Origin of the sequence: Silvibacterium sp., from assembly GCF_047605705.1 — a bacterium.
In the GTDB taxonomy this organism is placed as follows: Bacteria; Acidobacteriota; Terriglobia; order Terriglobales; family Acidobacteriaceae; genus Silvibacterium.
Window position 1 is genome coordinate 1 of record NZ_JASGFD010000011.1, and the last position, 57671, is coordinate 57671.

46 protein-coding genes and 1 pseudogene (1 of these 47 running past the window's edge) are annotated in these 57671 nt (G+C 61.0%); 25 read left to right on the forward strand and 22 right to left on the reverse strand.

Going from position 1 to position 57671, the window contains the following annotated elements:
* From QM649_RS05740 to QM649_RS05755, 4 genes are all read left to right on the forward strand, one after another.
* Positions 1-759, forward strand: a 759-nt coding sequence (locus tag QM649_RS05740; protein ID WP_415198063.1) for an Ig-like domain-containing protein, incomplete at its 5' end; no start/stop codon positions are given.
* Between the two features lie 23 nt (positions 760-782).
* Positions 783-1370, forward strand: coding sequence for an outer membrane beta-barrel protein (locus QM649_RS05745; protein WP_415198064.1), 588 nt, complete (start codon positions 783-785; stop codon positions 1368-1370).
* Positions 1371-1751: 381 nt separating this feature from the next.
* Positions 1752-2501, forward strand: coding sequence for a copper homeostasis protein CutC (locus tag QM649_RS05750; protein ID WP_415198065.1), 750 nt, complete (start codon positions 1752-1754; stop codon positions 2499-2501).
* Positions 2502-2594: 93 nt separating this feature from the next.
* Complete coding sequence (locus tag QM649_RS05755) at positions 2595-4919, forward strand: DPP IV N-terminal domain-containing protein (protein ID WP_415198066.1); 2325 nt, start codon at positions 2595-2597, stop codon at positions 4917-4919.
* 52 nt (positions 4920-4971) lie between these two features.
* On the opposite strand, the gene QM649_RS05760 is transcribed toward QM649_RS05755, so the two are convergent.
* From QM649_RS05760 to QM649_RS05770, 3 genes and pseudogenes are all read right to left on the reverse strand, one after another.
* Positions 4972-6300: a DUF885 domain-containing protein gene (locus QM649_RS05760; RefSeq protein ID WP_415198067.1), complete on the reverse strand. Its 1329-nt coding sequence runs from the start codon at positions 6298-6300 to the stop codon at positions 4972-4974.
* A gap of 40 nt (positions 6301-6340) precedes the next feature.
* A pseudogene (locus tag QM649_RS05765) lies at positions 6341-6796 on the reverse strand (DUF885 family protein); the annotation flags it as partial.
* Between the two features lie 24 nt (positions 6797-6820).
* On the reverse strand, positions 6821-8410 hold the full coding sequence (locus QM649_RS05770) for an aldehyde dehydrogenase (NADP(+)) (protein WP_415198068.1): 1590 nt from the start codon (positions 8408-8410) through the stop codon (positions 6821-6823).
* A 184-nt stretch (positions 8411-8594) separates the two neighbouring features.
* On the opposite strand from QM649_RS05770, the gene QM649_RS05775 reads away from it, so the two are divergent.
* From QM649_RS05775 to QM649_RS05825, 11 genes are all read left to right on the forward strand, one after another.
* Positions 8595-9629: a 6-phosphofructokinase gene (locus QM649_RS05775; protein ID WP_415198069.1), complete on the forward strand. Its 1035-nt coding sequence runs from the start codon at positions 8595-8597 to the stop codon at positions 9627-9629.
* Positions 9630-9883: 254 nt separating this feature from the next.
* Complete coding sequence (locus tag QM649_RS05780; RefSeq protein WP_415198070.1) at positions 9884-10198, forward strand: helix-turn-helix domain-containing protein; 315 nt, start codon at positions 9884-9886, stop codon at positions 10196-10198.
* 65 nt (positions 10199-10263) lie between these two features.
* Complete coding sequence (locus QM649_RS05785) at positions 10264-10881, forward strand: putative colanic acid biosynthesis acetyltransferase (RefSeq protein WP_415198071.1); 618 nt, start codon at positions 10264-10266, stop codon at positions 10879-10881.
* Between the two features lie 34 nt (positions 10882-10915).
* Positions 10916-12001 (forward strand): M24 family metallopeptidase, encoded by a 1086-nt coding sequence (locus QM649_RS05790; protein ID WP_415198072.1) that lies wholly within the window; start codon positions 10916-10918, stop codon positions 11999-12001.
* Between the two features lie 49 nt (positions 12002-12050).
* On the forward strand, positions 12051-12575 hold the full coding sequence (gene accB / locus QM649_RS05795; protein ID WP_415198073.1) for an acetyl-CoA carboxylase biotin carboxyl carrier protein: 525 nt from the start codon (positions 12051-12053) through the stop codon (positions 12573-12575).
* A gap of 28 nt (positions 12576-12603) precedes the next feature.
* Positions 12604-13968, forward strand: coding sequence for an acetyl-CoA carboxylase biotin carboxylase subunit (gene accC / locus QM649_RS05800; RefSeq protein ID WP_415198074.1), 1365 nt, complete (start codon positions 12604-12606; stop codon positions 13966-13968).
* A gap of 143 nt (positions 13969-14111) precedes the next feature.
* Positions 14112-15257, forward strand: coding sequence for a glycoside hydrolase family 172 protein (locus QM649_RS05805; protein WP_415198075.1), 1146 nt, complete (start codon positions 14112-14114; stop codon positions 15255-15257).
* A 24-nt stretch (positions 15258-15281) separates the two neighbouring features.
* A complete protein-coding gene (thiE, locus tag QM649_RS05810) occupies positions 15282-15947 on the forward strand; it encodes a thiamine phosphate synthase (RefSeq protein WP_415198076.1) in 666 nt (221 codons plus the stop codon).
* A 124-nt stretch (positions 15948-16071) separates the two neighbouring features.
* Positions 16072-17637, forward strand: a complete 1566-nt coding sequence (locus QM649_RS05815) for an APC family permease (protein WP_415198077.1) — start codon at positions 16072-16074, stop codon at positions 17635-17637.
* A gap of 27 nt (positions 17638-17664) precedes the next feature.
* Positions 17665-19191, forward strand: coding sequence for an amino acid permease (locus QM649_RS05820; protein ID WP_415198078.1), 1527 nt, complete (start codon positions 17665-17667; stop codon positions 19189-19191).
* Positions 19192-19449: 258 nt separating this feature from the next.
* A complete protein-coding gene (locus QM649_RS05825; RefSeq protein ID WP_415198079.1) occupies positions 19450-23088 on the forward strand; it encodes an alpha-amylase in 3639 nt (1212 codons plus the stop codon).
* Between the two features lie 39 nt (positions 23089-23127).
* Here QM649_RS05825 and QM649_RS05830 read toward each other — a convergent pair whose 3' ends face one another.
* From QM649_RS05830 to QM649_RS05850, 5 genes are all read right to left on the reverse strand, one after another.
* Complete coding sequence (locus QM649_RS05830) at positions 23128-24456, reverse strand: sugar porter family MFS transporter (protein WP_415198080.1); 1329 nt, start codon at positions 24454-24456, stop codon at positions 23128-23130.
* A 119-nt stretch (positions 24457-24575) separates the two neighbouring features.
* The gene (locus QM649_RS05835; protein ID WP_415198081.1) at positions 24576-25583 is read right to left on the reverse strand and encodes an ROK family protein; all 1008 of its coding nucleotides are present in this window, start codon (positions 25581-25583) and stop codon (positions 24576-24578) included.
* A gap of 248 nt (positions 25584-25831) precedes the next feature.
* Complete coding sequence (locus QM649_RS05840; protein ID WP_415198082.1) at positions 25832-26293, reverse strand: peptidoglycan-binding domain-containing protein; 462 nt, start codon at positions 26291-26293, stop codon at positions 25832-25834.
* A 163-nt stretch (positions 26294-26456) separates the two neighbouring features.
* Positions 26457-28121 carry a trypsin-like peptidase domain-containing protein gene (locus QM649_RS05845; protein ID WP_415198083.1) on the reverse strand — a complete coding sequence of 555 codons (1665 nt, stop codon included), beginning with the start codon at positions 28119-28121 and terminating at the stop codon, positions 26457-26459.
* Between the two features lie 172 nt (positions 28122-28293).
* Positions 28294-29271 (reverse strand): DMT family transporter, encoded by a 978-nt coding sequence (locus QM649_RS05850; RefSeq protein WP_415198084.1) that lies wholly within the window; start codon positions 29269-29271, stop codon positions 28294-28296.
* Positions 29272-29364: 93 nt separating this feature from the next.
* On the opposite strand from QM649_RS05850, the gene QM649_RS05855 reads away from it, so the two are divergent.
* Entirely contained in the window at positions 29365-30630 is a 1266-nt protein-coding gene (locus QM649_RS05855) for a TCR/Tet family MFS transporter (protein WP_415198085.1), read from the forward strand.
* A gap of 419 nt (positions 30631-31049) precedes the next feature.
* Positions 31050-32234, forward strand: a complete 1185-nt coding sequence (locus tag QM649_RS05860; RefSeq protein WP_415198086.1) for a TIGR03435 family protein — start codon at positions 31050-31052, stop codon at positions 32232-32234.
* Between the two features lie 116 nt (positions 32235-32350).
* Here the strand turns inward: QM649_RS05860 and QM649_RS05865 are convergent, their stop codons facing one another.
* A complete protein-coding gene (locus QM649_RS05865; RefSeq protein WP_415198087.1) occupies positions 32351-33583 on the reverse strand; it encodes a M20/M25/M40 family metallo-hydrolase in 1233 nt (410 codons plus the stop codon).
* Between the two features lie 33 nt (positions 33584-33616).
* Positions 33617-34432, reverse strand: coding sequence for a tRNA pseudouridine(38-40) synthase TruA (gene truA, locus QM649_RS05870; protein WP_415198088.1), 816 nt, complete (start codon positions 34430-34432; stop codon positions 33617-33619).
* A 264-nt stretch (positions 34433-34696) separates the two neighbouring features.
* Here truA and QM649_RS05875 point away from each other — a divergent pair, with 264 nt between their 5' ends.
* From QM649_RS05875 to carB, 3 genes are all read left to right on the forward strand, one after another.
* Positions 34697-36883, forward strand: coding sequence for a TolC family protein (locus QM649_RS05875; protein ID WP_415198089.1), 2187 nt, complete (start codon positions 34697-34699; stop codon positions 36881-36883).
* A 144-nt stretch (positions 36884-37027) separates the two neighbouring features.
* Complete coding sequence (gene carA / locus QM649_RS05880) at positions 37028-38155, forward strand: glutamine-hydrolyzing carbamoyl-phosphate synthase small subunit (RefSeq protein WP_415198090.1); 1128 nt, start codon at positions 37028-37030, stop codon at positions 38153-38155.
* A 104-nt stretch (positions 38156-38259) separates the two neighbouring features.
* A complete protein-coding gene (carB, locus tag QM649_RS05885; protein ID WP_415198091.1) occupies positions 38260-41559 on the forward strand; it encodes a carbamoyl-phosphate synthase large subunit in 3300 nt (1099 codons plus the stop codon).
* Positions 41560-41685: 126 nt separating this feature from the next.
* On the opposite strand, the gene QM649_RS05890 is transcribed toward carB, so the two are convergent.
* Together QM649_RS05890 and QM649_RS05895 are read right to left on the reverse strand one after the other, a co-directional pair.
* The gene (locus QM649_RS05890) at positions 41686-43059 is read right to left on the reverse strand and encodes a glycerate kinase type-2 family protein (protein WP_415198092.1); all 1374 of its coding nucleotides are present in this window, start codon (positions 43057-43059) and stop codon (positions 41686-41688) included.
* A complete protein-coding gene (locus QM649_RS05895; protein ID WP_415198093.1) occupies positions 43056-43739 on the reverse strand; it encodes an alpha/beta hydrolase in 684 nt (227 codons plus the stop codon). The genes QM649_RS05890 and QM649_RS05895 overlap by 4 nt, the downstream gene beginning before the upstream one ends.
* A 59-nt stretch (positions 43740-43798) precedes the next feature.
* Between QM649_RS05895 and QM649_RS05900 the strand changes: the two genes are divergently transcribed.
* Complete coding sequence (locus tag QM649_RS05900; protein WP_415198094.1) at positions 43799-44857, forward strand: M20/M25/M40 family metallo-hydrolase; 1059 nt, start codon at positions 43799-43801, stop codon at positions 44855-44857.
* A 58-nt stretch (positions 44858-44915) separates the two neighbouring features.
* Positions 44916-47018 carry a thioredoxin domain-containing protein gene (locus tag QM649_RS05905; protein ID WP_415198095.1) on the forward strand — a complete coding sequence of 701 codons (2103 nt, stop codon included), beginning with the start codon at positions 44916-44918 and terminating at the stop codon, positions 47016-47018.
* A gap of 275 nt (positions 47019-47293) precedes the next feature.
* On the opposite strand, the gene groL is transcribed toward QM649_RS05905, so the two are convergent.
* Both groL and QM649_RS05915 read right to left on the reverse strand, forming a co-directional pair.
* Positions 47294-48964, reverse strand: coding sequence for a chaperonin GroEL (groL, locus tag QM649_RS05910; protein ID WP_415198096.1), 1671 nt, complete (start codon positions 48962-48964; stop codon positions 47294-47296).
* A 99-nt stretch (positions 48965-49063) separates the two neighbouring features.
* On the reverse strand, positions 49064-49375 hold the full coding sequence (locus QM649_RS05915; protein ID WP_415198097.1) for a co-chaperone GroES: 312 nt from the start codon (positions 49373-49375) through the stop codon (positions 49064-49066).
* Between the two features lie 393 nt (positions 49376-49768).
* On the opposite strand from QM649_RS05915, the gene QM649_RS05920 reads away from it, so the two are divergent.
* A complete protein-coding gene (locus QM649_RS05920) occupies positions 49769-51436 on the forward strand; it encodes an MFS transporter (protein WP_415198098.1) in 1668 nt (555 codons plus the stop codon).
* 265 nt (positions 51437-51701) lie between these two features.
* Here the strand turns inward: QM649_RS05920 and QM649_RS05925 are convergent, their stop codons facing one another.
* The 3 genes from QM649_RS05925 to QM649_RS05935 all read right to left on the reverse strand — a co-directional run bounded on the left by QM649_RS05925 (position 51702) and on the right by QM649_RS05935 (position 53245).
* Positions 51702-52121 (reverse strand): DoxX family protein, encoded by a 420-nt coding sequence (locus QM649_RS05925; protein ID WP_415198099.1) that lies wholly within the window; start codon positions 52119-52121, stop codon positions 51702-51704.
* Between the two features lie 73 nt (positions 52122-52194).
* The gene (locus QM649_RS05930) at positions 52195-53079 is read right to left on the reverse strand and encodes an alpha/beta hydrolase (RefSeq protein WP_415198100.1); all 885 of its coding nucleotides are present in this window, start codon (positions 53077-53079) and stop codon (positions 52195-52197) included.
* On the reverse strand, positions 53072-53245 hold the full coding sequence (locus tag QM649_RS05935) for a hypothetical protein (protein WP_415198101.1): 174 nt from the start codon (positions 53243-53245) through the stop codon (positions 53072-53074). Before QM649_RS05935 ends, QM649_RS05930 begins: the two co-directional genes overlap by 8 nt.
* Positions 53246-53324: 79 nt before the next feature.
* On the opposite strand from QM649_RS05935, the gene QM649_RS05940 reads away from it, so the two are divergent.
* Both QM649_RS05940 and QM649_RS05945 read left to right on the forward strand, forming a co-directional pair.
* Positions 53325-53606, forward strand: coding sequence for a hypothetical protein (locus tag QM649_RS05940; protein ID WP_415198102.1), 282 nt, complete (start codon positions 53325-53327; stop codon positions 53604-53606).
* An 88-nt stretch (positions 53607-53694) separates the two neighbouring features.
* Positions 53695-54048 (forward strand): hypothetical protein, encoded by a 354-nt coding sequence (locus QM649_RS05945; protein WP_415198103.1) that lies wholly within the window; start codon positions 53695-53697, stop codon positions 54046-54048.
* Here QM649_RS05945 and QM649_RS05950 read toward each other — a convergent pair.
* From QM649_RS05950 to gap, 5 genes are all read right to left on the reverse strand, one after another.
* Positions 54045-54356, reverse strand: a complete 312-nt coding sequence (locus QM649_RS05950) for a Rieske (2Fe-2S) protein (protein WP_415198104.1) — start codon at positions 54354-54356, stop codon at positions 54045-54047. The genes QM649_RS05945 and QM649_RS05950 overlap by 4 nt on opposite strands.
* 62 nt (positions 54357-54418) lie before the next feature.
* Positions 54419-55168 (reverse strand): triose-phosphate isomerase, encoded by a 750-nt coding sequence (gene tpiA / locus QM649_RS05955; protein ID WP_415198105.1) that lies wholly within the window; start codon positions 55166-55168, stop codon positions 54419-54421.
* Positions 55169-55282: 114 nt separating this feature from the next.
* A complete protein-coding gene (locus QM649_RS05960; RefSeq protein WP_415198106.1) occupies positions 55283-56497 on the reverse strand; it encodes a phosphoglycerate kinase in 1215 nt (404 codons plus the stop codon).
* Between the two features lie 41 nt (positions 56498-56538).
* Positions 56539-56919: a RidA family protein gene (locus QM649_RS05965; RefSeq protein ID WP_415198107.1), complete on the reverse strand. Its 381-nt coding sequence runs from the start codon at positions 56917-56919 to the stop codon at positions 56539-56541.
* Positions 56920-56997: 78 nt separating this feature from the next.
* Positions 56998-57671, reverse strand: the 3' portion of a protein-coding gene (gene gap / locus QM649_RS05970) for a type I glyceraldehyde-3-phosphate dehydrogenase (protein ID WP_415198108.1). It continues 331 nt past the right edge of the window; the window shows 674 of its 1005 coding nt (coding positions 332-1005); its start codon lies beyond the right edge, outside the window; it ends in the stop codon at positions 56998-57000.

Sequence of the window (57671 nt, forward strand, 5' to 3'; positions counted from 1 at the left end):
CTGGTTGCCTCTGTCTTCTCATCGGGAACGGTGCCGATTACAGGCACGGTGACCTTCGAGAGCGGCTCGACGGTCATCGGTACGGCCAGTCTCACTTCTGCGGGCACGGCTACGCTCACACCGACGCTTGCCGTGGGCACCTACAGCATCGTCGCGGTATACAGCGGGGACGCGAACAACGCCGCTTCCACTTCGAGCGCCGTGACCGTGACCGTGACCGCCGCGGACGACTTCAGCATGAACGTGAATCCTACCTCGATCACGATGGCGACCAAGCAGTACCAGACAGTCACGCTGACGCTGAGCTCGACCTCGGGATTCGCGGACACGCTTGGCCTCGGTTGCGCCTCGCTGCCGGCTTCGGTGACATGCTCGTTCTCGAATAGCTCGGTGGCCCTTGCCGCAAACGGCACCGCCTCGGTGCAGGTGACGGTCGATACGTCTTCCCCGCTGACGGCGGGAGGCTCGGCGAAGAACGATCAGCCAGGTCGCGATGGCTCAAGGACTGCGCTGGCCTGGACCTTCCCGGGCAGCCTCGCACTGGGCCTAATCTGCTGGCGCTTCCGCAGAAAGCACGGGCTGATGTACATGTTCGCCGCCCTGGTCCTGCTCGGTGGCACAGTCTTTGGCCTGACCGGTTGTGGCGGCCTTTCCGAGAACGGCGCGACACCGGGCACGTACAGCTTTGAAATCACGGCAACCGGTCAGAAGACAGGAATGGACCACGCCGTGACCATCAATCTGACGGTGAACCAGTAGGGGCAGAGATGAAGAGACGAGGAGTGAAGATCTGCTCTCTACTGGTACGCGGCTGCCTGCTCGCCGCACTGGCTCTCGCCTGGGCGCAATGGGCTTGTGCCCAGGTCGCTCCCAGCAGCTATGGTGGCAATCAGACCATAGCCGTCGGCGGCGAGATCTCGGGGTTTCGGCTGGATTACGGAAAGCGCGATCTGGGAGGCATCGGCATCTTCGCGGATGCCGACCTGAATAACCGCATCGGATTGACGGGCGAGGCGAACTGGATGCGGCTGCACCAGTTCGCGGACACACACTTTTCCACCTATATGGGCGGGCCCCGGTTGAACTTCAACACCCGCGGCAACTGGCGCCCCTACCTGAAGGTTGTGGCGGGTGGAGGCCTGTTTAACTTCCCCTACAACTACGCCACGGGCAGCTACTTCGTCGTTGCTGGCGGCGGAGGACTGGACTATCACATCGCTCCGCGCTGGCGTGTCCGCGTGGCAGACTTTGAATACCAGTACTGGCCTCAGTTCACCTTTGGTGCGATCCATCCCTACGGCGTGAGTGCCGGGCTCGAGTTTCAACTCTTCGGATGCAGCCGCTGCGAGCCAAGAGGATTGGGGCGGTAGCTTGCGGGCAGGAACCAAGAGAGGCGATGGCGCGGATCGTTCCGCGCCAAGCGCTTTCCCAGAATGGATTTTGCGTCAATATTGATCAGATATGTGCGCAGGTCTGATTGACATGACCTCCCCGGCCCAATATTCTCCAAGAGAAAGTGGCGGGTCGAGTCTTAGCAGCCTCAGCTGCACTGGCATCTTCCTTCCGCCCGGAACAGGGAGTCAGGAAAACACTTCCTTCCTGATAGGTTAGATAGGCGGTGCGGCTTCAGCAGTAAGTGCGTGGTAGGTGGAAGCGCTGGTCACTCCATGGCGTGCAACCGCGCACCTGCTCTGCTACAAAGCCTGTCCAGGCGATTTCGCCCGTAGAAATCAGTAAACCCACGAGGTAGTGTGACAGTTAAGCAGGAGATAGTGTTTGAGCTCTGCGCCGAGAGCGTGGAGGCATGTGTTGCAGCGGAACAGGGCGGCGCGCACCGGATTGAGCTGTGTACGGCACTGGCGGTGGATGGCCTGACACCGAGTCACGGATTGACGCGGGTGGCCTTGGATAGCTGCAGCCTTCCGATCTACGTTCTGGTTCGTCCCCGTGCCGGCGATTTTGTCTATTCCGAGGCCGAGTTCGTCACGATGAAGGAAGACATCGCGCATCTGAAGGCGATGGGAGCGGCTGGATTTGTGATCGGCGTGCTGCACGCCGACGGCACCGTGGACAAGGAACGCACGCGCGAGCTGGTCGAGCTGGCCGCTCCGCTGGAAGTGACCTTTCATCGCGCTTTCGATGCGACGCCTTCGCTGGAGCAGGCCCTGGAAGATGTCATCGCCGTGGGGTGTAGGCGTGTACTGACTTCGGGTGGCGCGCCGGACGTGGTGACAGGTGCTCCGATGCTGGCAAAGCTGGTGGAGCAGGCCGCAGGACGCACGGCAATCGCACTGGGCGGCGGTTTGCGCATCGATGATGCGGAGTGGCTGGCAAAGGTGACCAAGGCCCCGCACTACCACGGTTCTTTGCGGCAGGCGGAACCGGCTGCGGTGCTTGCCGGCGGCGGCGAGAATGCGGAAGTGGCCTCATCAGGGCGCGGCCGCAGCGTCGTGGATCCCCACGATGTACGCACCATGGTGGCCAAATTGCACAACTCCTGAGACTCTAAGATTTCACCGCGGCGATTTTTCTCGCGGTGAAAATCTGACGAATCGCGTGGGGCCTTCAGCGGGAGGCTCCCTCGTGGAGGATGGATGCGCAGGCTGCCTTTGATTTTTCTTCTGGCTGCGACCGGAGCGTTTGCTGCCGATCGCGCTGTTCCCGCAGACCCGATTACGCGCGCCGACTATGAGCGTGCGGCCCAGCTTCAGGACAAATACAAAGGGTTGGCTCTGAATGTGGCGAGCCTGCCGACGTGGATCGCCCAGACTGACGAATTCTGGTATCGGCGCAGCGTGGAGGGCGGGCACGATTTTGTGCTCGTGAATGCCGCGACGCAGGAGAAGAAGGCCGCTTTCGACCATACGAAGCTGGCAGCCGCGCTTTCGACCGCAACCGGCAAGACCTACAATCCGCGCGAACTCCCGTTCCGGGAGATTGAACTCACTGACAAGCTGGATGCCGTGCGCTTCGAACTCGACGACGCGCGCTGGAAATGTACGCTCGACAGTTACGTATGCAGCCGCGAGCTGGATCCGAATGAAGCTCCAAGAGATCCCGAAGACGAGGGGTATGACGATACTCCCAAGGCGATGAATGGAGACAAGCAGACGAAGTGGTCGCCGGACGGAAAGTGGGAAGCTTTCGTCGAAAACTACAACATCTGCGTTCGCGCCAAGGGTGAGACCGAGAAGGTCGTTCTGAGCGAGGACGGATCGGAAGGCAACTACTATGCTTTCGATACGATCAGCTGGGCTCCCGATTCGAAGCACCTGGTCGCGTATCGTGTGCGGCCCGGCTACAAGCGGCTGGTGCACTATGTTGAATCCTCACCAGCGGACCAGCTGCAGCCAAAGTATTTCGCGATGGTCTATCCGAAGGCCGGGGATGTGCTCACGCTTGAGCAGCCGGTGCTCTTCGAGCTCTCTCCGAACAAAGAGCAGCCCATTGCCAACGATCTCTTCCACAACCCATACAGCATCAGCGCGCCGGTGTGGTGGAAGGACAGCCGTGGCTTCACCTTCGAATACAACCAGCGTGGGCACCAGATTTATCGCGTGATCGAGGTCTCGGCAGAGACTGGGATCGCGCGCACGCTAATCGATGAGCAATCCGGAACATTCATCAACTACGAGCCGCTGACTGCAGACCAGTTCGATACGGGCAAGATCTATCGCCACGACCTGAATGACGGCAAGGAGATTCTCTGGGCCTCGGAGCGCGATGGATGGGAGCATCTTTATCTGTATGACGGCGCTGCGGGCAAGGTGAAGAACCTCATCACCAAAGGCGATTGGGTCGTGCGCTCCGTCGACTACGTGGACGATGCGAAGCGGCAGATCTATTTCGAGGCCAGTGGCACGGAGGCGGGCAAGGATCCGTACTACATGCATCCATACCGGATTAATTTCGATGGCACAGGCCTTACGCCTCTCTCGACGCAGGAGGCGGACCACAGGCTGAGTTTCTCGCCGGATGGCAAGTACTACGTCGATCTCTATTCCACGCTGGAAGTGCCGCCAATGCTGGAGCTGCACAGTACCGCAGGGGACAAGCCGGTTGCGACGATCGAGCAGGCCGATGTGCGACATCTGCTCGAATCAGGCTGGCGTCCGCCGGATGTGTTCACGGCGAAGGGGCGTGACGGCAAGACGGATATCTGGGGCGTGATCTATAAACCGGTGAACTTCGATCCGCATAAGAAATATCCGGTGATCGAAGACATCTACGCCGGACCGCAGGGCTCGTTTGTGCCGAAAGACTTCGGTATCTATACGCAGCCGCTGACGGAGCTGGGCTTCGTAGTCGTGCAGATCGATGGCATGGGCACGAACAACCGCTCACGTGCCTTCCATGATGTGACGTGGCAGAACATCAAGGATGCAGGCTTTCCGGATCGCATCCTCTGGCATCAGGCCGCGGCGAAGCAGTTTCCCTGGTACGACATCTCGCATGTGGGCATCTTCGGGACATCTTCGGGCGGACAGAGTGCGATGGGTGCGCTGCTGTTTCATCCGGAGTTCTATAAGGTAGCCGTGGCCAACAGCGGGTGCTATGACAACCGGATGGACAAAATCTGGTGGAATGAGCAGTGGATGGGCTGGCCGGTCGGTCCGCAGTACGCGGCTTCCTCGGATGTGGATAACGCGCATTTGCTCGAGGGCAAGCTGATGCTGGTGGTGGGAGAGATGGACAAGAACGTCGATCCCTCGAGCACCTATCAGGTGGTGAACGCGCTCATCAAGGCGAACAAGACCTTCTCGCTGCTTGCAGTGCCAGGCGGCGGTCACGGAGCTGGCGGGGCCTATGGGCAGCGTGCTCTCGAAGACTTCTTCGTCCATAACCTTCTGGGGCAGGAGACGCCTGACTGGAATGCCCCGGTCGAAGACAAGCCCGACACACCGAAACAGGCAAAGTAGAACGAAAGAGGCCGGCTGCGATAGCCGGCCTCTTTGTTTGTGATGGGCAGGATTATTGCGCCTGCTTCTGTGCGTCTACCCAGGCGCGGATGCGCGCATCGAGGATGTCGAGCGGCAGCGGCCCTTCGGCGAGGATGGCATCGTGAAAGGCGCGGATGTCGAACTTTGTTCCGAGCTGCTGCTTCGCATACTCGCGCAGTTCGAGAATCTTCATCTGCCCGAGCTTGTAGGCGAGCGCCTGTCCGGGCCACGCGATGTAGCGATCGACCTCGCTCTCGATATTCTTCTCGTCCATGGCTGTGTGATCGCGGAAGAACTGGATCATCTGCTCGCGGGTCCAATGGTCCTGGTGCACGCCGGTGTCGACGACCAGGCGAATCGAGCGCCACATCTCGTTTTCGAGGCGGCCATATTCGCTGTAAGGATCCTGGTAGAAGCCGACTTCCTTGCCGAGGCGTTCGGCATAAAGCGCCCAGCCTTCCGAATACGCGTTGTAATCGGCGAATTGACGGAAGAGAGGAAGATCCTTCCGCTCCTGCGCGATGGAAAACTGCATGTGATGGCCGGGAAGGCCTTCGTGATACGCGATGGCCTCGACATTGAGCAGCAGGCGATGCGTCGGGTCGTACTCGTTCACATTGACGCGGCCAGGGCGGTTCGATGCGCCTGGGGAGTAATCTGCGGGCACTGCATCCGGAGCGCGAAAGGCGTCCATCGGAACGACTTCAAGCTTGTTCTTGGGCAGATGGTTGAAGAGCTGCGGCAGCTTCGCCGCCATCTGGTCTTCGTAATGCTGATAGAGGCCGAGAACCTGCTCGCCGGACTTGCCGTAGAGATCGCGGTCGTTGCGGATGTGCTCGTTGAAGCTCTTAAGATCGGAATAGCCCTGCGACTTCGCAAGCTCGAGCATCTGCGCGTCGACTTCCGTGACCTGCTTGAGACCCATGCGGTGAATCTCGTCCGGAGTGAGATCGGTGGTGGTGTTGTCCCGGATGGCCTGGCGATAGCGTGCCGCCCCATCCGGCAGAGACCAGATGCCGTCTTCGGTGCGGCCATGCGGGGCATAGTCGTTCTTCACAAAGGCTTCGAACTTTGCGTAGGCCGGGGTTACGTCCTGCGCGATGGCATCGAGAACGCCTTTACGCAGGCGGACCCGATCTGCCTCTGCGATGCCTGCGGGGAAGTTCTTCAACGGTGCTGCGAAGGGGCTCTCTTCCGGGCTCTTGTCGGCGATATCGTGGATCTCGGTCACCGCAATGGCGAGCAGATAACGGGGCGGCATGAGATGGTCGCGCAGGCCGAGGCGCATGTCCCCGGTGATCTGTGCAAAGGCCGTGGGCAGCGCATGCAGGCGTGCGATGTAGTTCTCGTAATCCTTCACGGTCTGGTAAGGGCATCTGCGAGGCCAGCGCGGCGTAGTCGAGATGCGGACCGTTCATCTGGTCGACAGGCATCTCCCACTTGCGGAAAGGGGCGTCGTCGATCCTGCGCTGAAGGCTGCGCAGGATGAGCGTGCGGTTGAGTTGCGCCTCGTTGCTGAGAGTCTTCGGATCGATCGCCTCGAACGCCTTCAGCGATTGCTTCGCATGTTCCACATCGCGAGCAAAGGCCTCCGGCGAGTAATCGGTAAGGCGGTCGTTGTAGCGGGTGTCCCCGATATACGTGGCTGTCTCCGGGTTGGTGCGGAGCTCGTACTGCCATTCGGCATCGAGTGCGGCTGTAAAGCGGGCATCCCCGGCAGGCGTGGCAATCTGGCCAAAGGCGGGAGCAGCGAGAACAAGCAGGAGAGAGAGCGAGGCGGTGCGCAAGGGCAGCTCCTTAACAAGCAGAGGAGTAAGAGAAAGGGACCGGAGAATATGTGCCCGTCGCGATAGCAAATTCGCGACGGGCTGGAGGTGAGCTTACGCCTGGATCGCGTCCCGCGTGAAGACGCCGTTTACCAGCCGCTGAACGCCGAGCGGATTGGCATCCTGCAGCTCCGCAGGCAACAGGCTCTGCGGATATCCCTGGAAGCAGACCGGCCGCGCGAAGCGGAAGATCGCCATGCTGCCGACCGACGTGGTGCGGCTGTCCGAGGTCGCCGGATACGGGCCGCCGTGAACCATCGCGTGGCTTACCTCGACGCCGGTAGGATAGGCGTTGAAGATCAGACGTCCGACCTTCTGCTCGAGGATCGCGATGAGGTCGGCATTCGCGGTGAGATCTTCTTCCGTGCCGAGGATAGTCGCGGTGAGATGGCCGCGCAGGCCGCGCGCCGCAGCGAGCATCTGTTCGCGCTGGTCGTAGTGGATGAGCAGCGTGCTGGGGCCGAAGATCTCGTCGGCGAGTTCGGGCTTGCTCAGCAGTTCGGCGGCGGTCGTCTCCAGAAGCGCTGCGGTGGAAGCCGCGCCGGTGCTTTCGGTTTCGGAGCGATAGAGAGTAGTGACGGCCGCATCGGCTGCGCGATTCTCGAGGCCGCTGCGATAGTGCTTCGCAATGCCGGGAGTGAGCATCGAGAACGGAGCGACGCCGGCAGCCTTGGTCTTCAGCCCTTCGACGAGGCTTGCTGCATCGGCTGATCGATCGAGGAAGACCAGACCCGGCTTGGTGCAGAACTGTCCGGCTCCAAGCGTGTAGGAAGCGGTGAGGTCGCCGGCGATCTTCTCATGCTGTTTGAGTGCGCCGGGCAGGATGAAGACAGGGTTCGTGCTGCTCATCTCGGCGTAGCAGGGAATCGGCTCGGGGCGCGCGTTACAGAGGTCAACAAGCGCCTTGCCCGCTGCGAGCGAGCCGGTGAAGCCGACGGCCTTGATGAAAGGATGCTGCACAAGCTCCACGCCAATCTCGATGCCCGCGTCGAAGACCATCGAGAAGACACCCGGATGCAGACCGCAGTCCTTCACCGCCTGCTGGATGGCCGTGGCCACGAGCTCGCTGGTGCCGGGGTGCGCGGGGTGTGCCTTTACGACTACGGGATTGCCTGCAGCGAGGGCCGAGGCGGTGTCACCACCGGCGACCGAGAAGGCGAGAGGGAAGTTGCTGGCGCCGAAGACAGCGACCGGTCCGATCGGCACGAGCACGGTGCGGAGATCGGGGCGGGGCAGCGGCTTGCGGTCGGGCAGCGCGGTGTCGATGCGCGGGCTGGTCCACGAGCCTTCCTCGACCACATCCGCGAAGAGACGAAGCTGGCCCGTGGTGCGTCCCACCTCACCCTGCAGGCGGGGCAGCGGCAGCGCGGTCTCGAGGTTCGCGCGCTCGACCAGCTGCTCGGCGATGGCCTGGATGCGGTCAGCGATGGCGCGCAGGAAGGCGGCGCGATCCTTGCCGGAGAGTCTGCGATAGCTGATTGCAGCCTCGTGCGCGAGCGTTACCGCGCGATTGAGATCGGCTGCCGATGCGGGATAAAAATCGCCGGGCAGTGTCTCGCCGGTGGCGGGATTGATGCCATGAAAGGGCGCCGACGAGGCGGCAGCGCGATCTGCGCCGAGGAACGATACACCGAGTAAAGCCAAGAGGCCTCCGTTGCTGCTGGTTCGTGAGCTTGTTGCGATTGTATGCGGAATTGAATCCGAAATCTTCTCCTCTATTCTGCTACAGCTACACGGTGAGTGGATGAGGAAGCTCCATCATATTTGGCAGCCTGCGCGGTCGCCGGTATGATGCCAGCGTTGCAGATTTCGAGAGGAGTGCGTTGCGATGCGAGTGGGTCTGTTGACGGGCGGCGGCGACTGCCCTGGGCTGAATGCTGTGATTCATGCGGTAGTCAAAAAGGGCATCATTCATCATGGGGACGAGTTCATCGGCTTCCTCGAGGGCTGGCGTGGGGTTCTCGATAACAACAGCATTCCTCTCACACTGGAGACGGTCGACGGCATTCTGATCAAGGGGGGTACGATCCTGCGCACCTCGCGCACCAATGTGCGCAAGATCGAGGGCGGCATCCAGAAGTGCGTGGAAGTGCTGAAGGCGAACAAGCTGGATGCGCTGATCGCTATCGGCGGTGACGATACGCAGTCGGTGACGAACGCCCTGATCGAGGCAGGCGTGCCGGGCGTCGGCGTGCCGAAGACCATCGACAACGACCTGAACGGCACGGATGTCTGCTTCGGTTTCGATACCGCGGTAAGCATCGCGACCGAAGCGATCGACCGGCTGCACACAACGGCTGAAGCACACAATCGCGTCATCGTCTGCGAAGTGATGGGCCGCGATGCCGGCTGGATTGCGCTGACGGCGGGTGTGGCCGGCAACGCGCACGTGGTGCTGGTGCCGGAGAAGCCGATCGACCTCGACCACGTCTGCAATCTTCTCAAATACAACCACGACCATGGCAAGAAGTACGGCATTGTCGTCGTGGCGGAAGGTGCGAAGCTGCCAAGCGGTGCGCAAACGACTGTAGGCACGAAGGTGGACTCCTTCGGACACGCGCGGCTGAGCGGTATCGCGCAGGCGCTGGCCGAGGCTATCGAAGAGAAGACCGGCTACGAGACGCGGTCGGTCAATCTCGGACACACGCAGCGTGGCGGTACGCCTTCAGCCTATGACCGCATGCTGGCGACGCGGTATGGCCTGGCGGCGATCGACATGGTTCACAAAGGAGAATTCGGTCGGTTGGTGGTGCTGCGCGGTACCGAGATCAAGAGCATCCCGCTGGCTGAAGCCATTTCGAAGAACCGGACGGTGGACGACCATTTCCTCGAGATACTGACCGGGCTTGAACCAAAGGTGTAAGGCTTTCCGATATCGCGGAACGAAGTGATGCAGATCAAGAAGAGGCGGCCGGTGGTTACCGGCCGTCCTTTTTGTATGAAAAAGAACCGGAAAGGATACGAAATAAGGCCGAAATTCCTTGAAAGAGGCGGTGAAAACAGGGTATAAGCAGGTCGGTTGGCCAAGTTTGGGAACCGCGTCCCCAGTTCCCAATCGATATGTGAGAGCGACCTTACCCTGGCCGAACCGCAGTACGGAGCACGTCAGGAGCCTACATGAAATCGTCGACGATGCGCACGAGTGAGACGCGCGAAGTGATGGATATCCGGCAGGCGTCGGATTACCTCGGCATCAGCCCGGATACGCTGTACAAGTACGCATCGGAGTCGTTCATTCCTGCCTTCAAGCTGGGGAACCGGTGGCGCTTCAAAAAGTCACGGCTCGATGAATGGATGGATCAGCAATCAGGCATCTCTTCTGTTCCTGAGCCGGAGCCCGAGGCAAAGACTGCGCGCGCGCGGCAGAAAAAGCCGGTTCGCGGTACGCGCGTAGCCACGCGTGGCAAGGGCTCGGTGCTGAAAGTCTCCTGAACTCCGCGTCCTGGCCTGAGCTGCGGATGATTTTCTCTGTCCCGGCAGGTAGGCTAGGAAAGAGCATGAGCGAGAGCGAGGCGAGCGCCATCCCGCATTCTGAAATCGACAGTTCAGGCATAGACCCGACACTGGTAGCGGCCTTTCCCTTGCGTGACCGGTTGCGGAGGCTTACCTGGAATCTCTGTTATGCGCTCTTCTACCGGACTTCGCCGCGTCCGCTGCACGGCTGGCGTTCGTTCTTGCTGAAATCCTTCGGAGCGAAGATGGGCACAACCTGCCACTTCTATCCGAGGTCGAAGGTGTGGGCGCCCTGGAATCTTACCTGCGAGGATCGTGTGACGGTGGCCGATGATGCGGAGCTTTACAATCCGTCCTCGATGTATCTCGCTTCGCACGCCATCGTCTCGCAGGGGGCCTATGTCTGCGGTGCAACGCATCGTTATGATGAGCTGGCATTTCCATTGGTATCTTTCCCGATGCGGCTTGGTGCTTACAGCTGGATCTGCGCGCGGGCGGCGGTGAATCCGGGTGTGAATGTCGGCGACGGTGCGATTCTTGCACTGGGTTCGATTGCAACGAAGGATCTCGAACCATTTGGTATCTACGCAGGTGTTCCAGCGAAGAAGGTAAAGGAGCGTTCGCGCGACGCGGTGCCTGCACCTTACAATCGAAATTCATAGACCGGTCACACCGGTGGGAGCCACTGATATCGGCATGAAAGAAGTCGAGCGTCTGCGCGCTCTGCGAAAGAGCGCAGCCTCTCATGAAATTGAAGCGCTGCTGGTCACGCATCTGCCTGACGTTCGCTACCTGTGCGGCTTCACAGGATCGAACGCGGCGCTCGCGGTTACGGCATCGAAGGCGGTGCTCTTTACGGATGGCCGCTACACGACGCAGGCAAAAGCTGAGGTCAAGGGCGCGAAGGTCGTGATCGCCAAGGGCTCGGCGCTGAAGGAAGCCTGTGCGTGGCTCGAGTCATCTGCCGCGGCAGCTGGATTTGATCCGGCAAACACCTCCGTGTCCCAGCTCGAAATGATGCGCGCCGCGATCAGCGGCAAAGCGCGGCGAAAGTTCTTCCAGCCTCTGACACAGCCGCTCGCCGCCGATCTGCGCATGGTGAAGGACGACGATGAGTTGCGCGCGATGACCGCGGCAGCGAAGCTCGGGAACCGAGTCTTTGAAGCGGTGCTGGCGCATCTGAAGCCGGGAGTGCCGGAGACAGAGATTGCCGCAGGGCTCGAGTTCTTCGCTCGTAGCATGGGCGCGGAAGCGATGTCCTTCGAGACGATTGTGGCTTCGGGTACGCGCTCGGCATTGCCGCATGGCCGCGCGAGCAGCCAGAAGCTGCCCCGCAAGGGCTTTATCACGTTAGACTTCGGTGTTATTCTCAGGGGTTATTGCTCAGATATGACGCGGACTGTTCATCTGGGCAAGGCAACTGCGGAAGAGCGGCACGCATACGAGTCTGTACTTGCTGCGCAGGAAGCAGCGGTTGCGGCCGTCAGGCCGGGTGTAACCTGCGGGGAAGTCGACGAGGCAGCGCGGTCGATTTTGCGCAAGGCAGGGTTGGCGAAGTTTTTTACACACTCGACCGGGCACGGAGTCGGGCTGGAGATTCATGAGAATCCGCGGGTAGCCGCGGGCCAGCCACAAGTGCTCGAACCGGGTATGGTCATAACGGTGGAACCTGGCGTCTATATGCCAGGGAAGTTTGGCATCCGCATCGAAGATATGGTGGCGGTCACCAGCCGCGGCCATAAGGTGCTGACGCCGGTGGACAAGAAACTGATAGAACTGTGACCAGCGCCGGAATCAAGGCGCGGCAGGAATTCGACAGGCAGATATAGGGATGAATCCGGAAGAGATGAAAGAGTTACAGGAACTGATCGCGTTCCTGAAGGAAAACAAGATCGCGGAGTTTGACCTGGAGCGCGGTGAGCTCAAGGTTCGCCTGAAGTTTCAGCAGGAGGGCGGAGTGAGCCCGGACCTGGCGACTCTCGCGCGCCTGTTTGCGGCGCAGGGAACTGCGGCTCCGGCTCCGGTCGTGATTCCGCAGGTGCATGCGGCTACGGCTGTGGCCCCGGCACCCGTGGCGGCGCCTCCGGCTGCTGCTGAGCCAGCGGAAGACGCTTCGCTGCACATCGTGAAGTCGCCGATCGTCGGCACCTTCTACGAATCGCCTTCGCCGGGTTCGGCGGCCTTCGTCAAGGTGGGCGACACGGTTGCGAACGGGCAGACCCTCTGCATCATCGAAGCGATGAAGCTGATGAACGAGATCGAGTCGGATGCTGCTGGCGAGATCGTCAAGCGCTTTGTCGATAACGGCCAGCCGGTGGAATACGGACAGGCGCTGTACGCCGTGCGCGCGCGTTAAGCGCGGCGGCGTTTATTGATCGGAAGATATGTTTCGAAAAGTATTAGTCGCCAATCGCGGCGAGATTGCGCTGCGCGTGATCTGCGCATGCAAGGAACTGGGAATCCGCACGGTGGCCGTCTACAGCGAAGCGGATCGTCACTCGCTCCACGTCCGTTTTGCGGATGAGGCCATCTGCATCGGCCCTCCGCGCTCGGCGGAGAGCTATCTGAATGTGCCGGCGGTCATCAGCGCGGCCGAGATCGCCGACGTCGATGCGATCCATCCGGGCTATGGACTGCTGAGCGAAAACGCCAACTTCGCGGAAGTCTGCCGCGCGTCGAACATCAAGTTCATCGGGCCCCCGCCCGAGGTGACGCGCCTGATGGGCGAGAAGGAAAAGGCCCGCCAGGCGATGAAGCGTGCCAAGGTGCCGATCCTTCCGGGTTCGGACGGCGTGATCGCTTCGGCGGAAGAAGCGCTCGAATGGGCGCAGCAGGTCGGCTTTCCGGTGATTCTGAAGGCTACGGCCGGCGGCGGCGGCCGCGGTATGCGTGTTTGCCGTACTCCGGAAGAACTGCCGGGACTTTTTCACGCGGCGTCGACCGAGGCAGCCAATGCCTTCGGCAACGGCGACCTTTACATGGAGAAGTTCATCGAACGCCCGCGTCACATCGAGTTCCAGGTGCTGGCGGATCAGCACGGCAACGTGATCTCGCTCGGTGAGCGCGAATGCTCGATCCAGCGCCGCCATCAGAAGCTCATCGAAGAGGCGCCCTCGCTGCAGGTGACGCCGAAGATGCGCGAGGAAATCGGCAAGACGATCAAGCGCTCGCTCGAGGCGGTCGGCTACCAGAACGCAGGCACCATCGAGTTCCTGATGGACGAGGACGGCAAGCTCTACTTCATCGAGATGAACACCCGTATCCAGGTGGAGCATCCGGTGACGGAGATGGTGACCGGCATCGACCTGGTGAAGGCGCAGATCCGCATTGCGGCAGGCGAGAAACTTTCGGACATCCTGCCGAAGGAGATCCCGATCAAGGGGCATTCGATCGAGTGCCGTATCAATGCCGAGCACCCGGAGAAGTTCACCCCGTCGGCAGGCAAGATCACGGCCTTCAACGTGCCCGGCGGCAACGGCGTGCGTGTGGATACGGCGCAGTACGGGGAGGGCATGGTTCCGCCTTACTACGACTCGCTGATCGCCAAGCTCATTGTGCATGGCAAGGATCGCGAAGAGGCCATGCAGCGCATGCAGCGGGCCCTCGGCATGTTCGTGGTGCAGGGCATCCACACCACGATTCCTCTGCACGAAAAGATCTTCCGGGACGAAGAGTTCCGCGCCGGTGACTTCGATACGAAGTTCATGGAGCGCTTCTTCGAGCGGCAGAAAGAGCAGAAGGAAAAGTAAACTTGAAGTAAAGGATGAAGGTCCGCCGCGTGCGGGCCTTTTCTTTTTAGACTCAAGCCGTCTGAAGCCATCCACGCTGTCGCAGTTGCATAATGGTCGGCGCGTTGTGCGGCATCTCGAGCGCACTGCGACGAGGGATGCGGATGAAGCGGTTCCTGCCGGTATTTCTGCTTGTAACGATAGCCTTTGTTCTGCCGGGTCTCGGGCAGACGGCCTTTCCTGACCTGACCCAGCAGCAGACCTATACCCTGCATCGCTCGTCCAGCGCGGAAGCGATGGGTGCGAATGTCGATTCCCGCGCGGTGACACCCGGCGAAACACTGACCGTTCTCGACACGGACGGTCCGGGGATGATCTCGCACCTCTGGTTCACGATCAGCGATCCCGAACCGTATCACCTGAAGCGCATCGTTCTACGCATGTACTGGGACGGCGAGACGAGCCCAAGCGTGGAGACGCCGATCGGTGACTTCTTCGGTCTGGGTTTTGGCGAGTACTTCAACTGGCAGTCGGAGATGCTCTCGGTAGGCAGCTCGAAGGCGCTGAACAGTTTTTTCCCCATGCCGTATCGGAAGCATGCGCGGATCACCGTGACGAACGAAGGCAAGCAGTCGATCCAGAGTCTGTACTACAACATCGATTACCGCAGCTATGCGCATCCGTTGCCCGCGGACACGCTCTACTTCCATGCCGAGTATCGGCAGGCACAGCCCAACCACGGATGGACGAACCAGTGGTACGAGAACGGCGATCCGAATGTGAACTATCGCCGCAACCTCGATGGCAAGGACAACTACGTCTGGTTCGAGGCAAAGGGGCACGGGCAATACGTGGGCGTAACCATGTCCATTCTCCAGAACCAGGACGGCTGGTGGGGAGAGGGGGATGACATGTTCTTTATCGATGACGACAAAACACCGTCTATCGTCGGGACCGGAGGCGAAGACTACTTTCTCGGCGCCTGGGCCTTCGGGTCTTCCTTTTCCTATCCGCTTTACGGAGCGCCGGTGGTGAACAAGGAGCTGGCTGGGGAGCGTCAGAGCGTCTATCGCTTCCACCTCGACTCGCCCATCCCATTCACGAAATCGATGAAGGCGACTATGGAGCATGGGCACGCCAATCATCGCTCGGACAATTTCTACTCGGTGGCTTACTGGTATCAGGCCGAGCCGCATGAGCCGTTTCCGCCGCTGCCCTCAATGGATGATCGGATTCCCACTTTGCAGGTGGTCGGTGGACCCGGCAACACGGGTATGACGGAGCATCCGGCGAGCCTGAGCCCGAAGTAGGCTTGCTCCCGGTAGACTGACGTTGTGCCCGATTCGAAGTTTCCCCGGCTTTATCCGATTCTCGATGCGTCCTTTCTTCCCACCGAGCTCGATGCTCGCCGTGAGATGCTCGCTGCCCTTGTGACTGGTCTGTCTGAGGCCGGTGTCGGCATCTTGCAATACCGGAACAAGACGGCGGTGATCGCGGAGATTGCGGAGGACGCCAAACACTTGCAGTCCGTGGAGCGCGGCTCGCTCAAGTTGATCCTCAACGATCACCCGGCCCTGGTGGACGAGCTCGGCTTCGACGGCGTGCATGTGGGGCAGACGGACATGTCGCCCGCCACGGCGCGGGAGCTGCTCGGACCGGGAAAAATCCTCGGCGTTTCTACCCACAACGAAGCGCAGCTGCGAGTCGCCAACGTACAGCCGGTCGACTACGTGGCCATTGGCCCGGTTTACGCAACATCCTCAAAGGAGAACCCCGACCCGGTGGTGGGGCTCGAAGGTGTGCGTCTCGCACGAAGGCTCACGGAAAAGCCGATCGTGGCCATCGGGGGGATTGGTCAGGAGCAGGCGGCGGAGGTCCTCGCGGCCGGTGCCGATTCCATTGCCGTCATTTCAGCGGTTTTTTCTCAGAAAGCCGGAAGTGTGAAGGAACGGGTAGAATCTGCCGTGCACGCAGCCCAGGCTCTTCTTGCGTCGATCTGAAATAGCGGTTGCACACAATTTTGTATACGCGCTAGAAAAGATTTCTATAGGAGTCGGGGCGAAGTCCTTATGCGTGAGAAAGTTATAGCGTAGAACCCGAATTTCCGATAGAACAGACAAAAACGTGGCCATCCGTACCGAGTCCTCTTCAAACACTTCAGTTTCCTCCCCAGCCGCTTCCCAGCCGCGCCTGGTGCAGGGTTTAGGTTTATTCAGCGCGACAGCAATCGTTATGGGCACGATGATCGGCTCAGGGATCTTCATTGTCCCAGCCGATATCAGCCGCGGGGTAGGCTCCCCGGCGTTGCTCATTGCTGCCTGGCTGATCACGGCCGTCATGACGCTGATCGGCGCGTTGAGCTACGGCGAGATGGCCGCGATGATGCCCAAGGCCGGCGGCCAGTATGTCTTCCTGCGTGAAGCCCTCGGGCCGATGTGGGGCTTTCTCTACGGATGGACGCTCTTCGCTGTCATCCAGTGCGGCACGCTCGCCGCGGTGGGCGTGGCCTTCGGTAAGTTTCTCGGCGTCTTCTTCCCAAGCGTCTCCGCTTCACACTGGCTTTGGCACATCGGTCATGTACCGTCGATCCGTATCGGGTCGATGGTGCTGGGCAACATGGAAATTGGCCTCAACACGGCAAACCTCGCAGGCATCGTTGTCGTGGTGCTGCTCTCCATCGTGAATATCTTCGGCGTCAAGCTGGGGGCGCTCGTCCAGAACGTCTTCACTACGGCAAAGACCGCTGCATTGCTCGGCCTGGTGCTTTTCGGCTTCTGGCTGGGACGCAATCCCGCCGCCATCTACGCGAACTTCGGCGCGAACTTCTGGCAGGGCGCTTCGCTCCATGCGCTGCATCCGCTGCAGATCGGGGTGGGTGGGCCGATTGCGATGGTGAGCATCCTCGCCATTCTGGCCGTGGTGCAGACCGGTTCGCTCTTCTCGGCGGACTCGTGGAACAACGTCACCTTCGCCGGTGGCGAGATCAAGAATCCGAAGCGCAATCTTCCGCTTTCGCTGGCTCTGGGGACGGGTATCGTTCTGCTGCTCTACATCGCTGCGAACTTTGCCTACATGATGGCGCTGCCACTGCATGGCGATCCGCACGGTGCGACCGTCTTCTCGCGCGGCATTCAATACGCGTCCGAAGACCGCGTGGCGACAGCGGTTCTGCAGCAGATTTTCTCTTCGCGCGGCGCGCAGCTGATGGCGGCGGCAATCCTGGTCTCGACCTTCGGCTGCATCAACGGACTGGCACTCGCTGGGGCGCGCGTCTACTACGCGATGAGCCAGGACGGGCTTTTCTTTCAGTCGGTGGGCAAGCTGCACCCGAAGTACAAGACGCCGGCGGCCGGCCTGATCGTGCAGGCGATCTGGACCTGTGTGCTGTGCCTGTCAGGCTCCTATGGGCAATTGCTGGACTACACGATGTTTGCGCAGCTGCTCTTCTATATTCTGACTATCGGGAGCCTGTTTGTGCTGCGGCGCAAGCGGCCGGATGCGGAGCGTCCGTACAAGGCAATCGGCTATCCGATTCTGCCGGCTATCTATATCGCGATGGCGGCCTGGATCTGTATCGTACTATTGCGATACAAACCCCAATACACTTGGCCGGGATTGATCCTGGTCCTGTTGGGAGTACCTGTGTTTCTGTTCTGGTCGCGGCGGAAAGCCGCGGAGCCGGCGCACTGATATTTGCTGGGAGGAAGTGCCTCGTTCATGGCCAAACTTTTTGCGGTTAAGCCGCTCTCATTACTGAAGCAGGAGGCGGCCGAAGAGGGCGAGCACACGCTGAAGCGCTCGCTGGGTCCTGTGAACCTGATTACGCTGGGTATCGGCGCGATCATCGGCGCAGGCATCTTCGTGTTGACCGGCCAGGCTGCGGCGCTCCACGCCGGACCGGCTGTTGCGCTGAGCTTCATCGTAGCGGGCATTACCTGCGCTTTTGCAGGCCTCTGCTATGCGGAGTTCGCCTCGATCATTCCGATCGCCGGTTCTGCGTATACCTACGGCTATGCCACGCTCGGCGAGTTTGTGGCCTGGGTCATCGGCTGGGACCTGGTGCTGGAGTACGCCTTCGGCGCGGCAACGGTCGCTTCAGGATGGTCAGGCTACCTGCTGAGTCTCCTCGAGCAATTGGGTCTGACGTTGTCGCCCTCGCTGGCGCGCTTTACGACAACCTATGGGAATCCGCTCTACTTCTTCCACGGGAAGTGGGTATCGGCGGCAGCGTTGCCCATGGGAGTAACGACGGCCGGTCTGCCGCATGTAACAGGCGTCTTCAACGTCATCGCCTTCTTCGCGATCCTCGTCATTACGACCATCCTCGTGATCGGCATCAAGGAATCGGCAAACCTCAACTCGGCGATCGTGATTGTGAAGCTGGGTGTGGTCGCGATCTTCCTCTTCCTCGGCGTTACGTTCCTGATGCATCATCACGAGCTGCTGCAGGCGAACTGGCATCCATTCATTCCGCCGCACCAGGGCACGGGAGCCTTCGGCTTCCAGGGTATCGTCGCAGGTGCATCCTCGGTGTTCTTCGCCTATATCGGCTTCGACGCCGTTTCGACCGCGGCTCAGGAAGCAAAGAATCCGCAGCGGGATATGCCGATCGGCATCCTCGGCTCGCTGGTGGTCTGCACCATCCTCTACATTCTGGTGTCGCTCACGCTGACCGGTCTGGTGAACTACCACTCGCTCGATGTGGCGGAGCCGGTCGCGCTGGGTATTGACGTTACAGGAGTGACCTGGGGAAGCCTGCTGGTGAAGATCGGCGCGGTCTTCGGCCTGGGCACTGTCATGCTGGTGATGCTGCTCGGACAGTCGCGCGTCTTCTTCTCGATGTCGCGTGACGGTCTGCTTCCGAAGTGGGCCAGCTCGATCCACCCGAAGTTCCGTACGCCGTGGATCTCCAACATTGTTGTGGGCACCATCGTTGCCTTCCTTCCGGCCCTGCTGCCGATCGACAAGCTCTCGGAGATGGTGAATATGGGCACGCTGCTGGCCTTTGCCATCGTCTCGGCGGGTGTCTGGATCCTGCGTCGTCGGCATCCCGATCTCGAGCGCCCCTTCAAAACGCCGCTGGTGCCGGCGGTGCCGATTCTCGGCGTGCTGAGTGCGGGCTACCTGATGCTCAACCTGCCGCTGCTGACGTGGATTGTCGTCGGCGCATGGCTGATCATCGGACTCGTCATCTACTTCACCTATTCCACGAAGCATAGCCGGGTGCAGGCCAGCGTGAAGTAAGCCGCTGCACCATTTCAAGCCAAAGCCGCAACGGGAGCGCGAATCCGGTTGCGGCTTTTCTATTTTCGGGTGTTCCTGCGGATCGATATCGAGGTTCAGCACGCATCTATATACGGTGAAGGGTCTTCGGATGTGAGTTGCAGTCGCCGGGATTTGCCCGGGCAGCAGCTTGCGGTTAGAGTTTGTTCCAGCCATCGGCGTGCAGTGATGGCAAGCTATCCGGCAGAGGCGCCGGTTGCGATGAGAGGACGTGTCAGGGTGAAAGGACGGCTGTTCGTGGAGCACCAGGGAAAGCTTCAGATGGAGTTCCATATCTCGCGGGAGGCGCGGCGGAAGTACGACGTCAGGGAGACGCTGTTCGGCTATACGGGCAACGTGGTCTTTGCGAATGTCGCGGCCAGCCGTGAGCTTGCTGCCAGGGTAAACAAGGTGCGCGGCGCGGACCTTGCGCCGGAGCGCGCGATGCATGCGGCCGCACTCTTCGCCATGGGCCTGATCGACGAACTCAGCCACGCGATGATCGCCCGCTTCCGCACCACGCGCGATCCCGGTGTGCTGGCCGAGGCGATCCGCTGGTTCAGCGAGCGTGAGAACCAGCCGGAAGTGGAGAAGCTGCTGCGCAACTTCACCGACCAGTTTCCAAATACGCCGATCTTTCGAGGCGAGATCACGGTAGAGAAATGGCTGGCGGGCGTGACAGGAGACCTGTCGAATCGCGAGGCTGCGTTTGAGGAGCTGGTGCTTCTGTGGCTTTCGAATATCAATCCCGCGTTCAAGCCATTCCGCGAGTTCTTCGACGACCAGAAGCTCCGGGAACAGACGGTCTACAACCAGGTCACGCCGCAGTTCGACGCGTACTTTGCTACGCGCCCGCGGATGACCGACGATGGCGGCACGCTGCTCGAATCGCTGAAAGCGCCGATGCTTGCGTCGCCTGATTCATTGAGCGGACAGCTCAGCTACATCGGCGAGCATTGGGGCGAGCACCTGGGGCCGGAGTTGGACAAAACTCTGCGCGAGATCCTGCTCGCTGTCGATGTTCTGAAGGAAGAAGAGGTTGCGATCTGGCTGCAGTTCCATCCGCCGCACCTCTCGAAGTGGCACGAGCATCGCGACAATCAGGGATGGGGTGCGGAAGGCTTCGAAGGCAACGAGTTTCAGGGTTTCAACTATGTTGCGCACGGGTTGATGTCCGGCTCCGGCATGCACGAGTACGAGGCCTTTAGCCCGGATACCGACTGGATGCCGAACGTGGTGCTTATTGCCAAGAGCACCTACGTGTGGCTCGAGCAGCTCTCGAAGAAATATCAGCGGCATATTGCGCGGCTGGACCAGATTCCGGATGAGGAGCTCAAGATTTTGGCCGATCGCGGCCTCAACGGGCTTTGGCTGATCGGCCTTTGGGAGCGCAGCGATGCTTCGCAGAAGATCAAGCGCATGCGCGGGCAGGTAGACGCGGTGGCCTCGGCCTACTCGCTGAAGGACTACGCGATAGCCGAAGACATCGGCGGCTATCTCTCCTATACCAACCTGCGGGACCGCGCTGCGCGCTACGGCATTCGCCTCGCCAGCGACATGGTGCCGAACCACATGGGCATCGATTCGCACTGGGTCATCGAGCATCCGGACTGGTTCCTCTCGCGTCCGGACGCGCCCTATCCGGCGTACTCGTTCGAGGGACCGGACCTCTCGGATGATCCCCGCGTCGAGATCAAGATCGAAGACCATTACTACGACCAGACGGACGCGGCCGTCGTCTTTCGGCGCCGTGATCGCTGGACTGGGCATACCGAGTACATCTACCACGGCAACGACGGCACGCAGTTTGCCTGGAACGATACCGCTCAGCTCGACTACTCGAAGGCGTTTGTCCGCGAGCAGGTGATCCAGACCATCCTGCATGTGGCGCGGCAGTTTCCCATTATCCGGTTCGACGCGGCGATGACGCTGGCGAAGAAGCACGTGCAGCGGCTGTGGTTCCCGTTGCCTGGGACCGGCGGCGCCATTCCTTCCCGATCCGAATTCGCGATGACGCAGGAGCATTTCGACTCATTGATGCCGAACGAGTTCTGGCGAGAAGTGGTGGATCGCGTCGCCGAAGAGGTGCCGGGCACCCTGCTTCTCGCCGAGGCATTCTGGCTGCTGGAGGGCTACTTCGTCCGCACGCTGGGCATGCACCGTGTCTATAACAGCGCGTTCATGAATATGCTGCGGGATGAAGAGAACGCGAAGTATCGCTCATATCTGCAGAAAACGATTGAATTTGATGCAGATATTCTCAAGCGCTACGTGAACTTTATGAGCAATCCCGATGAAAGAACGGCAATTGACCAGTTCGGAACTGGGGATAAATACTTCGGCGTTTGTACCATGATGGCGACGCTGCCAGGCTTGCCGATGTTCGGCCATGGGCAGATCGAGGCTTTTACCGAGAAGTACGGCATGGAGTTCAAGAAGGCCAAGTACGAGGAGTGGCCGAACGAAGACCTAGTCGCGCGGCACATGCGGGAGATCGCGCCGCTGCTCAAGAATCGGGCGCTTTTCGCGGAGAGCCATAATTTCGCGTTTTACGACTTCTGGACCGAGAGCGGCACAATCGACGAGAACGTCTTCGCGTACTCGAATCGGCTTGGCGAACAGCGTGCCCTGGTGCTCTTCCATAACCGCTACGGCGAGACGCGCGGCACCGTCCACAGCTCCACGCCGATGATGGACAAGGGAGTCGGCGGGCTGGTGCAGCGGCGTCTGCATGAAGCGCTGGCGCTGCCCGATGGAGGCACGATTCTGGCTTGCGAGGATACGGCCAGAGGCCTGAAGTATCTCTTCCGCGCCGGGGATATCGAGCATCAGGGCTTCCGCATCGCGCTGCGTGCATACCAGTACGCGGTTCTGCAGGGATGGCGGGTGATGGTGCCAACGGAGAAGTATCCGTGGGATCAGCTCTGCGAGGCGCTCGGAGGCGAAGGTGTCCGGGATCTGGACGAGGCGCTGGTGCGCCTGCGCCTGCGGCCGGTGCACGATGCTGTTCTCGAAATGCTGAGCCCGGTCATGGTCGAATCGTTCATTGCGTCGATCGAGGAAGCGAAGCCCGCGGTGGAAGTCAAAGGCGAACCGGATGCGAAATCCGAAGCCGTTTCGGGCGCGGTGCTTGCCCTGACTGGACGGACGGCGGATTTCTATCGGCGTGTAGAAGCGTTCGCCGATGCTCCTTTGCACGCGGCTACACTCCAGGAAAAGCTGGCGGCGCTCCAGACTCTTCCGGCCAAGCTGAGCGAGCTGAAAGGGGAGGCTGCGGAAGGTGCGCGACGCATCCTGCCGATGGCACAGAGCCCGAAGCGGGCGAGTTCGCTGTGGGCACCGATCCTCGCATGGCAGCTCCTAAAGCCTCTTGCGAAGCGAGCGGGTGAACGTGTGGAGCTTCTCGACCGGTTGCGGCTGCGCGAGGCGTTGGCTGAGGTCTTCTGGCGTTTGGGGCTCGAAGGTGAGGATGCGTGGCGGGCCGTGGCCCGAGTGCGTATCCTGCTTGCTGAGGAGTTTCAGGAGGTTCCTGCGGCGGACCCGAAGAGGCTGCCGTCCGCGCTGGAGCCGTCAGCCTTCTGGGATAGTCCGGAGGTTCGCTGGCTCCTCTCCGTCAACGAGTCGGAGGGCGTGGCGTACTTCAACAAGGAATGTCTCGAGGAGATGTTCTGGTGGACCCGTCTGCCTGAGCTCTTGGCAGGCGAGCAGGCGGACGAGTTCGAAGAAGTCATGAAGCAGGCGAATAAAGCTGGCTTCCAGCTTGAGGCCTTCCTCTATCCGGTGACGGCGAAACCTGCTGTCGAACCGGAAGAGGACGCTAAGGAAGACGCCGAATCCGGGGAGAAGACCTCGAAACGAAGCCACCCGCAAAGAGCCTGAACTAAAAGGGAAGAGCTGGAAAAGGAAAAAGCTGGGCGTCTATTCGATGCCCAGCTTTTTCTGCATCTGCTCGAGCGAGATGCCCTTGGTCTCCGGATAGACGAACAGCACGACGAAGAACTGCAGGGCCATCATGGCGGCGAAGAAGACGAAGGGCGCGCCCGCCGAGTGCTTCGCTACCGGCGGGAAGGCGAAGGAGATGATCGCGTTCATGATCCAGTGCGATGAGCTGCCGAGGCTCTGGCCCTTGGCGCGCACGCGGGTAGGGAAGACTTCGCTGATATAAACCCAGATGACGGAGCCCTGGGAGATCGCGAAGAAGAAGATGAAGCCGACGATGAACCACAGCAGCGTGTTCTGATGCTGATGCGTGTGGAAGATGTAAGCGACGCCGGCGAGCGCGATGGTGGTGCCGACCGAGCCGATGAGCATGAGCGTCTTGCGGCCAAGCTTATCGATGACGCTCATGGCCAGCAGCGTGGCGATAAGGTTCATCAGGCCGACGAGCACGGACTGCTTATCGCCGGAGAGCTTGCTGAAGCCCGCGGAATTAAAGATCGAGGGCAGGTAGTACAGGATCGCGTTGATGCCCGAAAGCTGGTTGAAACAACCGATGCTCGCAGCCAGGAAGATGGGCAGCCAGTACTTCTTGCGGAACAGCGGCTCGTTGCGTGAGGCACGCTCGAGATGAATCGAGTCGACGATCTCTTTCAGCTCGCCTTCGGTGTTCACCGAGCCCATCAAGCGAAGAACTTCGCGAGCCTCATCGATGCGGCTCTGCGTGACGAGCCAGCGCGAGCTGCGCGGGATGCCGAAGAGCAGAACGAGAAACAGCAATGCGGGCAGTCCGGCGATGCCCAGCTGCCAGCGCCATTCCATGGCGCCGAGGTTCATGGCTGCGATGGCAAAGTTCGAGGCGTAGGCAAGCAGGATGCCGATGACGATGTTGATCTGGAAGAGTCCGACCAGGCGTCCACGCCACTGCGCTGGAGCGAGTTCGGCAATGTAGACAGGGCCGAGTACGGAAGAACCGCCGATGCCAAGGCCGCCAATAAAGCGGAAGGCGATGAGGACCGGCCAGTTCCAGGCGAAGGCGCAGCCGACGGCGGAGATGACGTAGAGAAAGGCCATGATGCGCAGCGCTTCACGTCCGCCGATTTTCTGGCCGAGCTCTCCGGACGTCATCGCGCCGATGACGGTGCCGAAGAGGGCGATGGAGACCGTCAGGCCCAGCTTGAATGCGGAGAGGTGGAAGACATCCGTGAGCTGCTGTGTGGTGCCGGAGATGACGGCGGTGTCAAAGCCGAAGAGCAGGCCGCCGAGTGCTCCGACGAGTGTGCCTTTTGCGAGGTAGTAGTTGATCCGCATCGTGATGGGGCGTTCCTTCTTTAGGAGAGCGCTTGCAGAACCTGGCTCCACTGATCGGGCCCGGCGAACCGGGCCCGATCAGTGGCGTTACGAATTGGTCTTGAATCCGCTTTGCGGAGCTAGTTGCTTTCCGCTGCTACGAAGGGAAGGATACACGCGCCGAGGAGACCTGCGTCAGGGCCGAGTTCCGCAGGAAGGACGCGCGTTGCGCCGCTGGGATGACCATCGGCGATCTTGCTGCCTGGTGCGGTGAGGCGATAGACATAGCTGCGGTGATTCAGTTCTTCGAAGAGGGTCTTCTCCATCAAATGCCATGCCTGAACGAGACCGCCGCCCAGCGTATAGATGGGCAGATTCAACGTGTTCACCAGAGCGGAGAAGCCGATACCGAGGGCGCGTCCTGCGTCGGAGAAAATACGGGCGGCATCGGCGTTGCCAGCATCAGCGGCATGAGCCAGGGAGCGAGCGCTCCAGCGTGGCGCGCCTTCCGGCTGCACCAGTCCGGGCGCGGAGCCATCTGCAATGCGCTCATAGGCGGTGCGAACGACCGCAGTGGCCGAGGCATAAAGCTCAAGACATCCGTTGCTGCCGCAGGTGCAGGGAGGACCATCCACGTAAATCGTGGCGTGACCGGCTTCGCCCGCCATGCCGTGCATTCCGCTCCAGACACGGCCATTGAGAATGATGCCGTTGCCGACGCCCGTGCCGAGAGTCAGCATACAAAGTGAATCGAGCCCAAGGCTCTTGCCCAGTCCGAGACGGGCCTCTGCAAGGGCGGCGAGGTTTGCGTCGGATTCGACGAGGACATCACGCTTCAGGCGAGAGTCGAGGCGGCCCTTGAGATGAAATCCGTCCCAGCCGGGGAAGTTTGGCAGGTTGTGAAGGCGGCCTGCAGGAAGTTCCAGGGGACCGGGAGTGCCAACACCAACGCCGACCAGGGTATGCTGCGAGGAAAAACGTGCTTCGAGTGTTTCAATGGCCTGGCACATATCTTCCGTGACGGCATCACGGCCCGCAGCCAGGCGGGTAGGCAGGAGAATGGAATCGAGGATGGAATCCGCCTCGGTGTAGGCGGCAATCCGAAGATTGGTGCCTCCGAGATCGACTCCGATGCTGTATTGGGCCACTTCAACCTCTTTTTGGGTCAACGGTTTGACCCCGTCCCCAGGACGGCAGGTACTGCCTGTTATTGGATGTATAAAAAACTGCACTCATGGTATCGATACCGATGCGGAAATTCAAGCAATGTCAGTGTTTATAGGCTATGAAAAACCGTAAGTAATACCTTTTATCTATTTAACTATGCTGAGCTCTCTGACGCACAAAAGGCTGCGCGGTAAGCGCAGCCTTGAGTGAAGCTTAGGTTCCAGACGTACTAATTCTGGATCGAGTGAGTCTCAGCCAGAGAGTTTGCGGCATAGGCCGCTCCCTGCGGTGCCGGTGCAACGGTGTCCGCCTTGGCGGTGGCTGCATCGGAAGGCTGGTTCGGGCCAAGACCGAGCTTGATGAGAGCGCGGGAGTCGGGTGTCAGCTTGGTCTGCCAGCCGTGATCGGACTGGTAACGGACCATGGCTGCCTGGGTATCCGTGTCCCACTGGCCGCTGGGCGTGCCGGTGAGGTAATTCTCGCGGATCAGAGCTGTCTGGATTTCGCGGGCGCGATCGGAATCGATGCCACGCTGCCCCTGAATATGGTGCTCAGCGACGTGTTTAACCTTCTTGGAAGAGGTTTTGTGATGGCCGGAGGTGGGGGCGCGATGTGCTCGGCTGGCCACGGCAGGTGTGACCGCCAGCGCCGTCATAAGTAGGAATGAGCCGCAGGCTCGAACTGAAACCATGCTGTAGAAAAACCTCATTGACTAAAGATCGTCGCTTGCTCGTAACACCATCATACCTGACCGGTATTGAGGCTCAGCGTAAAGCCCGATTCATAAGGATGCAACAAAAAAATACCGGTCCTTTCCGGAATCGGACAGGACCGGTATCTGGTTTGGTTCCGGATTAGGGCAATGTTCCGCCGACAAGATGACTTCCGAGGCTGCGGTGCTGCGGATCGATGACCTCGAAGGCTACGTCAGAGCCGGATTTGAGCCCTGCCACGATGCGGCCGAATTCGCCAACGTTGTGGATCGGCTGACGATTCACCGCAACGATCACAAAGCCCTGGAAGTCGCCGAGACCGGCTTCGTCCGCGAAGGAGCCGGGCTTGACGTTCTCAATCACGACACCGTGGATGCCCGCGGGGGCACCCTGCGGAATATCGCTGACCTGGAGGCCAAGCTTGGCCTGGGCCGCATCCGGAGCAGAAGGAGCGGAGTTGTCGTCATCATCGTCATCGGCGCCCTTGCCGGCGGCGGCGATCATCTTGGCCCGGTCGCCGATGGAGACGGTTGCGGTAAGCGACTTGCCGTCACGCAGATACCCGATGGAGACGGTCGTTCCGGGCTTGCGTGCGGAGATGTCATCGACCAGATCGTTGCCGTCCTTGATGGCGCGGCCGTCGATGGTGGTGATGATGTCGCCCGGCTTCAGGCCGGCCTTGTCTGCGGGGAAGCCAGGCTGAACGGTGCCGATGCGCACGCCGTTCTTAAAGCCATAAACGCGGGCCACCGCAGGAGATACGCTCGGTTGGAAGGTGATGCCGATGCTGCCGCGCACGACCTTGTGTTCCGGCGAAATGAGCTGGTTGTAGACGCTGACAATCACATTCGCGGGCATGGCGAAGCCGATACCGGCGTAGGTGCCCGACTGGGTGAAGATGGCGGTGTTCATACCGATAACTTCACCGGCCATGTTGAGCAGCGGACCACCGGAGTTACCGGGATTGATAGCCGCGTCGGTCTGGATAAAGTGCTGGAACTGGCCAGCCTGACTCTGATCGATGGTGCGGTTCTTCGCCGAGACGATGCCGGCCGTTACGGTCTGCGAGAGCGTAAAGGGGCTGCCGATCGCAATCACCCAGTCACCCACCTGTGCGCCGTCGGAATTGCCGAGCTTGACGGTCGGCAGCGCGTGGTCGGTCTGGATCTTGATGACCGCGATGTCGGTGTCCTTATCGACGCCGACCACGGTTGCCGGACGGCCCTGCAGATTGCCCGCATCGGGATCGCCGGGCAGCTTCACGAAGATCTTGTCGGCCTTATCGACGACGTGGTTGTTGGTGATGATGTAACCACGCGGGTCGACGATGAAGCCGGAGCCGAGCGACTCACGCTCCTGGCCGGCATCGTCCTGGCCCCCCTGCGGACCCATACCGAAGAAGCGGTTGAAGAAGTCCTGCAGGTTGTTCTGATCCTGTCCTTGCCCCTGGCTCTGGTCATCCTGATCGTCGTCATCCCCGTCATCGGGCGACTGCTGCTGGGGGGCCATGTTGCGGCCATGCAGTTTGCGGCCCTGCTGCTGGCGCTCCTTGGGCAGGGTGATGGTGTTGATGTTCACCACCGCAGGCTCGACTTCCTTGGCGATGCGGGTGAAATCGGTAGAGAGATCGCGGGGCGCGGGCACCTTCAGCGGCGTCGCGTCAGAGGTATCGACCTTTGAGGACTCCTGGCCGCGCACACCGTGGGCGGCGATGGAGCCGATGATGATGCCAGCCGAGAGGGTGGCGAGAATCGTAAATGTGGAGGCGAGACGGCGATAGCGGAGCCGTCCTAGAAGTGATTTCATCTCGGATCTAACCTCGTGTCTTCCGTGAATCGGCATGAACGATGGACGCGGTAAGGATGACTGTCTCCACAGCCAGTTCCAGGTGCATTCCCAAGTATAAATCTCCTCGAGAAGGCAGCGTTTGCCGCTGCCGGTTCAAGTGATAGACGGTCAAAAGCACTCAAGTGCTGCATCAGGAGAATGGCGCCGCTTCGTGGGCTGTTGCTTGGATGCGTGAGGGCAGGAGTTCGGTTACAGCGATGCCGGCCAGGATGAGGACCGCTCCCGATCCGGAACGCAGGCCAAGGCGTTCTCCCAGGACCAGAAACGAGGTCAGCCAGGCGAAGACCGGCTCAAGAGTGAGGAGCAGCGCGGTGTGCGTGGCAGGCAGGTATTGCTGCGCCCAGCTCTGGATGGTGAAGGCGGCAGCGGTCGCCAGCAACGCAGCCACGGCGATGGCGAAGAGCAGCCGGCCGGAGAGATGCAGGTGAGGATGTTCGAAGACCGGCAGGCTGATCGCCATAAAGAATGTAGCGAAGCCGACTTGCAGCACGGCCAGCTGTTCGAAGGGGAATCGCGGAGAGTAGTGCGCGAGCGCCAGCATATGGAAGGCGAAACCGAAGGCACAGCCCAGGGACAGAAGATCGCCGAGATTCGCCGCGCTGAAGTCGAGCGAGCCGTTGGCCGGTGTTGTCAGCAGAACGATGCCCGTGAAGGCCAGCGCGGCGCCGAGGTACGCATTCCATGCGGGTGCGTGCGTGCCGGCAGGGCGAAGACGTGGAATGACCAGCAAAAGCGGGACGATGACCACGACCAATCCGGTGATGAACGCGGATTTTGAAGGTGTGGTGAGGCGCAGGCCTGCTGTCTGAAATTGATAGCCCATGGCCAGGAAGAAACCGATGACAGCGCCGGACAGGACCGTTTCGCGCCGCAATCCCCTCAGTCGGCGGCCATAAACAAGCGCCAGGCAGATCGTCGCCAATGCCATGCGGACGAAATTGAAGAGCAGTGGCGAGATATCCCGGAGAGCATCCTTGACCAGGACGAATGTGCTCCCCCAGATGATGACGACTGCCAGCAGAAGAAGATGAGCGGACCTGGATCGGCTACTTGATGATCGGTTATTTGATCCGTTCTTCGCCGACGGTCCGGCGGAGGGTTGAGACATGGAGTCAGCCTAGCAGGTACGATTTCCTTCGATCCGGAGTGACGGGCCACGCGTACGGCCAGGAGTTATTTCCGGATGGAGAGAAAGCTGGAGATGGAATCCTCTACGGACATCGGACACGAGACCGCGCCTCTGCCGGAGCCGCCGCAGACCGGCCGCAAGGCTGCGGTGACGTTCATTATGGTCACGGTTGCACTGGATATGCTGGCCATGGGGATGATCGCGCCGGTATTGCCGCGGCTGGTGGCGGATTTCGCCGGCGGCAGTGAGGCGCACGGGGTAGAAATATACGGCCTTTTTGGAACGGTATGGGCGGTAATGCAGTTCTTCTTCTCGCCGCTGCTGGGAGCGCTTTCGGATCGCTTCGGCCGGAGGCCGGTGATCCTGCTTTCGAACTTCGGGCTAGGAATGGACTATGCGGTGATGGCGATGGCGCCGGATCTCGCATGGCTTTTTGTCGGCAGGTTGATTTCAGGTATCACCGCCGCGAGTATTCCGACCGCGATGGCGTACATCGCCGACGTCACACCGCCGCAGAAGCGGTCTGAGGCCTTCGGCATGATCAGCGCTGCTTTCGGGTTGGGATTCGTGCTCGGACCGGCGCTGGGCGGCGTGCTGGGCAATCACAGTCCGCGCCTGCCATTCTGGGTTGCGGGCGCCATGAGTCTGCTAAATGCTTGCTACGGGCTTTTCGTCCTGCCGGAGTCGCTGGCGAAGGAACATCGAGGGCGGTTTTCATGGCGGCGCGCGAATCCGGTGGGATCACTCACGCTGCTGCGCAGGCACCGGGAATTGCTGGGACTGGCCGGCGCGCTCTTCCTGAGCTACCTGACGCAGCAATCGCTGATGAATACGTGGGTGCTGTATCTCGATTACAGATTCCACTGGACGAACCGTGCGGTGGGCATGTCGCTCGCCATTGTCGGCGTTTGTTCCGTTCTTGTAGGAGCGCTTCTGGTCAGGCCTGCGGTGCGCGTGCTGGGTGACCGCAGGACATTGATGGTCGGGCTGGGGATCGGATGGATTGGCTTTGCCACCTTCGGCTTCGCGCCGACCAGCGCGTTGTTTCTTGCCGGTATTCCTGTGATGTCGATCTGGGGGCTGTGCGGGCCGCCAGCGCAGGGATTGATGACCCGGCACGTGTCAGCACAGGAGCAGGGGCAGCTGCAGGGGGCGGTGCAGTGTATCCGCGGGCTGACGGCCCTGATTGGACCGGGGATGTTTACTTCAGTCTTTGCATGGGCGGTAAGGCCGGGGAATCCGGTGCATCTGCCAGGTGCGCCGTTCGTGCTGGCTGCCGCCATCCTGCTTTCGGCGCTCCCGCTGGCCTATACGGTGACGCGGCGTGAGGCGGTTTGAGACATCTGAAGCCGAGAGAATAGAGCATTCGCATCGCGGCTATTTTTGCCCCGAAACAGTTGTCATTCCTCCACTGCGCGAGACGATAAACCTGTCTCGCTTTGGTCGGAGTGACAAGCTCATGGCCTTCATTTCAATCGCGAAGCTCGAGTGATTTTCGCAGGCCGCGCAGCGATATCTCGGATAGCATGGTCACGTCTATCCGGCCACAGATTGGAATGCGCTGTATCGAAACTGTCCCGCGATTTCCGGGACTTTCTTTTGCCTGGATGCATGCAGGGACGCGTATACGCACTGGTTATCACGATGGCAGGAAGTTACTGGAAGGAATGATCAGGTCCGGTCAATGGGAGATCCCTGCCCGGTGACTCTCACCGGGCCTGATAAGAGCGATTCGTACTTATAGATGGGAGAGGCAAATGAGTTGGAAGGCAGCGGTTGCATTTGCAGTAATCCTTGGGGCTGGCAGCGCGGTGCAGCGGCCCGTGGTTCTTGAGGCGCAGAGCACGCAGGCGGCGCCGAACATCGAGGGCAGCTGGCAGGGGACGCTCCATACGGGCGAAGACAAGGATCTGCTGCTGGTCTTCAAGGTTACGGAAGACGGCGGAGTGGTGAAGGCTGTCCTTTACAGCATCGACCAGAAGGCGCCCTCGCTTGCCGCCGACAAGGCGACATTTGTCGACGGCAAGCTGACACTTACCTACGACGTTGGCCTGCGCTACAGCGGCAAACTCTCCGCGGACGGCAACAGCATCGATGGCACCTTCAGCCAGGGCAAGGATCTTCCGATGGTGCTGCAGCGCGCGACGCCGACGACGGCGTGGGCGATTCCGGAGACGACAGCGGCGCCGAAGATAGTTCCTGTCGACCCGAAGGCTGATCTGAGCTTCGAAGTGGCGACAATCAAGCCCAGCAGCCCGGATGAGAAGGGCATGATGTTCACCGTGGACCCCTCGGGAAGCTTTAAGGGGAGGAACATCACGCTCGAGCGTGTGATCAGCATCGCCTACGACATGCACAAGGACCAGCTGGTGGGACTGCCGGGCTGGGCCAGCGACGACAAGTTCGACATCGATGGCAAGCCCGATACGCCGGGTCTGCCGAGCCTGCCGCAGCTCAAGAACGAGGTGCGCAAGCTGATCGCCGAGCGTTTCGCGTTGAAGTTTCACACCGAGCAGCGGCAGTTGACCGCCTACCAGCTTGCGGTCGATAAAAACGGCCTCAAGATGCAGCCTGCCGCGTCTGCACCCGGCCTGAACGGCCTGCCCGGCTTCTTCTTTCGCGGGCTGGGTAATCTGCATGTGGCGAACGCCACGATGGCGGACTTTGCCGGCTTCCTGCAGGCGTCGGTGATGGATCGCCCGGTGGTCGATCACACGGGACTTGGCGACAAGCGCTGGACCTTCGACCTGAAATGGCAGATCGATAACGAGCAGGCGATGAAATTCGGGCTGCAGAAAGTTCCGCCTCCGGCCGAGGGCGCGGAAGAGCAGCCTCCTCTGGAAGAGGCGATGCCGAAGCAGCTGGGACTGCTGATCAATTCAGGCAAGACAGCGGTGGACGTGATGGTGGTCGACCACGTCGAGAAGCCTTCGGCGAATTGATTCGTATCGACATATACCTTCATCCCAGGCTTGTCATTCCGACCGAAGCGTAGCGGAGTGAAGGAATGACAAGCCTTTTCCAAATCTTGTTAGAGACAGGCGTTCGGGAAGAATGCCTAGATTCCGGACATCGCCAGTAATAAAAGCAGGACGCGGCGCAGGCCGATCTCACGACCGTGGGCGTCATACCACTCGGCGCGAGTATGTATGCCGCCTCCGTCGCCGCCTCCGCCAAGGGTGACTGCGGGCACGCCGAGGGCGAGCGGGATATTGGCATCCGTCGAGGCAGTGCGGGTTTCGGTGCGAATGCCGAGGTGGCGATCGACGGCGAGGAGATTGTCGTAAAGCGCAGAATCCTGACGCAACTGGCCTGCGGGACGATTGCCGATCTTTTCGATGGCCAGGGTGAGGGGAGCGTGTTTGCGGGCGCGATGGATCTGTGGCTGGTTGGCTGCGAAGACCACATCTTCGAAGGCGCGGTGAATCTCCACCTCGAGGCGGATGAGCTGTTCCGGAGCGGTGGAGCGGGTGTCGATGCGTATCGAAGCACTCTCCGGTATGGTGTTCACCGATGTGCCGCCCTCGATGGTCCCGATATTCAGCGTCGTTCGGGGAGAGGTAGGCAGCTCCAGCGCGGTAATCCGCGCGATGGCCTGGCTGAGCACGACAATGGGGTTCGGGCGGCTGGCATCGGTCCAGGAGTGACCGCCCGGCCCGGTGATCCTGACCAGAAAGCGTTGACTGCCGAGGGCATCGGTAACGGCGATTTCGTGGCCTGCGCCGTCGATGACGAGATGCGCGGTGATGCGGTCTTTCCAAGGCGCGCGATGGTAAATATGGCGGATTCCGCGCAGATTGCCTTCGCCCTCTTCGCCGACATTCGCGACGAAATAGATGTCACATTCAGGCGCGAGCGCAGCCTGTTGGAGCGCCGCGGCAAGTGCGAGGAGACAGGCGAGTCCGGCCCCGTTGTCGCAGGCGCCCGGTGCTTCCAGCCGCGTGCCTTCGAGCGTAGGTTCGATCGCGACCGTTGCGGGAAAGACCGTATCGAGGTGCGCCGAGACGAGGACCGCGTCTTCTGCGGGCTGGGCAGCGCGGCACACTCCCACCACGTTGCCGATCTCGTCGATGCCGACGTCGGAGAGGCCGGTGTCACGAAAAAGATCGCAGAGGCGTTCGGCGCGGGCTCGCTCCTCGAATGTGGGGGCGGGGATCGATACCACCTCGGCCTGCCAGCGGAGGATCTGCGGCTGCTGGAGATGCAGCCATTGGAAAGCGGCGTGAACGCGACGGTCCGCCGCGATATGCGCGACTCGGGCAAAGGCGGACGTGGGTGCAGCAGGGGGCATGAGACTTCAGCGTAACAGGCAACAGCGCCGGGACTAATGAGATGCGTCGTCGATAAGCACGGCCGGGTCGTACTCGACGTCTTCAAGGAAGAGCCCGCGTGCCGGAGCCGTGGGTCCTGCGGCAGAGCGGTTTCGCGCATCGAGGATGCGGGGCATCGAATCCGGGGCGAGATGGCCACGGCCGATGTCGAGAAATGTTCCCACTAGATTGCGGACCATGTGATGAAGGAAACCGCTTCCGCGGACCCGGTAAATCAGGACCGCGCCGTCAGGGTCTTCGCGCAGGGAAAAGTTTGAACTGAAGATACGGCGGATATTGCCGGGCCCATCTTCGTTGTTGAGGACCTCGCTCCGGCGCGCGGTGAGGTCGGGGTCGTTTGCGGCGAAGGAGGTGAAGTCGTATTCGCCTTCGACCTGTGGCGCAGCTGCCTGCATGGCGGCAAAATCGAGCGGCCAGTTCAGAGCATAGACGTAACGGGCGAGCCAGGGCGGGCAGAGTTCGCCGCGAAAGATACGGTACTCATAAGTCTTGGCGATGACGCCGCGGCGTGCATGGAAGTCTGCGGGAACAGGCTGTGCGTCGAGCACGCGGATGGGGGAAGGCAGTGCGCGATTGAGCGCCCGCAGCAGGCTGGCCGGAGGGATGTTGCCGGGCAGCTCCACGCTGGCGACCTGGCCAAGGGCGTGGACACCCGCGTCGGTGCGGCCGCTGCCCTGGGGCAGGACGATCGTTCCGGTGATGCGTCGGAGAGCGTCGGCGAGATGGCCCTGAACGGTGGCTTTCTCCGGCTGAATCTGCCAGCCGTGAAAGTCAGTGCCGTCGTAGGTGAGGGTAAGCTTCCAGTTCATGCGTGTCCGCTGGCATTGTCGCAGATTCTGAAGCACTTCCGGCGGGAGGGAGGTGGAGGAGCGCTGCGGTATACTCGGCTTTCGCTGGAAGCGAAGCGCGTGCTGCGCGGGGACAAAGAGAGGGAACGAAAGCCGGGCCGATCTCGTATCCACTTTGAACTCGAACGGCTGGCGGCACCGACGGAGTATCGGATGCAGCGATGGCGCGTTGCCCGAAGAGATGAGGCAGCGCTGGGATGTTCCAAAGATTTCTGGAGACAGTGCATGGATTTTTCGTTGGTGAAGGCAGGCAAGGCTAAGCGGCGCAAACAGAGTGACATCTTCATGAAGCTGAAGGCCGGGGCGGTGCTGAGCTGCCTGCTGGCCGGTACGACGTCAGGCTGGGCCGCCGGCATTCCTGCGCAGGACGGGCAGCAGACGACATCGCAGCCTGCTGCTTTGCCCGCAGCTCCGGCCCAGCCGGCACCGAACTTCACTAAGCCGCTTTTTATGCGGCCGAGTGATCGCGATTTCACCAAGGCGCGGGGTTATTTCAAGAATCCGCTTGCGCCGTATCTGCCGACGAGCGCGCCTCCGGGCAACTTTGCCAATTCGCCGAAGCTTGGCGAACTGATCAAAGACGGCAAGATCTACCTGAGCCTGAGCGACGCGATCCTGCTGGCGCTTGAGAACAACTACGACATCGCGATCCAGCGCTACAACCTGGACATCGCAGATACCGACATCCTGCGCACGCGTGCCGGCGGCTCCTTCCTGGGCGTGAATTCCGGCCTCGTAGAAGGCACACTGGGTGGCTCAGGCCAGACGGTGACGAGCGGCGGTGGTCCCGGTGGTACGAGTGCCAGCGCAGGTGGCGCGGCGTCGGGTTCTGGAGGTCTTGCGCTGACGACGAACGGCGGTGGTCCCACTCCAGAGAACCTGGACCCGGTGGTTACGGGAACCGTGCAGCTGGAGCGGCAGGCGACGCAGGAGCTGAGTCCGCTGTTCTATGGCACGGACGTTCTAAACCAGAACACGAATACCTATAACTTCGCCTACAACCAGGGGTTTATCACTGGCACAGCGCTGCAGGTGACGTTCAACAACAGCTATACGACATCGAACAGCCTGTTCAGCACGTATAGCCCCGCGTTGCAGACGACCTTCAACGCGCAGCTGACACAGCATATTCTGCAGGGCTTCGGCTGGGGCATCAACGGCCGCTTCATGGTGCAGGCGAAGAATAATCGCCGTGTTGCCGACTCGGCTTTCCGGCAGCAGCTGCTCTACACCGTCAACCAGGTGGAGAACATCTACTGGGGGCTGGTGAGCGCGTACGAGGATCTGCAGGCGAAGCAGCGCTCGCTCGAACAGTCGCAATCCCTGCTGGCCGATGACAAGCGGTCTTTGCAGATTGGCACCATGGCTCCGCTCGACGTAGTGAGCGCGACAAGTTCGGTCGAGACCGACCGGCAGGCGGTCATCAGCTCGGAGAGCAATCTCGAGTATCAGCAACTGCTGATGAAGCAGGCCATCGCGCGCAGCCTCGAAGACCCGGTGCTGGCCAATGCGCCGGTGATTCCGACCGACCGCGTAAGCCTGATCGAAATGCCCGAAGAGCGCGAGAGCGCCGACGATCTCGTACGGCAGGCGGATGCGAACAGCCCCTCGATCGAGCAGGCGATTCTGACGCTGAAGAACGACGAGATTACGCTGAAGGGCGAAAAGAACGGCATGCTGCCGCAGGTAGACGTGTACGCCTTTTATGGAGCTTCGGCACTGGGTGGTCAGCAGAGCCCGAACTGCGAGAATTTTTACACCGGCGAGACCTGCGCACCGAATACCTATCCGTCGACGAGTTACACAAGTGCGTTTGGCAACCTGTTTGACTCAAGCAGCCCGAACAAGGGCGCAGGCGTGCAGATCAACATCCCGTTGCGCAACCGCGTCGCGCAGTCGGCGCAGGCAAGGTCGGAGCTCGAGTATCGCCAGGCGCAGATGCGGCTGCAGCAGCTCTACGTGCAGACGCGGATGAATGTGATCAACGCGCAGTTCGCGCTGACCAATGACCGCGCGTCAGTGCAGTCGGCGAATGCGACGCTGGAGTACGACAGGCAGAGCCTCGATGCGGAATTGAAGAAGCTGCACCTTGGCGCGTCGACTACGGCCAACGTGCTGCAGCAGCAGCGTGCACTGGCGATTGCGCAGAACAGCGTGATTTCGGCGACGGCAAAGTATGCGATCGACCGCGCGGCGCTGGATGAAATCCTGGCCAGCACGCTGGACCGTTACAACATCTCGATTACCGATGCGGTGACGGGCAATGTGAAGTCGTCACCCGTGATTCCGGGCCTTCAGCCTGCCAGCAATCTGCGGGAGGTGAGTGTGCCCGCACAACAGCAGAAGCTTCAGCAGCAGGAGCAACAGGGACCTCCGCAACAGCCGAAACCGATAGACCAGCCGCAGCAATAACTTAGCTTCACGCGCAGCAACGATGCCTCCGGACGAACTCGCGATCGGAGGCATCGTTGCTGCGCGTGTGAAAAGAAGGTCGAAGGCGTGCGGGGAGGGCATCGAACCTGATAGAATCGATTGAATCCACTCATTGGAGAAGCGATGCAGGCGATCCTTGCGCTCGAAGACGGGCGCATCTTCCGGGGTGAGGGCTACGGCGCCAAGGGCGAGTGTTCCGGCGAAGTTGTTTTCAATACATCCCTGACCGGTTATCAGGAAATCTTTACGGACCCGTCTTATGCGGGGCAGATCGTCATTCTAACCAATCCCCAGGTGGGGAACTACGGTACCAATACCGCGGACAATGAAGCAAACCGGCCTTTCATCGAAGGTCTGGTCGTCCGTGAGTTCTCTCCTGTTTCTTCCAACTGGCGCTCCGAGCAAGTCGCAGACGAATATCTCGAGCGTTTCCAGGTTCCCGTCATTTCTGAAATCGATACACGTGCTCTTGTGCGTCACCTGCGCAAGCATGGCGTGATGCGCGGTGTGATCTCGACGATCGAGACCAACCCCGATGTGCTCGTCGAGAAGGCGCGCAGCCTTCGCAAGATGGATGGCACCGATCTCGCGAAGGTCGTTTCGACCAAGACCAGCTACGAGTTCGATGAAAAGCAGGATCTGTTGCCGGGCGAGGTAAAGCCTGCGGCAGAGCCTCGCGAGCAGCTGCATGTTGTGGCCTACGACTACGGCATCAAGAAGAACATTCTGCGCATGCTCTCGCAGGAAGACTGCCGCATCACGGTGGTTCCGGCAGAAACGCCTGCCGAGGATGTTCTGGCGATGAATCCGGATGGCGTGTTCCTCTCGAACGGTCCCGGCGATCCTGAGCCGCTCGATTACGCGCAGGAAAACATCCGCAAGATTGCCGGCAAGAAGCCGATCTTCGGCATCTGCCTTGGCCATCAGCTGATCGGTCTCGCGCTCGGTGGCAAGACCTTCAAGCTGAAGTTCGGCCACCACGGCGGCAACCACCCGGTGAAGCAGCTGAGCACCGGCAAGGTCGAGATCACGAGCCAGAATCACAACTACGCTGTCGACCCGACCTCGCTGGAAAATGCAGATGTCGAGCTGACGCACGTCAATCTGAACGACAACACGCTCGAGGGGCTGAAGCACAAGTCGATGCCGCTCTTCAGCGTGCAGTATCACCCGGAGGCCGCTCCGGGGCCGCATGACTCGAACTACCTCTTCAAGGACTTCCGCAAGATGATGGAAGAATGGAAGGGTTGAGGCAGCGGCAGCAACCAGAAAGCGCATTACCAGCGGCGGGCTTAACGTCCCGCCGTTTTTATGGGTACTACACGAGAGATCTTTCGAAGAGGTTGAAGAACTAGATGCCACGCAGGAATGACATCACCAAGATACTCGTGATCGGCTCCGGGCCGATCGTGATTGGACAGTCGGCAGAATTCGATTATTCGGGCACGCAGGCATGCAAGGCCCTGAAGCAGGAAGGCTATGAAGTGGTGCTGGTGAATTCAAACCCCGCCACGATCATGACCGATCCCGAACTGGCCGACCGCACCTACATTGAGCCGTTGACGCCGGAATACGTCGAAGAGATTCTGCGGATCGAGTCGGAGATGCTGAAGGCCGAAGGCCGCACTGGCAAGTTCGCCGTGCTGCCCACGGTGGGCGGACAGACGGCTCTGAATCTCGCGGTCGACCTCGCCGACTCGGGCATTCTTGACAAGTACGACGTGGAGCTGATCGGCGCAAAGCTTGAGGCGATCAAGAAGGCCGAAGATCGCCTGCTGTTCAAGGATGCGATGACCCGCATCGGCCTCGATATGCCGCGCTCGGCTCTTGTGAACAACGTTCGCGACGGCGGAGACTTTGCGACGAAGATCGGCTTCCCGGTCATCATCCGTCCTTCGTTCACGCTTGGCGGTTCGGGCGGTGGCATCGCCTTCAATCGTGAAGAGCTGCTGGACACGCTCTCGCGCGGCCTCGACCTTTCGCCAGTGCACGAGTGCCTGATTGAAGAGTCGGTGCTGGGTTGGAAGGAATACGAGCTCGAAGTCGTGCGCGATCTCGCGGACAACGTCATCATCATCTGCTCTATCGAGAACTTCGATCCGATGGGCGTGCATACAGGTGACTCGATCACCGTGGCTCCTGCGCAGACGCTGACCGATCGCGAGTACCAGGCGATGCGCGATGCGGCGATCCGCGTGATCCGCGAGATCGGCGTGGAGACGGGCGGATCGAACGTACAGTTCGCGGTGAACCCGGCGAATGGCCGCATGACCGTGATCGAGATGAACCCGCGCGTATCGCGCTCTTCGGCGCTTGCGTCAAAGGCGACCGGCTTCCCGATCGCGAAGATCGCGGCGAAGCTCGCAGTGGGCTATACGCTCGATGAAATCCCGAACGACATCACCAAGATGACTCCGGCCTGCTTCGAGCCGACGATCGACTATGTTGTCACCAAGATTCCGAAGTGGCAGTTCGAGAAGTTCCCGGGCGCCGATGAGAACCTTGGTCCGCAGATGAAGTCGGTCGGTGAAGTGCTTGCGATGGGCAGAACCTTCAAGGAATCCTTGATGAAGGCGCTGCGCTCGCTCGAAACCGGCAAGAAGATCGGTGCCGAGGTGCTGGAACCGCGCCGCCTGACGCAGAAGCTGGTAACGCCGCAGCCCGAACGCCTCAACTACATCCGCTTTGCCTTCCGCCAGGGGATGTCGGTGCGTGAAGTGGCACGCATGACATCGATGGATCCGTGGTTCCTTTATCACGTGAAGGAAATCACAGACACGATTGCGAAGGTCGGAGAAGAGACTCCGGAGAATGTGTCACCGGAGCTGTTACGTAAGGCCAAGCGCATGGGCGTCTCGGATGAACGCATCGCCGAGGTCTGGAACATGCCTTCGAATGAAGGCGTGGCCAAGGTGCGCGAGCTGCGCAAGTCGCTCGGCATTACGCCTGTCTACAAGCTCGTGGATACCTGCGCGGCAGAGTTCGAGAGCAGCACGCCGTATCTCTACTCGACCTACGACGAAGAAGGCGAAGCAACGCCGACGGACAAGCGCAAGGTGATCATTCTGGGCTCGGGTCCGAACCGTATCGGGCAGGGCATCGAGTTCGATTACTGCTGCTGCCACGCGGCCTTCGCGCTCAAGGAAGACGATTACGAAACGGTGATGGTGAATTGCAATCCTGAGACTGTCTCGACGGATTATGACACCAGCGACCGCCTCTACTTCGAGCCGCTGACACTGGAAGACGTGCTCGCCGTGTATGAGAACGAAGCTTCGGGTGGTGCGGAAGTCGGTATGATCGTACAGTTCGGCGGACAGACTCCGCTGAACCTGGCGCTGCGCCTCAAGGCCGCAGGCGTGCCGATCCTGGGCACTTCGCCTGAATCGATCGATCTCGCAGAAGACCGCAAGCGTTTCGGCAAGCTGCTGGTCGATCTCGATATTCCGCAGCCGCCGGGCGTGATGGCGACGAGCGTGGAAGAGGCTCTGGCTGGAGCTGAGAGCATCGGTTTCCCGGTGCTGGTGCGTCCTTCGTATGTACTGGGCGGCCGCGCGATGGTCATCGCCTATGACGCCGAGGCGGTCTCGCGCTACATGAAGGAAGCCGTCGAATACTCGCAGGAGCGGCCAATCCTGATCGACCACTTCCTCGAGGATGCGGTGGAAGTGGACGTCGACGCGCTGTGCGATACGAAGGACGTTGTGATCGCCGGCATCATGCAGCACATCGAGGAAGCGGGTATCCACTCAGGCGATTCGTCCTGCGTACTGCCTGCAGTCGATCTTGCTCCTGAGACACTGGAAACGATTCGCACCTACACGCGCAAGCTTGCGCTGGCGCTCAATGTCGTCGGTCTCGTGAACCTGCAGTTCGCCATCCAGCGCAAGCCGGGTCAGCCGGACAAGGTCTACGTGATCGAAGTGAACCCGCGTGCTTCGCGCACGGTGCCGTATGTTTCGAAGGCGACGGGCATTCCGCTTGCGAAGATCGCTTCGCGCCTCATGACTGGCCGCACGCTGCGCGAGCTGCTACCTGAGCAGGTGGCTTCGAGCAAGGACCTCGATACGGGCGATCACTTCTTCGTGAAGTCGCCGGTCTTCCCCTGGAACAAGTTCCCGGGCGTGGATACGGTGCTTGGACCGGAGATGCGTTCGACGGGCGAGGTGATGGGCGTGGCCGACAATTTCGGCGAAGCCTTCGCCAAGGCTCAGCTTTCGGCCGGCCTGCGTCTGCCGCTCAAGGGCACGGTCTTCTTCAGCGTGAACGATCGCGACAAGCTGCAGCTGGTCGACTTGGCCAAGCAGTATGTGGAGCTCGGCTTCAAGCTGGTGGCGACTGAAGGCACCGCGAACATCCTGCGCAAGGCAGGCATGGTTGTGGAGAGCGTTTACAAGGTGAAGGAAGGCCGTCCCAACGTGGTTGACTTCATCAAGGGTGAGCGCATCAACCTGATCATCAACACTCCGCATGGGCAGGATCCGTTCTTTGACGAGAAGGCGATCCGTCGCGCGGCTGTGCTCCATCGCATTCCCACGATTACGACCATGGCTGCAGCCCGCGCTGCCGCTGAAGGTATCGAGGCTTTGCAGAAGCACCAGACCAACGTGAACCCGCTGCAGCATCTGCACGCGGCCAGGCTGGCGGCGCGCTAAGCGGCGCTCCTTACGCAACAACAACAGTTACAGAACGAAACTTGGCTCGCATACACCGGCAATTGCCGGTATATGCGAGCCAATCTGTTTTGGGTTCTCGCTTTGAGTCAGGAAATAGGTTTGAGGCTAGCGGCTCACTTCATTTCTGGCCAGCAGGATGCGAAGATCGCGCAGGTTATTACCGGTTGGGCCGGTGACGACGGTATCGCCGAGCGCGGTAAACAAGGTGCAGGAATCGAAGTGAGCGAGGCTTGCGTCCGGATCGAAGCCATAGCTGCGTGCGCGCTCGACTGTCGTCGGGTCGGCGATGGCGCCCGCCGCGGGGCTGTTGCCATCGATGCCGTCCGAGCCAGCGCTGAGCACGGCAAGGTTTTTCTTCGGGGAAGAAGCAAGCTGGAGAGCGGCATCGAGCGCGAACTGCTGGTTGCGTCCGCCGCAGCCGCTGGGACCGTCCAGCCTGACTGTGACCTCGCCGCTCGAGAGCAGGCAGAGATGCGGCTGCGCTTCCTGTAGCTGCTGGAAACGTTCCAGCAGGTAGTGTGATGCCGCGTGATAATCCCAGTCGTCACAGGAGTTATCGACAACCACTGGGTAGCCGAGCGACCTGGCATGCTGCACTGCGGCTTCGAGGAAGTCGTGATTCGAGAGCAGTGTCTCTACCTGTGCATTGGAAAAGGCTGGATGCGATTCGGGGTTCTCGGGTGAGGCTGCCGGATCGAGCGATTCGAAATACTCACGCACCGACTGGGGGAATTTTTCGAGCAGGTGATAACGCTCGAGCAGGGAAAAACACTCTGCGCGCGTGGAATGGTCAGGCAGCGTGGGCGAGGAAGCGACCGAACCGAGATCACGGAGCGGCACGTCGGCGAGCAGTAGAGTGAGTTTGGGCGACTCCGTAGCAGCAATGGCGAGGCGTCCGGCCTTTACCGCGGAGAAGTGCTTGCGAATGGTGTTGATCTCGGTGATGGTAGCGCCCGAGGCAACGAGCGTCTCGTGGAATGCAATGGCGTCGTCGAGTGAGATCCGGGGATCGAGAGGCAACTCCATCATGGCTGAGCCTCCACCGGAGACCAGAAAGATCACGAAGGTGTCTTTGCGGGCGTGCCGAAGCTGCTTCAGCGCATCACGGGCAGCTGCGAACGATCCTTCTGTCGGCAGCGGATGTCCGCCCTCGTAATAGTGAATGCGCCAGTTGCGCTTCCTCGGGATGGAGGGTGCGACGCAGACTCCCCGGTAACTGAGCCTGGATGGCAGGCGTTCGATGGTTGTCTGCAGCATGGGCAGAGCCGCTTTGCCGAGTGCAATGATTAGAACACGCTTGCAGTTCTCGAGGGAGATTGGGGCTTGGGAGGTGCCGGATTCGGCGTTGCGGTAGAGCATCCGGCCCTCGAAGCGAAGGTGCCGGTCGAAGGCGGTAGGGACATCGCAGGCTTTGAGCGCCTGCGTAAAGATGGCCTGGGCATCGTCGTGGAGCTTGTCGAGAGGCACTGCTGAGGTCATGACGGGACAGCATCCAGAAAGTGTGCGCCGGTCCAGCGAACGATAGCCTCCTGGACTTCATTCAGCCGGCCGACGAAAAAATGGTCCGCGCCTTCGACGAAAACGAGTTCCGCAGGAGACGCTGCTTTGGCGACCACGGCCTCGACTGTATCCACCGGACCGTACTGGTCGCGCGTACCGCTGATGAATAGTTTAGGCACCGTGCAATCGGAAAGGAAGCCGAAGTCGTAGTCGCGGCCTTCCGCGTGTGCCGGAGGACCGAGAAGAACGATGCCTTTCACGCGCGAATCGCCGCAGGCGGCACGGGAGCCGACATAGGAGCCAAAGGAAAAGCCTGCGAGGAGGATCGGCAGAGGATACCGCGCATTGAGCCAGTCAAGCGCCGCGCGGACGTCGTCCTGTTCGCCGTGCCCATGATCGTGTGAGCCCTCGCTCAGGCCGGTGCCGCGAAAGTTGAAGCGCAGCATGGGCAGTCCGAGCGACTGGAAGGCCTTCATCGCGTGGTAGACGACCTTGTTGTGCATGGTGCCACCGCCGAGCGGATGCGGATGGCAGACGAGCACGGCGTAGGGCGCGTCCGGGGCTCCGGGATTGAGCAGCGCCTCCAGGCGTCCGGCGGGGCCGCGGAGGTCGTCGACCGTGACGACGGAGAAGGACGGCGTGGTTTTCAATTCACTCACTCCCACATTGTAAAAGGGAAGCAACCGCCAGGTTCCACGGGTCAGGTATTCTGACAGCGATGACGAGCACAACGACAACGAACCTTCCGGCGCTGGACGCCGTCGCGCTGACCCGGCAACTGATCGATATCGAGTCGACGACTTTCAATGAGGGCGCTGTCGGCGCATTCCTCGTGGAGTTCCTGACGGGGCGCGGTTTTGCGGTGGAGACGATGGATGTTGCGCCGGGCCGCGACACCAAGCCGGGAACCGAACGCTTCAATGTCTATGCGGGACGCGAAGGCGAGACGCCGGATGTCGTGCTTTCGACACACATGGACACCGTTCCGCCCTACATCAGCTCCGGTGAGGATGAGGAGAACATCTATGGCCGCGGCGCGTGCGACGCGAAAGGCATTATCGCCGCACAGGTAGCGGCTGCGGAGCGACTCCATGCGGACGGCATTCGCGTCGGCCTGCTGTTCGTGGTGGGCGAGGAGCGTGATTCCGCCGGCGCGAAGGTGGCCAACGAGCGGTCGAAGGGTAGCCGCTTCCTGATCAACGGCGAGCCTACAGACAACCGCATTGCGCTGGCGTCGAAGGGCGCTCTGCGCGCGGAGATTTCGGCCAGCGGAAAGATGGCGCACTCGGCCTATCCCGAGCTGGGCGACAGCGCGGTGCACAAGCTGGTGCAGGCTCTGGAGCGCGTGCTGCGCGTGGAGCTGCCGGTGACCGAGGATGTGGGGCCGAGCACGCTGAATATCGGTGTGATCGATGGAGGCCGCGCACCGAACGTGATTGCGGACAAAGCCGACGCTGCTGTTCTGATCCGCCTTGTTGGACCGTCCGAGTCGACGCGCCTCGCGGTGGAAAAGGCTGTCGAGGGTCTGGCCAAGGTGGAATTCACCCTGGAGATTCCATTCCAGCGCCTCAAGAGCCTCGAGGGCGTGCCGACAATGGTGGCAGCCTTTACCACCGATGTGCCGTGGCTCGGCAAGTGGGGGGAGCCGGTGCTGCTCGGGCCGGGTTCGATCCACGTGGCGCACACGCCGCATGAAAAGCTGAGCAAGCGTGAGCTGGCCGAGGCAATCGAACTCTATGTCGAAGTGGCGAAGCGCCTGATCGCAAGCGGACTCTAGCCAGACGGTGTGCCGGCGCGCACAGGCTACGTGCCGCCGGCGTAATACACTCGACTGGATGGCACACTCGCAGAACGCTCTCTCGGAGGCGCGCTCGTCCTACCTGCGCTCGGCTCAGCATCAACCGATCGAATGGCATGAGTGGGGCGAGGCGGCCTTTGCGCGTGCCAAGGAGCTGGACCGGCCGGTCCTCCTCGACATCGGCGCGGTGTGGTGCCACTGGTGCCACGTGATGGATCGCGAGAGCTACGAAGACGCGACGCTCGCCGACATCGTGAATGAGCACTTCGTGGCCATCAAGGTGGATCGCGATGAGCGCCCCGACGTGGACAGCCGTTACCAGGCGGCGGTGCAGGCCATCAGCGGACAGGGTGGATGGCCGCTGACGGCGTTCCTCACTCCGGACGGGCTGCCGTTCTACGGCGGTACATACTTTCCCCGAGAAGATCGTTATGGACGGCCCGGCTTCGATCGTGTGCTGCTGACCATGGCGAATGCTTGGAAGACGAAGCGTTCGGATGCGCTCGAGTCGGCGAACAGCGTGATCTCGGCGATCGAGCATGGCGAGTCGTTCGCCGGCCGCTCCGGTTCTCTTTCTCTCGATATCGTCGGCAAGCTGGTTGAGAGCGCGGTGAAGCAATTCGATCCTCGGCATGGCGGCTTTGGCACGCAGCCGAAGTTTCCTCACCCTTCCGCGCTTGATCTGCTGATCGACGTGGGTGCGCGCACCGGGCACGAAGGCGCGTTGCAGGCTGCGACCGTTACGCTGAAGAAGATGGCGCAGGGCGGCGTGTATGACCAGCTGGCTGGCGGCTTCCATCGCTACTCGGTGGATGAGCGCTGGGTCGTGCCGCACTTCGAGAAAATGCTCTACGACAACGCAGGGCTGCTGGCGAACTACGCACACGCCTTCCAGACCTTTGTCGATCCGGAATACGCACGTGTTGCGCAGGATATTCTTCGCTGGCTGGACGCGACGATGACTGACCGCGAGCGCGGCGGCTTTTATGCTTCCCAGGACGCTGACATCAACCTCGACGACGATGGCGATTACTTTACATGGACGCGCGAGGAAGCAGCTGCTGTGCTGACGCCGGAAGAGCTGGAGATTGCGGGCGCGTACTTCGACATCGGCGAGCTGGGCGACATGCATCATAATCCGCGCAAGAACGTGCTGCATCGGACGCAGACGCTGGCTGAGGTGGCGAAGGCCGCAGGCAGGAATATCGGCGAGGCTGCCGTGCTGCTGAGCAGTGCGCAGGAGAAGCTGATGGCTGCTCGTCGCGAGCGGCCGGAGCCGTTCATCGACCGGACGATTTACACCTCGTGGAATGCGATGGCGATCTCGGCTTATCTGCAGACAGCCCGCGCGCTGAACCTGAAGGGGACTGAGGCGTTCGCGCTCAAGAGCCTTGACCGCATCCTGAATGAGGCATGGGATGCGGAGCGGGGATTGAGCCATGTGGTGGCCTATCCCGATGGCGAACGCTCGTTCGTGCCGGGTGTGCTCGACGACTACGCCTTTCTGGGGCATGCGCTGGTGGATGCCTGGGAGTCTACGGGCGACCGCCGCTGGTATGACGCAGCCATGCAGATCGCTGCATCGATGAATGCGCGCTTCTACGACGCTACGGGCGGAGGATTTCTCGACCGCGAGGCCGACGGGGTAGAGACGATCGGCGCGCTGGCGGCACGGCGCAAGCCATTGCAGGACACGCCGACCCCGGCAGGGAATCCTGCTGCTGCGGCACTGCTGGTGCGGCTCTACGCGTTGAGCGCGCGTGAGGAGTTTCGCGAAAAGGCGGAAGATACGCTCGAAAGCTTCGCGGGAATCGTCGAGCACTTCGGACTGTACGCAGCGACCTATGGCCTCGCGCTGGAGCAGTTCATGCTGGCTCCTGTGCAGGTGGTGGTCATCGGTGGAGGAGTGGAGGGACATTCCCTTGCTGCCGCGGCCCGCGCGCGCTACGCGGTCAACAAGCAGGTCCTGCATCTGCGGCGCGAGCAGGTGACGGCGGAGAATTTGCCACCGGTGCTCGCAGAGACGCTTCCGCAACTGCCACAGTTACAGAAAGAAGACGCTTTTGCCGTCGTCTGTCGCGGGACCAGCTGCTTGCCGCCTACACATGATGCAGAGGAGTTGCTGCAGCAGATGGCTTAGGCTGCTCCCCTTGGCCGCAATCAGACTTCGTAGTTGAGATTTGGCGGGGTCCTTCCCACGTCTCAGAAGCGAGACGTGGGGCACCCGGGTTTGCTTCCTCCCATCCAAGCACAGCCTGGATGGGGCACCCTTGTCTGTCACCCTTGCTAAGGGAAACCGCAGGTTCCTCCACTGCGCTCACTTCGTTCGCTGCGGTCGGAATGACAATATGTTTAAGAAATCAAAAAGGCCTCGCTTGCGCGAGGCCTTTTTGATTTCGGCAGGAGCCGAAGGGTTTAGTACATGCCGTCCATGCCGCCGCCGTGGTTGTGGCCACCGGCCGGAGCAGCCTTGGGCTCGGGGATGTCCGAGATCATGGCTTCGGTGGTCAGCATCAGGCCCGAGATCGAGGCCGCGTTCTGCAGGGCAGTGCGGGTGACCTTGGTCGGGTCGATGACGCCGGCCGCAACCAGGTCTTCGAACTTGCCGTTGCCGGCGTTGTAGCCGAAGTGATCGTCCGAGTTCTCGTGGATCTTGCCCACGACAACCGCGCCTTCCACACCGGCGTTGCTGACGATCTGACGAAGGGGCTCTTCGATGGCGCGACGGATGATCTGCGCACCGATCTTTTCGTCGCCTTCGAGGGTCACGATGAGCTCATCGACCGCAGGAGTGCTGCGGACGAGGGCCACGCCGCCGCCGGGGACGATGCCTTCTTCGACGGCCGCGCGAGTCGCGTGCATCGCATCCTCGACACGGGCCTTCTTTTCCTTCATCTCGGTCTCGGTAGCTGCACCGACCTTGATGACGGCAACGCCGCCGACCAGCTTGGCGAGGCGCTCCTGGAGCTTCTCGCGGTCGTAATCGGAAGAGGTCTTCTCGATCTGGCTGCGGATCTCCTTGACGCGACCGGCGATGTCGGTATCCGAACCGCGGCCCTCAACGATGGTCGTGTTGTCCTTGTCGATCGAGACGCGCTTCGCACGGCCCAGGTCTTCCACCTTGACGTTCTCGAGCTTGATGCCGAGGTCTTCGGTGATGGCCTTGCCGCCGGTGAGCTTGGCGATGTCTTCCAGCATGGCCTTGCGGCGATCGCCGAAGCCAGGAGCCTTGACGGCCGCGACGTTCAGGGTGCCACGCAGCTTGTTGACCACCAGGGTCGCGAGCGCCTCACCATCGACATCTTCCGCGATGATGACGAGCGGCTTGCCCTGACGAGCAACCTGCTCGAGCAGCGGAAGCAGATCCTTCATGGAGCTGATCTTCTTCTCGTGGATCAGGATGAACGGATCCTCGAGCGAGGCTTCCATGCGGTCCGGATCGGTGACGAAGTAGGGGCTCAGGTAGCCGCGGTCGAACTGCATGCCTTCGACGACGTCCAGCTGGGTCTCAAGGGTCTTCGACTCTTCGACCGTGATCACGCCGTCCTTGCCGACCTTCTTCATCGCCTCGGCAATGATGGTGCCGATGGTGGCATCCGAGTTGGCCGAGATGGTGCCGACCTGGGCGATCATGTCGCCGGTAACAGGCTTCGAGAACTTGGCGAGTGCGCCGCCGGTGACAACACCGTTCTCATCACGCTTGCCGACGATGGCCTCAACAGCCTTGTCGATACCGCGCTTCAGCGCCATCGGGTTCGCACCGGCGGCAACCGTCTTCACACCTTCGCGGTAGATGGCCTGGGCCAGAACGGTGGCGGTGGTGGTGCCGTCGCCGGCAACGTCCGAGGTCTTCGAAGCAACTTCGCGGACCATCTGGGCGCCCATGTTTTCGAGGGAGTCCTTGAGCTCGATTTCCTTGGCGACGGTGACGCCGTCCTTGGTGATCGTCGGCGAACCGAACTTCTTCTCGATAACGACGTTGCGGCCCTTGGGTCCGAGGGTGACCTTCACCGCGTCGGCGAGGGTGTTGACGCCGCGCAGGATGGCCTGGCGGGAGTCTTCACCGTGCAGAATCTGCTTTGCCATTGTGTATCTCCTTACAACTTCCGGGAGTGTCTACTCACCGGGTTAGAACTGGTTTTGAAAGCTTTTGCGCCGAAGGCGCGAATCGCTGGACGCGCAGTCCTACTTCTTGAGGATGCCGAGGACTTCTTCCTCGCGCATGATCAGGAACTCTTCGCCGTCGATCTTGATCTCGGTGCCCGAGTACTTACCGAAGAGGATGCGGTCGTTCGGCTTCACGTCGAGGGGGAAAACCTTGCCTTCGTCGTTGGACTTGCCCTTGCCGACGGAGATGACCTCGCCTTCCTGGGGCTTTTCCTTGGCGCTATCCGGGATGATGATGCCGCCGCGGATGGTCTCACCCTCTTCGACACGACGGACGAGGATGCGGTCGTGGAGCGGAGTGAAGGTGGTCGCTACCGATGCAGTTGCCATTGTTTGCTTCTCCTTCGCGCGGGGATTCCCCGCGAAAATCTGTGCTGAGTTCTGGGAAAGGGCGCAAGGCCCTGACGGGGTAGCCTGCACATTACAGGCGGTTAGCACTTAGCACCGTCGAGTGCTAAGGTAGCGAGCTTTAACGCCCATTGTCAAGCGGGAGAGCGAGAAGCGCAGATAAAATCTGCGTGAATTACGCTCAAGTAGAAATTGCCGCCGAAGCCGGCTGACGGCGATGGTCCATCGCATCGCTGGAAGTTTGCGCAAGCTACTGATTCCACGCAGCTTCCATATCTCAGTCGAATGAGAAGGGAATCTCCTCGCATCCATCGAACGGTGGATGCGAACACCAAACCGGCGCAGGTAGGATGCGTCGTCTGGAGAAAACCCACCTTGCAGAAGACTTCCTTATTTTCCAGCCCCATGCATTCCTTTGCATTCTGGGGCGGATCGGTTGCGGTTGTTGCGGGCGTGCTGATGCACGTGCCGATGTTTCTGATGGCGCGGGGCATGCACTATCAGCTTGCCGGTATGCCTATGACCTCTACCATGCTCGCGGGCATGCTCCTGATCGTCGCCGGGACGGTAGCGACGGCCTACGGACTGCTACCGACGCGCCCGGCAAAAGTCACCATCCTGCAAGAGATCGCAGCTCCGGAAGACGCTCCGCTGAACCGGGCGCATTGGGTGCAGATCGTACTGCTGGCGGCAGCCCTGGTGATCGACGTGATGAAGGCCGCGACCCTGGGCTTCGTCGTTCCGGGGATGCGGCTCGAATATCACCTGACGAAGGCGGCGGTGTCCCTGCTGCCGCTCATGGGGCTGACCGGCACGACGGTAGGGTCGTTCCTCTGGGGGTGGCTTTCGGATGTGTACGGGCGACGCGCCACGATCCTGCTGGCTGCGGTGATGTTCATGGCGACCTCGATCTGCGGCGCAATGCCCACCTTCGGCGGAAACCTCTTCATGTGCTTTTTCATGGGGCTGGGTGCCGGCGGCATGCTGCCCGTTGGCTATGCCTTGCTGGCGGAGATCATGCCGACGCGTCATCGCGGCTGGTGCCTGGTGCTGGTGGGTGGCATCGGCACGGTGGGCGGTTATTTTGCCACAAGTGCCTGCTCGGCGCTGCTGCAGCCGCACTTCGGCTGGAGGATCCTCTGGCTGATCAACCTGCCGATCTCGGCGATCTTGATTGTGGTGAGCCCGCTGTTGCAGGAGTCGGCGCGATTCCTGCAGGAGATGGGCCGCATGGAGGAAGCGTGGGCCACGCTTTCGCGCTTCGGTCTTACTTTGGCGCCGGCACAGGCAGGCGGCCTGGATGTTATTCCCGACAGGGTCGTCTCGGGCGAAGGTAGCTGGGCTGAGGAGATCCCGGTCCCTCGAAGTGTGAACCTTCATAATGCGAGCACGGGTACGAAGCAGCCGGGGCTGGCAGGAATGACGCTGGCCTTGACGATCGCCGCGTTGTGCTGGGGACTGGTGAACTTCGGGGTGCTGCTGTGGCTGCCCGGCAGCCTGGTGGCGGAGGGGCGCAGCATGGGAGCCGCGAGCGGGCTGATTGCGCGCTCCGCACTCCTGGCCATCCCGACGATCCTAGTGGCTGCGTGGCTGTACAGCGTCTGGAGCACGAAGCGGCTTCTGGCCTTGTCGGTGGGGATGACGACGCTGGGCCTGGTCGCGATTCTGCTGCGGGGCAACGGTGCGGTGCCCGCCCTGGCGAATCCGGTCATCCCGATTACGCTGCTGATCGTCGGCTCGAGTGCGGCGATTTCGATGATGCTGCCGTATACCGCGGAGAGTTATCCCATCCGCGTGCGCGGACGAGCGACCGGTTGGGTGGCGGGCTGCAGTAAGGCGGGCGGGATTATGGCTCAGCTTCTGGGCGTCTTCGGGCTTGTGCCAGCGATCGGCCATGCTGCCGGACTGGTCGCGATACCGTCAGCGATCTCGATGGTGCTGATCCTGTTGCTCGGGCGGGAGACACACGGCCATGACCTGCGCGAACTGGAAGCTCCGACTCAGGCTGCCGATGGAGGAGCTGGCGACAGCCTGACGGCGTAATACGAGGTGCGAGCGGTGGCCGCCATATTTCGCATAGGACAATGTCCCGTTGCCTCGAAGGTGTCATTCCGACCGAAGCGACCACAGGGAGCGCAGTGGAGGAACCTGCAGTGAGGTTGTTCCCTCCGGAAAATTCTCGATTTGCGAGGAGAACCGCAGGTTCCTCCACTGCGCGAGACGGAAATATAGTCTCGCTACGGTCGGAATGACAGATCCCCTCCTAGAGATCTTTCCCAGAGCAGGGATTGAGAATATGTCGACGCAGCTAGCGTCGGCCGCTGCTACGGAACATATATCCGTCGGCGGCCAGGTGCCCGGGACCGGTGCCGAGCAGAACGATCGCGAGCGCAAAGAGCGAGAGAGGGAATTCAAAGCCCTGCGGCCCCACCAGGCCGTGGTACAGATGCACTTTGAGAATGGCGACAGCCATATCGATGGCGACGCCGAGCGCGGCAAGATGCAGCAGCAGGCCGAGGATGAGGCAGACGCCGCCGAAAAGCTCGGTGAAGGCGGCGAGATAGCCCATCCAGTATGGCAGGCCCATATGCGCCACAGACTGCGCGAAGAGATAGAGCGCCCCGCGCGGGAAGACCTTATGTGCACCGTGAGCCACCATGATGACTCCGAGAACGATGCGGGCGACGAGAGCGGCGGCTGGCCGGAGGGTTTCAAACGCAGAGAACATGGAGCGCTCCTGAGCAAATCTGTTTGTGGTCGATACTGCTAAGATGCACGGCTGCAGGATAACTGATGCTGAATCAGTGCAGGAGTGCGTCGAAGAACTGCCGCAACGCCTCCGCATAGTTCGACGGGCTACGCAGTTCGAAGTACTCACGCGGATAGGCTGCCGCGTGGAAGAGTTGCCGTGTGCGAGGCTGCTCGCCGGCCCGGTCGAGGAAGAGCTTGTGGAGAGCGAGCGTCCTCAACGCGGGCTCCGGATCGAAGCGGTCTTTCTGCAGCAACCACAACGGCAGGATATGCGAGCGCCCGTCGCGGCGCAGCAAGGTTTGCGCCGATTCTGCCGGACCGTCCAGCACGAGGCCTGCGGGCGATTCCGTGCAAGCAAGCTGCGTGGCGGGAACCGCGCCGAGACCTTGTCCGTAGACGATGATCGATTGCGGCGGGATGCCGCGTGTCTGCGTAAGATAGCTCCAGGCTGCAGCTGCGTCGGCGTTCATCGAAGCCTCTCCGGGCGTGATCTGTGCGCTATGTCCGAAGCCGCGATAATCGAAGGCGAAGACGTTGATGCCGAGAGTGTGTAGAGTCTCCACAGCGTCCACGGTATCGGAGAGCGAGCCCGAGCCATCGTGAAGATAGAGGACAACGCTGGAGCCCCAGCGCGATGCGGGATCTGCGGCAACCCACCAGCCTTCGAGCTGTGGCGTGCCGGTTTCGGTCACGTCGAAGTGGACGTCTTCAAATTTGAGGTTTCGCGTAGCGGGTGTGATGGACACCGTGTGCGAGGGATGCAGGTAGAGCTGCCACTGTCCCTGGTAGAAGAGCAGGCACAACGTGCCATACGCACAGAGTGCCGCCGCCGCAATCACGAAGAAGAAGGCCTTCAGCAGCCACGCAGGGCTGACGGTATCGGCTTGCGACGCTTGCGCGGGTACCACGCGGGCTTTGGCTTTCTGCTTAGCCAAAGGCCAGCTCGTCGGGAGATTCAAGCGGGGTGCCGCAGACACGGCAGATCACTGCGGAGCAGTCGCCGCAAACCAGCGGATCGGTGACGACGCGAGCGCAGTTCGGGCACCACAGGTCGTCGCTTGCCGGAGTTGCAGGCTGCGTGGAAGAAGCATCGGCGGTCATGCAGGGTTGAGCCTAGCAGGTATATGGGGTGCAGGTGAAGCCGGCGTGCGTCGTTTGCAGTCTCTGGTAGCATCGCAGCGTGAGCAGCGTTTACAAGCTGGAGAATGCAGGCCGCAATATCTTTCGCACACTACTGGCTGTGCTGCTTGCTGCAGCTCTCGTTCTCTGGCTCGTAAGCCCTGCGCTGTCTCAGACGCACTCGGCGTCTGCCTGGGCGCTTCCGGTTGTACTCCTGATCTTCGCTGCGGTTGCGCTGCTGCTGTTTGTACGCCGTCTTGAAGAAGAGGAGCCGCGATCCGCGCAGAAGTTCATTGCCTGTTGCGCCCGCTTCCAGCGTCCCCCGCCTCCGGTACTCGCATAACCACGTTCTCTCTCAATGACGGCGCCAGCTTGTTCGCGCCCGTGCGGGAGTGTGTTTCACGCGAGATTTCCGAAAGGGATTGGATGGTATGTCGGACTCTACTACTGGCCCGATTGGCCTTATCGGGCTGGGACTTGTTGTCATGCTGGGAGCGTTCTGGCTGCAGCGGCTTCGCTGGAGGCGGCGTCGGCGTAAAGGCAGGCGAGGTCATCTGCCCAGTATCGGAGCGCTGGGACTTGCGCTCCAGAATCTTCAGCTCTTCGTGCATCCGAGCACGGAATACACGATCGAAGAGCGCCTGAAAGAAGCGGCGGATAAGGAGGATGACGGGGATACAGCAGATCCGGCGAAGCACCTGGAACGCCAGTTGAGGCGCGTTCGCCGGGGAGAACGGCTGGATGTTCTTACTGCGAAATTACCCGATGAAGTGGAGTCACGTTAACCAAGCTGTACGAGCACATCATCCCCTTCGACGCGTACCGGGTAGACGGCAACGCGTGCGAGCGGGGAATGCGCGGCTGCGCCCGTTTTCAGATCGAAGGCCCAGGCGTGCCAGGGGCAGACCACCGTGCCATTTTCGACAATGCCCTGGCCGAGCGGACCGCCGCGATGCGGGCAGGCGTTATCGACGGCGTGGATTTCGCCGTTCACCTGCGCGATGCAGAGGACGCGGTTTCCACAGACGGCCTCGCGGGCTTCGCCTTCGGCGGGGAGTTCAGAGCGGCTGAGGATGCGGATCGATTCAGACATACTACGGGTGTGTTCCTTCTTGCCAGGGCCGCGGAGTGGCGCGGCCGGCGTTTCTGTGTCGGTTAATACTTTACGATTTTTGCGAAAGACTGCGGATCGAGGCTGGCGCCTCCGACCAGGGCTCCATCGACCTCGGGTTGGTTGAGCAGGGCGCAGGCGTTCTCCGGCTTCACCGACCCGCCGTAGAGAATGCGGATGCGGTCGGCTGTTTGCCGTCCCAGCAGATGCGCGACCTGAGTGCGGATATGGAAGTGCGCCAACCCAGCTATTTCAGGCGTGGCGGTTTTGCCTGTGCCTATGGCCCAGATGGGTTCGTAGGCGATGATGAAGCTCTCCGCGGCGTGCGGGACGACGCCCTTCAGCGCCTCCTGGCAATGCCGTAGAAGCACTTCCTCGGTCTTGCCGGCATCGCGCTCTTCGAGCGTTTCGCCCATGCAGAGAACGGGCGTAAGGCCGTGATGCAGGGCGGCATGGAGCTTCTTGTTGATGATCTCGTCCGTTTCGCCGAAGTACTCACGGCGCTCGGAATGCCCGAGCAGCACATGCGTCGCGCCGAGGGCCTTGATCATGGAAGGCGAGATTTCCCCGGTGTAGGCTCCCTCTTCGGCGTAATGCATGTTCTGCGCGCCCACGGAGACATTGCTGCCCTTGGTCGCAGCAATGGCGACCGAGAGATCGACGTAAGAAGGGAAGAGCAGGATCTCGTCGCGCTTATGGTTGGCGACGAGAGGAAGAAAGGCTTGAAGGAACTCCTGCGCCTGTGCGGGAGTTTTGTACATTTTCCAGTTGGCCGCAATGACGGGCTTACGCATCAGTGTTCGATCCCCTATCCAGGCGCCGCGGCTCCTCCGGTGGTGAAAACCTGAAGCGGCGTCGCGTGACAGTATACGCAACGCCGCTGTGGCTTTTGCTATTTCGAAGCCGAACTACTTGTTCGTGAGCGCTTCGACGCCGGGGAGCTTCTTGCCCTCGAGAAACTCGAGCGAGGCGCCTCCACCTGTTGAGATGTGTGTGATCTGCTCAGCGACTCCTGCTTTCTTCACCGCGGAGACAGAATCGCCGCCGCCGACGATAGAAACCGCGTCCTGATTTGCGGCAACCGCTTCGGCGATGGCGTTGGTGCCCACCGCGAAAGCAGGGAACTCGAAGACGCCCATGGGGCCGTTCCACACGATGGTCGAGGCTTCCGCGACTTCCTTGGTGAAGAGGTCTATGCTCTTGGGGCCGATATCGAGGCCTTCCCAGCCAGTTGGATACTCGCCGGTGCCATCGTAGATCTTCGTCTTGGCGTCGGGCGCGAACTTGTCGGCGATGACGTTATCGACGGGCAGGAGCAGCTTGACGCCCTTGGCCTCGGCCTTGGCGAGGGTTTCCTTCGCCAGCTCGACCTTATCCGCCTCGAAGAGCGAGTTGCCGATTTCGCGGCCGAGCACCTTGTGGAAGGTGTAAGCCATGCCGCCGCCGATGATGAGAGCGTCGACCTTGTTCAGCAGGTTCTCAATGACCTTGATCTTGTCCGAAACCTTGGAGCCGCCGAGGATGGCGACGAAGGGGCGAGCCGGCTCTTCCAGAGCCTTGCCGAGGTAGTTCAGTTCCTTCTCCAGAAGGAGGCCGGCGGCGGACTGCTTCACGAAGTGCGTGATGCCTTCCGTCGAGGCGTGGGCGCGGTGGGCGCTGCCGAAGGCGTCGTTCACATAGATCTCACAGAGCGAGGCGAGCTGCTTTGCGAACTTCGGATCATCGGCCTCTTCTTCGGCATGGAAGCGAAGGTTTTCGAGGAGGAGAACCTGGCCGGATTCGAGCTGGCGTGAGAGCTCGGTGGCGATCTCCCCAACGCAATCAGGCGAGAACGCAACGTTCACCTGTTCGCCGAGATGGTGATCGAGCAGCTGGCGCAGGCGGTCGACGACCGGGCGGAGGCTGTACCTGGAGCTGGGTTTGCCCTTGGGGCGGCCAAGATGCGAGGCAAGGATGAGCTTGGCCTTGTGGCGCAGCGCGTACTCAAGGGTGGGCAGCGTCTCACGAATGCGCGTGTCGTCGGTGATCTCCGAGCCATCCTCGCTGAGAGGAACATTGAAGTCGACGCGGATGAGGACGTGCTTGTGGGTGAGGTCGAGATCACGGATGGAGAGTTTTGCCATTTTTCGAACCGCTTTCCTTGAAAGATTTCGTCGGGGATGAATCAGGCGCGATCGAGGACGGCGTCGGCCTCGATTTCGACACGCCATGCGGGATTCAGAAGCTGGGCGACTACGACCATGGTAGCTGCTGGACGGATGGTGGAAAAGAACTCGCCGTGAGCGCGGCCTACCTCTTCCCAATCTTCGACGCGGGTGAGGTAGATGCGGGTGCGGACGACGTCTTCGAGGCGTGCTCCGGCGCGTTCCAGCACGTCGCGGATAATGCCCAGGGTGTGGCGGGTCTGAGTGGCGGGATCGGCATCGTCTGCGCCGACCGGGCCAGTGCCCGAAACATGCACAGTGTTGCCGACGCGCACCGCGCGTGAGAAGCCGATGATCGGCTCGTAGGGTGATGTTCCTGCGAACTTGGTACGTTCTTGCATCGGTCCTTATGCTGGCTGCCCCTGCAGCCGGATGGCAGCAGGGGCAGATGGTTCAAGAACGGGGTGAGAGCCGGTGGACTACAGGCCCTTCTTAGCGACGAAGAGGATCAGGTCGCGGACGCGGTTCGAGTAGCCCCACTCGTTGTCATACCAGCTGATGACCTTGACCGAGCTGCCGACAACCTTGGTCAGCGGCGAGTCGACGATCGAGGAGCGGGCGTCGCCCTTGAAATCGCTCGAGACAAGCTCGGCCTTCTCGAAGCCGAGGATGCCCTTGAGCTCGCCTTCGGAGGCGGCCTTCAGCGCGGCGTTGACGGATTCGATGGTGGCTGGCTTCTCGGAGATGAAGGTGAGGTCGACGACCGAGACGTTCGGCGTTGGGACGCGGATGGCGAAGCCGTCCAGCTTGCCGGCCATCTCGGGGATGACGAGCTTGAGGGCCTTGGCGGCGCCGGTGGAGCTGGGGATCATGTTGATCGCGGCAGCGCGGGCGCGGCGCAGGTCCTTGTGCGGGAAGTCGAGGATGACCTGGTCGTTAGTGTAGCTATGGATCGTCGTCATGATGCCGGAGACGATGCCGAACTCAGCGTGCAGAACCTTGACCACGGGCGCGAGACAGTTCGTGGTGCAGGAGGCATTCGAGATGATGTGGTGCGCGGCCGGGTCGTACTTCTCCTGGTTCACGCCGAGGACGACGGTGATGTCCTCGTTCGTCGCGGGAGCCGAGATGATGACCTTCTTGACCGAGCCCT

What these genes read in the sequence shown, in the direction of transcription:
- QM649_RS05900 (WP_415198094.1), top strand. Translation starts at nt 43,799, where the DNA reads ATGACGAGCACAACGACAACGAACCTTCCGGCGCTGGACGCCGTCGCG.
- groL (WP_415198096.1), bottom strand. Translation starts at nt 48,964, where the DNA reads ATGGCAAAGCAGATTCTGCACGGTGAAGACTCCCGCCAGGCCATCCTG.
- accC (WP_415198074.1), top strand. Translation starts at nt 12,604, where the DNA reads ATGTTTCGAAAAGTATTAGTCGCCAATCGCGGCGAGATTGCGCTGCGC.
- QM649_RS05935 (WP_415198101.1), bottom strand. Translation starts at nt 53,245, where the DNA reads ATGACCGCCGATGCTTCTTCCACGCAGCCTGCAACTCCGGCAAGCGAC.
- QM649_RS05840 (WP_415198082.1), bottom strand. Translation starts at nt 26,293, where the DNA reads ATGGTTTCAGTTCGAGCCTGCGGCTCATTCCTACTTATGACGGCGCTG.
- QM649_RS05855 (WP_415198085.1), top strand. Translation starts at nt 29,365, where the DNA reads ATGGAATCCTCTACGGACATCGGACACGAGACCGCGCCTCTGCCGGAG.
- QM649_RS05805 (WP_415198075.1), top strand. Translation starts at nt 14,112, where the DNA reads ATGAAGCGGTTCCTGCCGGTATTTCTGCTTGTAACGATAGCCTTTGTT.
- carB (WP_415198091.1), top strand. Translation starts at nt 38,260, where the DNA reads ATGCCACGCAGGAATGACATCACCAAGATACTCGTGATCGGCTCCGGG.
- QM649_RS05950 (WP_415198104.1), bottom strand. Translation starts at nt 54,356, where the DNA reads ATGTCTGAATCGATCCGCATCCTCAGCCGCTCTGAACTCCCCGCCGAA.
- QM649_RS05775 (WP_415198069.1), top strand. Translation starts at nt 8,595, where the DNA reads ATGCGAGTGGGTCTGTTGACGGGCGGCGGCGACTGCCCTGGGCTGAAT.
- QM649_RS05785 (WP_415198071.1), top strand. Translation starts at nt 10,264, where the DNA reads ATGAGCGAGAGCGAGGCGAGCGCCATCCCGCATTCTGAAATCGACAGT.
- QM649_RS05865 (WP_415198087.1), bottom strand. Translation starts at nt 33,583, where the DNA reads ATGCCCCCTGCTGCACCCACGTCCGCCTTTGCCCGAGTCGCGCATATC.
- accB (WP_415198073.1), top strand. Translation starts at nt 12,051, where the DNA reads ATGAATCCGGAAGAGATGAAAGAGTTACAGGAACTGATCGCGTTCCTG.
- QM649_RS05915 (WP_415198097.1), bottom strand. Translation starts at nt 49,375, where the DNA reads ATGGCAACTGCATCGGTAGCGACCACCTTCACTCCGCTCCACGACCGC.
- QM649_RS05845 (WP_415198083.1), bottom strand. Translation starts at nt 28,121, where the DNA reads ATGAAATCACTTCTAGGACGGCTCCGCTATCGCCGTCTCGCCTCCACA.
- QM649_RS05780 (WP_415198070.1), top strand. Translation starts at nt 9,884, where the DNA reads ATGAAATCGTCGACGATGCGCACGAGTGAGACGCGCGAAGTGATGGAT.
- QM649_RS05860 (WP_415198086.1), top strand. Translation starts at nt 31,050, where the DNA reads ATGAGTTGGAAGGCAGCGGTTGCATTTGCAGTAATCCTTGGGGCTGGC.
- QM649_RS05925 (WP_415198099.1), bottom strand. Translation starts at nt 52,121, where the DNA reads ATGTTCTCTGCGTTTGAAACCCTCCGGCCAGCCGCCGCTCTCGTCGCC.
- QM649_RS05875 (WP_415198089.1), top strand. Translation starts at nt 34,697, where the DNA reads ATGGATTTTTCGTTGGTGAAGGCAGGCAAGGCTAAGCGGCGCAAACAG.
- QM649_RS05850 (WP_415198084.1), bottom strand. Translation starts at nt 29,271, where the DNA reads ATGTCTCAACCCTCCGCCGGACCGTCGGCGAAGAACGGATCAAATAAC.
- QM649_RS05960 (WP_415198106.1), bottom strand. Translation starts at nt 56,497, where the DNA reads ATGGCAAAACTCTCCATCCGTGATCTCGACCTCACCCACAAGCACGTC.
- QM649_RS05945 (WP_415198103.1), top strand. Translation starts at nt 53,695, where the DNA reads ATGTCGGACTCTACTACTGGCCCGATTGGCCTTATCGGGCTGGGACTT.
- truA (WP_415198088.1), bottom strand. Translation starts at nt 34,432, where the DNA reads ATGAACTGGAAGCTTACCCTCACCTACGACGGCACTGACTTTCACGGC.
- QM649_RS05790 (WP_415198072.1), top strand. Translation starts at nt 10,916, where the DNA reads ATGAAAGAAGTCGAGCGTCTGCGCGCTCTGCGAAAGAGCGCAGCCTCT.
- QM649_RS05890 (WP_415198092.1), bottom strand. Translation starts at nt 43,059, where the DNA reads ATGACCTCAGCAGTGCCTCTCGACAAGCTCCACGACGATGCCCAGGCC.
- QM649_RS05830 (WP_415198080.1), bottom strand. Translation starts at nt 24,456, where the DNA reads ATGCGGATCAACTACTACCTCGCAAAAGGCACACTCGTCGGAGCACTC.
- QM649_RS05820 (WP_415198078.1), top strand. Translation starts at nt 17,665, where the DNA reads ATGGCCAAACTTTTTGCGGTTAAGCCGCTCTCATTACTGAAGCAGGAG.
- QM649_RS05965 (WP_415198107.1), bottom strand. Translation starts at nt 56,919, where the DNA reads ATGCAAGAACGTACCAAGTTCGCAGGAACATCACCCTACGAGCCGATC.
- tpiA (WP_415198105.1), bottom strand. Translation starts at nt 55,168, where the DNA reads ATGCGTAAGCCCGTCATTGCGGCCAACTGGAAAATGTACAAAACTCCC.
- carA (WP_415198090.1), top strand. Translation starts at nt 37,028, where the DNA reads ATGCAGGCGATCCTTGCGCTCGAAGACGGGCGCATCTTCCGGGGTGAG.
- QM649_RS05905 (WP_415198095.1), top strand. Translation starts at nt 44,916, where the DNA reads ATGGCACACTCGCAGAACGCTCTCTCGGAGGCGCGCTCGTCCTACCTG.
- QM649_RS05755 (WP_415198066.1), top strand. Translation starts at nt 2,595, where the DNA reads ATGCGCAGGCTGCCTTTGATTTTTCTTCTGGCTGCGACCGGAGCGTTT.